This is a genomic window from bacterium (genome assembly GCA_026708015.1).
Taxonomy (GTDB): domain Bacteria; phylum Actinomycetota; class Acidimicrobiia; order Acidimicrobiales; family Bin134; genus Poriferisocius.
In genome coordinates this window covers 1-57671 of sequence record JAPOVT010000046.1, presented here as the reverse complement: position 1 = coordinate 57671, position 57671 = coordinate 1, and the positions used below count along the sequence as shown (strand labels likewise).

Genomic DNA, 57671 nt, shown 5'->3' with positions numbered 1-57671 from the left:
CGTGGGTGTCATGCAGACCAGTGACGCCCTGGAGCGAGTAGCGGCTGAGTGCGCCGAAGACCTGGACGACGATGGCGTGGTTTACGCCGAGGTGAGGTTTGCTCCCGAACTCCACACCGAAGCCGGGCTGAGCCTGGACGAGGTAGTGGAGGCGGTAGTGGCCGGCTTCGAGGCGGGAAGCGCCAACCGCAACATCCGCATCGGCACGCTGGTCACTGCCATGCGCACCGCGGCTCGCTCGCTGGAAATCGCCCAGCTGGCCATCCGCCATCGCGACCGGGGCGTGGTGGGCTTTGACATTGCCGGAGCCGAGGCCGGCAATCCTCCCACCCGCCACCTCGACGCATTCCATCTGATTCAGCGGGAAAACTTCCACTTCACCATCCACGCCGGGGAGGCCTACGGCCCGCCGTCCATCTGGGAAGCCGTGCAGTACTGCGGCACCGAGCGCCTAGGCCACGGCGTCCGCATCGTTGATGACATTGATTTCGGCCCCGATGGCACCCCAAAGCTGGGCCGTTTGGCCGCATTCGTGCGGGACCGGCGCATCCCATTGGAGCTGTGCCCAACGTCCAACGTCCACACCGGGGCAGCGCAGTCCATCGCCGAGCACCCCATCAAGGTGCTGAGCGATCTGCGCTTCCGGGTCACGGTCAACACCGACAACCGCCTGATGAGCGCCACCTCCATGACCCAGGAGGTGATGCAATTGGTGGACGAATTCAGCTTCAACTGGGCCGACATCCAGTGGCTGACCATCAACGCCATGAAGAGCGCGTTCATCCCCTTCGATGAGCGGCTGGAGATCATCAACAAGGTCGTAAAGCCAGCCTACGGCCCCCTCGCGTTGTGACCGTGGCCACCATTGAAATCGTCGGTCTCGACGCTGACGACACCCTGTGGCACAACGAGTCGATCTTCGCCGACTATGAGGAGCGCATGGCCAGCCTGGTGGCCCGTTACCTGCCCGATGTGGACTTCCACGAGCGGCTCATCGAGCTAGAGCGCCACAACGTGGCCATCTTCGGCTACGGCATCAAGGGGTTCGTGCTGTCGATGATCGAAACCGCCATCGAGGCCACCGAAGGACAGATCACCGCGGAGGAGATCCACACCATTGTGGGCTGGGCCAAGGAAATGCACGCCCACCCAGTGGAGTTGCTCGACGGAGTAGCCGAGACCATCGAGGCGTTGGAGCACCGCTATCGCCTGGTGATCATCACCAAGGGCGACCTATGGAACCAGGAAACCAAGATCGCCGCCTCCGGGTTGGCCGATCACTTCGACGCAGTGGAGATCGTGGCCGAGAAAGACGAGGCCACCTACTCCCGCCTGTTCGACCGCCACGACATCGCCATCGACCGATTCGTGATGGTGGGAAACTCGGTGCGCTCCGACATCGAGCCCGTGGTCGCCCTCGGCGGCCGAGGCGTCCACATCCCCTACCACCTCACCTGGGATCTAGAGCACGCCACCATCTCCCCCCACGATCGGTGGGTTGAACTCTCCGACATCCGCCAACTCCCCTCCTGGCTGGCCGCCCAGTAGAGAACTCCAAGCGGCAGGAGCTAGTCGAGGCGAGAGCGGGTCAGTCAGGATTCGAAGGGATTGATTACTCGGATGCCGTCGTAGTCCTGTTCGGAGCTCATGTCCTCGGAATAGACGACCTCGCAGCCCATCGCACCCGCCGCGGCCAAGATCGCACTGTCCCAATACGACAGTCCGAAACGTTGGCTGATAGTCACGGCCTGTTGGAAGATCTGCTCCGTCACCGGCTGAACGGGGTAGCTGTCAATGGCCTCCAGAAAACGCAGCGCCTGTTCGGAGGTGAGTGCGTCGGCGCGGCTCGGGCGGGTCGCTTGAACGTAGAACTCCTGGATCACCTGCACCGAGAGAGCTAGATCGCCGTCTTCCAACAGCGAAAGGGCGCGGCCGCGCTTGTACGAGTCCTCAGACAACGCGCTGACGGCGTACAACAAGATGTTGGTGTCAACGAAGCGCACTGCGTTCATACAGGGCGTCCCGAGGCACATGGGCGGCTACCCGTAGACCTCCGCCATTGCCGGTGATGTCGTCGATGGCCTCACCCAGCAGCCTATGTCGGCGCTCAGCTTCTGTTTCCGCCAACACATCGGCCCCGGCCGCCGCCTGGTCGCCCCGGGCAAGCCCCTGGAGGTAGCCCCGCACCAGGGCCGACACCGAAGTGTCCAGCTCCGCTGCTCGAATTCGTGCCAGTCGGTGCGTTTCCTCATCCACCGCCACCGTGATATTCCTCACCGATTCTCCTCCAGAGTCCCGATCTGATTGTCACAGTATCACATAAAATGTGAAACACAACAGAGAATCGGTCCTAAGCCATGAACGAGGGGCATGGGGCCTCTCAGCCCGAACGGTCGTCGAGGCGGTCGGTGCTGGGGTCGAATGTGGGGAGCTGGTGTTGGACGGCGCCTTGATGGGAGGTCAGCTCGTCGTACACCATGGCCTCCACCTCGTCCCAAGTGGTGGCCCGGGGTGGGTCCAGGTCCCGGTTGTAGGGCTGGTCGAACACGATGACGGTTCGGCCCTCGGCCCGCAGAGCCTCGACGTTGTGGGGGGCGTCTTCGATGTAGACGTGGGCGTCTACTGCGGTCTTGCCGCCCACGAAGCACAGGTCTCGGTAGGGGATCTTGGCCTTGTCGAGCCACTCTGCGGTGTCGCCGGCGGCGATGGCATGATCCCAGTTGGTATAAAGACGGTGGGTGATGATGCGGATCCACGCCCCGGCCTCCGACAGCCGCCACAGGGCTCGGGAGGCACCGGGCATGGCCGGCATGTCGGCCAGCATTCGATGCTCCACCACCGCCCGTCGGTGGTAGGTCTCGAAGTCGCCGTCCTCGAATCCCCATTCTTGGAAGCCCCAGCCGCACTCCAGGGTCAACGACTCTTCAGACACACCCTTTTCCCTCGCGACGATCCTTCGGAACGCCACCGTGTGCTGGGCGCACACCCCGTCGAGGTCGACGCCGAGCACAAACGGACCGGGGCTCATCTTCCCTTGGGGTGCCAGACAGTCTTGGTTTCGCAGAAGGCGTTGATGAGGTAGGGGCTCTGGGCGGACTCATCGGCCCACTGGCGCTCGGCGGCCGATGCGCTTACCACCCGGGTGATGGTGGCCGCGGCCTGGCGGGCCGCAGCCGCGCCCTGCTCGGAGTCGCAACCGGTCAGGTCCAGCGAGTCCACCGCCACGTGGCCAGCCAGCGGGGGGACGAGCTCATCGCGGTGGCCGGTAATGATGTTGACCACCCCGGAGGGGATGTCGCTCAGCGCCAAGGTCTCAGCCAGGGTGACGGCCGCCAGCGGGCAGCGCTCGGAGGCCAGCACCACTGCGGTGTTTCCCGACACGATCACCGGAGCCAGCCTCGACACCAGCGGAATCAGGGGTGGTTCGTCGGGGGCCACGATCCCCACCACGCCGGTGGGCTCGGGCACGCTGAGGTTGAAATAGGGACCGGCCACCGGGTTGGCTCCGCCCAGCACGGTGGGGAACTTGTCGGCCCAGCCGGCGTACCACACCCAGCGATCGATGGCGGCGGCGACCTCCTCAGCTGCGGTCGCCTCCGAGCCTCCATCGGTTGTCCGGAGCACCTCGGCACAGAACTCGTCGCGGCGCGACTCCATCACCTCGGCCACCCGGTACAAGATCTGGCCCCGGTTGTAGGCGGTGCGCCCGGCCCAGCTCTCTTGGGCCGACCTAGCGGCGGCCACTGCGTCCCGGACGTCTTTGCGCGACCCTTGGACGGCGTGGGCCAGGAGTTCTCCCCCAGCCCCAGTCACCGGGTACGACCGCCCCGACTCCGAGCGCTCGAACGCCCCGCCGACGAATTGCTTGTAGGTCTTGTTGACCGACAACCGACTGCTCATGCCACCAACTCCACATAGGGCAGCAGTCCGACCCGGCCCCCTTCGCGGCCGTAGCCGCTCTCCCGGTAGCCGCCGAACGGGCTGGCCGGGTCGAACCGGTTGAAGGTATTGGCCCACACCACACCAGCCTGCATCCGGTCGGCCATCCACAAGATGCGCGACCCCTTCTCGGTCCAGATGCCGGCCGACAATCCATACGGGGTGTTGTTGGCCTTGGCCACCGCCTCCTCGGCGGTGCGGAAGGTGAGCACCGACAGCACCGGCCCGAAGATCTCCTCCTGGGCGATGCGGTGGGCGGTGGACACGTTGGTGAACAGCGCCGGCGGGTGGAAGAAACCCCGCTCGGGCAGCACACACTCCGGCGTGTACAGCTCGGCCCCCTCGGCCACCCCGGAAGCCACCAGCTCTTGGATGCGGTCGAGTTGGGCTTGGGAGTTGATGGCCCCGATGTCGGTGTTCTTGTCCAGCGGGTCGCCCACCCGCAGGGTGTCCATGCGCCGCTGGAGCTTCCCCACCACTGCGTCGGCCACCGTCTCTTGCACCAAAAGGCGGGAACCGGCGCAGCACACCTGTCCGCCGTTGAAGTAGATGCCGTTGACGATGCCCTCGGTCACTTGGTCCAAGGCGGCGTCTTCGAACACGATGTTGGCCGCCTTTCCTCCCAGTTCCAGGGTGAGGCGCTTTCCGGTACCGGCCACCTCCGCTCCGATGGCCCGGCCCACCTCGGTCGACCCGGTGAACGCCACCTTGTCCACGCCGGGGTGGGACACCAGCGCGGCCCCGGTGGCGTCGTCGCCGGTGACGATGTTGACCACGCCTGCGGGCAGTTCGGCGTCGCGCAGCACCTCGGCCAGCAACAATGCGGTTAGCGGGGTGGTGGGCGCCGGCTTGAGCACGGCAGTGTTGCCGCAGGCCAGGGCAGGGGCCAGCTTCCAGGCCGCCATGAGCAGGGGAAAGTTCCACGGAATGACTTGGGCGGCAACCCCCAGGGGTGCAGTTCGCCGACCGCTGAAGGCGTAGTCGAGCTTGTCGGCCCAGCCGGCGTAATGGAAGAAGTGGGCCGCAGCCAGCGGGATGTCGAGGTCGCGGGACTCCCGTATGGGTTTGCCCCCGTCCATGGTCTCCAAGACCGCGAACTCTCGGGCCCGCTCTTGCAGCAGCCGGGCCACCCGGTACAGGTACTTGGCCCGCTCCGCGCCAGACAGATCCCGCCAGCCTCCCACCCACGCGGCGCGGGCAGCGGCCACCGCCCGGTCCACATCGGCGGCGTCGGCCACACTCACCTCGGCCAGCTGCTCCCCAGTGGCCGGGTTGATGGTGGCAGCCAGTCTCCCAGCGGCCGGTTCCACCATTTCGCCACCCACAAATAGGCCGTACTGAGAGGCCAGTTGGACGGGAGCGGTGGATTCGGGGGCGGGCGCGTACTCGATGTCGAAACCGCTGGCGGGTTCCACTTCTTTACCAGGAGAAGAGGGGTCAGTCAACGCTGAAATCCTCCCGCCGCTGGTAGCGGCCATCACGGAGCCTGGCCCGCTGCATCAATACGTCATTGAGCAGGCTGGAGGCACCCAAACGGAACCGCTCCGGGGTCAGCCAACTCGAACCCAGCGTTTCGCCCACGATCACCAGATAGTGCCAGGCCTGCTTGGCGGTGCGAATGCCCCCGGCCAACTTTAGGCCCACGGCTTGCCCGGTTTGCTCGGCCATGTCTCGAATGGCCTCGGCCATGCACAGGGCGGTGGGTGGAGTGGCCGAGGTGCCGATCTTGCCGGTGGAGGTCTTGATGAAGTCGGCCCCGGCCACCATAGCCAGCATGGATGCCCGCCTGATTTGGTCGTAAGACCCCAGCTCTCCGGTCTCCAAGATCACCTTCAGGTGGGCTGATCCGCAGGCCTGCTTAGCCGCGGCGATCTCGTCGTAAGCCCGCTGGTAGCGACCGGACAGAAATGCCGAGCGGTTCAGCACGATGTCCACCTCGTCGGCCCCGGCAGCTACTGCCCAGGCGATCTCACCCAGCCGAGCCTCAAGGGGTGCCAAACCGGCGGGAAACCCCCCGGCAACACTGGCCACTGCCACCGGGCTGTCGGCCAGCGCCTCGGCAGCCACCGGCACCAACTCGGGATACACGCACACTGCGGCCACCGACGGCACCGACCAGTCACCGGCGTCAGGGTGGCGGGCCCGGGCGCACAACGCCTGGACCCGCTCCGAAGTGTCGGCTCCCTCCAGCGTGGTCAGATCCATCACCTGGATGGCCAAGTCGAGCGCCGCCCCCTTGGACGAGGTCTTGATCGACCGGGTACACAGCAACGCGGCCCGCTGCTCCAGCCCCACCGCATCCACCGGAGTGATGCGCACGCCGGCTACGGCATCGGCGGCCCCCACCGGAGCATCAACAGCAAGCAAGTCGGTCACCCGACCAAGGATAGGGCTGGGCTGCGACTGTGAGGCATTCGACGACAGAACACCGAAGACCACGACAACGAGACTCCTGGCTGAACACGCCTAGTGGTGTGTCTTGGGTTTAGCGCCGTGGATTGCGACGGCAGCGGCGTTCCTCGCAAGGCGCACCGACGTAGCCATACCCGGAGCGTACGGCAAGGAGGAGCAACGCAGCGAGGGGCGTCGATGCCTAGCAGGACACGCGCGATAAACCCAAGACACACCACTAGGGTGAGACTATGAGCGCAACGGTCGTCGACCACCCGCTGGCGCAGGCCCGCTTGGCCACCCTGCGCCGGGCCGACACCCCTTCGCCGGAGTTCCGGCGGACCCTGGAGGAGCTTAGCGGGCTCTTGATCTACGAGGCTTTGCGAGACACTCCCACCACGAAGGTGGAAGTGGCCACCCCGCTGGCACCCACGTCTGGAGTCCGAGTCGACGATCCCCCGCTTCTGGTGCCAGTGCTGCGAGCGGGGCTGGGCATGTTAGACGCAGCCCGGAGGCTGCTACCGGAGGCTGCGGTGGGCTTTCTGGGCGTGCGCCGAAATGAGGAGACGTTTCAACCCGAGCCCTATCTCAACACCGTGCCCGACAGTCTCAGCGGGCAGGCCGTATTGGTATTGGAGCCGATGCTGGCCACCGGAGGTTCGCTGGCCTACGTATGTGGGCGGATGGCCGCAGCCGGGGCCGGACAGATCACCGCGGTGTGCGTGCTGGCCGCGCCCGAAGGGGTGGCGGCGCTCGAAGCCGCGGCCCCCGGGGTCCATCTGTTCACCGCGGCCGTGGACGATGGCCTCAACGAGCGGGCCTATATCGTGCCCGGGCTAGGCGACGCGGGCGACCGCCAGTTCGGAGAGCTTTGAGTTTTCCCGGCTGCCGAAGAATCAGCCGGGACCTCCCAAATCGGTGTCGTAAGCGCTGTACACCAGGTCGACCGCGTGGTGGTTGAGTTGGCCCACTCGGTAGACGATGTCGGCCATCGACCGTTGCAGACCAGAGTCGGGCTTTTGCGTATGCAACCGCTTGATCTGCTCCTCCACCGAGACTTGTAGCTGAACCTGCTCGGAGCGGATTTTGTTCACTTGGGGCACCAGTCGAGGGGCCAGCTCAATGCACTCGTCGTACAGCCCGAGATCGCAATCCGAGCAGAACCCGGTGAGCGCTCGGCTCAGTTCTCCGAGCTGGTCCTCAAGGCGGTGCACCCAGTCATCGGGATTGTCAGCTGGCATGCCCTCAGACAAGAGCTCGTGCAGGCCAACTCCTGCTCTATTCAGCTCAACGCGCCAGTCTTTGTTTTCCCCCATGGCGATCTCCTCGTCATCATGTGGGAACGACCACGCTGTCGCTCTTGCGTTCAAGGCCAGCTTAGGCCCACTCCAATACGGAGCGCCAGAGGACTTCGGCAAATTCTGCGTAATCGCCTGGTCGGGCCTATCGCGTCGAAGGGCGGAGGATGTCGCCGGGGTGGGAGTCCACGCCGCCCTGGTCTACCTCGCCGTCGCGGCGAATGGGGGTGCCGTTCACCAGCACATGGGTTATGCCCACGGAGGCGTCGGCGGTGAGCCGCTCGGCGTTGGCGGGGAAGTCTCGAACCCGGCGCAACGGCCCCGGGGCCACGGTGTCGGGGTCGAACACCACAACATCGGCATAGGCCCCCTCCCGCAAATAGCCCCGATCCACCAGATTGAACAGGTCGGCCTGCACTGCGGAGAGCTTCCGCACTGCTTTTTCCATGGGCATGAGCCCGCGATCGCGCACCCAGTTGCCCAAGAAGTCGGTGGCTTGGGGAGCGTCGCAAAGCTGGCCCACGTGGGCCCCGGCATCGGACAGTCCCAGTGTGCAGCCGTCTTGCTGCAAGAGCATGGCCACCCCGTCGGGGTCATCATTGGCGATGATGCAGCTGATGCGAGTGGTCAGGTCGTCGGCCACCGCAGTGTCGAGCAGCACGTCGAGGGGGCGCACCCCCAGCTCCTCGGCCACGTCGGTAAGACGCCGTCCGACCAGTTCCGGACGAGAATCCGTCTCGGCGATCTGGAACGTCTCCCACCGCGGAACCATGGCCTTTTGGTGCTTGAAGGCCTCTTCGGTCCGGTTGCGCCAATCCTCGTCGTCGTAAGACTTGAGCCGGGCATCGTGGTCCTCGCTCATGAGGGCGGCAAACTCGGAGTTCACGTTGAGGGTGAATGGATCGGACATCACCATCTGGAAAGTAAGCGGGCGAGGGGTGACTTGGGGCCACACTTCGATTCCCTTGGTCCACGCCTCCCGGTTCTTGGCCGCGCTCTTCTCGTGGTTCCCATTGGGGAAGGTCAACAGGGCACCGTAGGTGAACGGCACTCCCACCTGGGGCTGCAAGGCGTACATATCGTCAATGCCCACTTGCTCACCGGGGGCAATCGACACCACGCCCCGACGCTTTTGGCCCAGCACGCCCATAAGTGCTTCGAACTCATCCCGGGTGGCGAATCGGCTGGGGATGGGCAGTCCATCGGCCCCGCGGTGGGTCATGGCAAAGCTGGTGGCCAGCCCGGCCGCTCCGGCGTCGATGGCCTCAGCAACCACCTCCACCATGCGAGCCACCTCCTCGTCGGTTGACGCCCGCTCGTAGGCCTCATCGCCCACCACGAACAGCCGCAGGGCGGTGTGGCCGATGTAGGCCCCGAAGTTGAGGGCGATGCCCCGACGGGAAATGGAGTCCAAATACTCGGGGAACGTCTCGAAGTCCCAGGGGATGCCCTCGGCCAGGCTGTCCACGTTCATGTCCTCGACGTTCTCCAGCGTGCGGGCGATGAGGTCTTGGTGACTGGGCCGGGTGGGTGCGATGGAAAAGCCGCAGTTGCCGGCGATCACCGATGTCACCCCGTGGAAGCACGACGGGCTGAGGGCTGGGTCCCAGAACACCTGGGCGTCGTAGTGCGTGTGGATGTCGATGAATCCGGGGGCCACCACTTGGCCGTCGGCGTCCAGTTCGACCTTGCCCGACAAGCCTGAACCGATCTCGCTGATGCGATCCCCGGTTATGGCGACATCAGCCTCCCGTCCCGGCTCGCCCGAGCCGTCCACCACAATTCCCCCGCTGATGACGATGTCTGCACTCATAGCTCAGAGTTTCCCACGCCAAGCTCAAACGCGCCTGTCCGGGCTCCTGAATGCACTGGTGAGCAGGCGGCGCACATCGCTACCCGAACGGGGGTTCACCAAGATGCCGACAGTGGACACTTCTCCATGTTGCCAGCATCAGTTGAATGGGTGGTCATCCGCCGTTTTCTGGACGCGACAGTTGCGTTCTTTTTTTGCTTTCGGGGCGCGTTGCCTATTGTTGTGGGTCACTGGCAGTAGAGGAGGTGTCGCCATGCGCCGGGCACGAGTGTTGTGGATGGTGCTGATGTTGGCTGTGTTGGCCGCGGCCTGCGGCGGAGGAGGAGGAACGACTTCGGAGGATCGCCCAATCGGCGTGGACTCCGACGAGTTGGTCACTGCCACCGTCGCGGTCCCGGAACCGACCCTTCCCCCGACCCCAACGCCGACTTCAACTCCAGAAGCGTTCATCTATGTCGTGCGCGAGGGCGACACGCTGGGCAGCATCGCTGATGAGTTCGGCATCACCTGGCAGGAGATCGACGCCGTCAACCAGTTGGAAAACCCCAACGTCTTGAGCATCGGCCAGGAGATAGAGATTCCCCAGGACGCGCCGGTGGTGCTCAACAGCGACGGCACCGTCCGTCCCGGCGAGCGCACCCACATCGTCGTTGCGGGCGACACGTTGCTGGACATCGCCCTCCAGTACGGCAAGACGCTGGATGAGATCACCGCAGCCAACAACATCGTCGCAGCCGAACTGATCCAGGTCGGCCAAGAACTCATCATCCCACCCGACGAAGAAGAGCCCACCTCCTAGCGGCGGCCAGCCCCAACTGGCACTAGCCGCAACTTGCGCTGACCGCTCCCTAGTAGCGGATATCCACAACTTGCGCTGACCGCGCTTCTAGTGTGGGCCACATGGCCGTTCCGGCTCGCGCTTGGTTATTCGCGCCGAAAGCGCGGCGCAAAGCCACCATGTGGTGTCCACGTTGCGATGTCACATGGTGGGGTACGGTGCGCGACACCTGTTGGTCGTGCCGCCAGCACACCGCCACGACTCCGGCCCCGACCGCCAATGTTCGCGTGCTGGCCGCCAGCACGGTCGGCGAGTCGTGAACGCTGGGCTAGCCATCCCTGCGATTGACCTCCCATGAGCGCTGGGCTTGCCATTCCTGCTGTCATCATCTTGGGCTGCGCTCTCCTTGCTGGCATCGTGGCCATGGCTACCCGCAAGAAACGAGCCCTGTGGGACATCTTCCCGGGCCCGATGCCCAAAGCGAGCGACGCGGCCTCATTAGAAGATCCGGTGCTGTTCGACGGCGAGGCTGAGCTCTCCGATTCCAACGACGAATCCGAAAGCGTCAACGGAAAACCCAAGCTCGAGCTGGTAGGTGACGCGACAGACGAAGTGCCAACCGTTGTAGACATCGCTCGTTCCGACCACCAAGGGCTAGCCGAATGGCACCAGCGGCATGAACAAACGGTGTCGGACTGGATAGAGAATCACCAGAGGGTGCTGGGCGAAATCAATGCCTCGGGTCTTCAGATCGATATGGACGATCGTGACGAACTCTTGGCCGGACACGAAGAGCTGGCCCCAAAGATGCGAGAGGCCATCGCCAGCCATCCCTCGCCGGTGATGAGAGCCGAACTGAGCGCGATGCACGTGGCTGGGGAGGCAGCCGTATTCGCGGTGATCAAGAGCGACTATGCCACCGCCCGTCGCCAACACCTGATCTATGTGCAATACCGGGACGAGTGGATCGAACGGCTGCGCCAATTCTCCCAAAGCCCGCTGACCAGTCTTCGCTCGGTGATGAACACCGACGAGTTTGAGTTGGAGGAGATCCGCGCCGCACTGGAAACCGCTCTATTCGAAACCGAAGAACCCGAAGAGGTCGAGCCCGACTTCGAAGCCCCGATCATGGTCAGAGAAGATCCGGAGTCGGTTCTCGATTTGGTTGTCCAGACCGATGGACCCTTGCAGGTGGCCGTCGGCACTCCCGACGACACCATCGAAGACCTTGAAGGCGGTCGCATCCGCCGCCTTCTCCGCCGGCGCGGCACCTCCGAAGACGCGGAGTAGAGACAAGCCGCGACATCAATCCAGACCTCTTTAGTCAGGTATTGCCTCAGCGGAGTAGGGTGGGCAGACTTCTTTCACCAACTGCCGCACAAAAGGAGCTGAACATGGCTATTCGACTTGGGGATGCCGCCCCCGATTTCACTGCTGAGACCACTGAGGGAACCATCTCCTTCCACGAATGGAAGGGTGACTCGTGGGCGGTTCTGTTCTCCCATCCCAAGGACTTCACCCCGGTGTGTACTACCGAGCTGGGCTACACCGCCCAACTGGCCGAAGAGTTCGCAGCCCGAAATGTGAAAGTGATCGGCCTGTCGTGCGACACGGTGGAAGACCATGTGGCCTGGTCCCAGGACATCGAGGACACTCAGGGCATCCGTCCCAACTTCCCGATGATCGGCGACGCCGACCGCGCCGTAGCCGACCTCTACGACATGATCCACCCCAACGCCAGCGACACCATGACGGTGCGCTCGGTGTTCGTGATCGGCCCCGACAACGCGGTGAAGCTCACCATCACCTACCCGGCCAGCACCGGGCGCAACTTCGATGAGGTGCTGCGGGTTATCGACTCGCTCCAGCTCACCGCCGCTAAGAAGGTGGCCACCCCGGTGAACTGGCAGCACGGCGACGACGTGATCATCGTGCCCGCCCTCTCCAATGATGAGGCCGCGGAGCTGTTCCCCGACGGCTGGGACGAGCAGAAGCCCTACCTTCGTGTAGTCTCCCAGCCATAATCTCCACTTTTTCCACCAAGGAAAACCTGGCTGACGCCGAAGGGGTGCTTTTTCCATGAGCGATGCGTCCACGCTGGCCACCGACACCATGGCTGCCGCCCGAGCGGTGGAAGCGGTGAAGATCTACGGGTCGGGAGAGACCGAAGTCCGAGCCCTCGACGGGGTGGACATCACCTTCGAGAAGGGCAAATTCAGCGCGATCATGGGCCCGTCGGGCTCGGGCAAGTCCACGCTCATGCACTGCATGGCCGCACTCGACAACCTCACCGAAGGTCACGCCTTCATCGGTGATACCGACCTGAGCACCCTGTCAGACAAAGAGCTGACCCTTCTGCGCCGCGACCGAGTGGGGTTCATCTTCCAGGCTTTCAATCTGGTGCCCACGCTGAACGCCATCGAGAACATCACCCTGCCTATGGACCTGGCTCGGCGGGAACCCGATCAGGAGTGGGTCGACAATGTGATCGCTACTGTGGGACTAGGCGACCGACTCACCCACCGTCCCAACGAGCTGTCGGGAGGCCAGCAACAACGGGTGGCGGTGTCGAGGGCGCTGGCCAGCCAGCCGGAGATCATCTTTGCCGACGAGCCCACCGGCAACCTCGACTCCCGGTCGGGCAACGATGTGCTGAAGTTCATGCGCGATGCGGTTGACGATCTGGGCCAGACCATTGTGATGGTCACCCATGACGCCAAGGCGGCATCATTCGCCGACCGGACCGTGTTCTTGGCCGACGGCAAACTCCAGGGGGAGATGCTCAGTCCCACCGCCGATCAGATCCTCGACTACATGAAGATTCTGCAAGTGGGCCAGTTCGTCCGGGGCATAACAGAGGGGGCAACCATGGAAGAGGTCTTGGAATACATGAAGGACCTGGACGACTGAGTTTGGGCGCAGCCAGATAGCCCCTCCTCGAAGTTCATGACCCGGTAGACGGTCAATGACTCTCCTGCGATACAGCCTTCGAAGCATCGCCGGCGTCAAGGTCCGGTTCGCACTCACCACCCTTGCTGTGATCGTCGGGGTGGCCCTCACCACCGGGGTGTTGATCGCCACCGACGGGCTTCGCGCCTCCCTCAATGACCTGTCGGGCCAGATCTACGAAAAATACGACTTCACCGTACGCTCCGCCTCCGATGTCGGCGATCGCAACGAGGGCGTGCCCCTACTCCCTACTGCGCTAAGCGATGAGATCGCGTCGGTCGATGGGGTGGAAGCAGTCACCGGATTGGCGCTGGAATTCGACGTCGTTGCCATCGGCGGCGATGGCAACGCTCTGGACCCCGGCGTAGGACGACAAACCGGCTACGGCTGGCCCGAGAATGAGTCGCTGAGCACGATCTATGTCTATGACGACGGCATAAGCCGCCAGCCCGTCGGGCCCGATGAATTCGCCATCGACCATTTCACCGGCGAGGAGAACAACTTCGTCATCGGCCAGCGCTACAACATCGCTACTCCCACCGGCACATTCGACTTCGAGCTGGTCGGCTACTTGTACTTCCTCGACCCCGAAACCCGGATCGCGCTTCAGATCGTCTCTTGGGACATGCAAACCACCCGGCAGCTACTGCACAACGGAGGCGGCTACGACTTCATTCACGGCAAGCTGTCGCCGGGAGCTTCTTACGAAGAGGTGGCCGCGGCCATCGGTTCCCGCGTGGGCCCCGACATCGAAGTGATCTCCCGGCAGGACAACATCGATGAGAGCAACGCGGAATTCGCCGGAAACATCGACCGCATCCAAAACCTCTTGCTGGGATTTGCGGTCATCGTTTTGATCATTTCGGGGTTCATCACGTACAACACCTTCACCCTGGTAATGGGGCAGCGCATAAGAGAATTGGGTCTTTTGCGGGTACTCGGCGCCGAGCGACGCCAAATCGCTCAAATCGTGGCGGTCGAAGCGTTAATCGTTGGAGTGGTGGCCACCATCGTGGGATTCGGGCTCGGCATTTTGGTAGCTCTCGGCGTTGCCGGAGCGCTAAACAGCGCCGGCGCTCACCTTCCCGCTATCGACGTGATTATCGGTGGGTGGACCGTTGTTGCCGCGTTGGTCATCGGCATTGGCGTGACCATGATCACCGCCATCTGGCCGGCCATGCGGGCCCGCCGGGTTACGCCCATGGTGGCACTGGCCGACGAAGCCGAGATCGATCCTTTCAATCGGCGGCGCACTTTGGTTATCGGATCAGCAGCCAGCGAGGTAGGGCTGATTCTGCTGCTGATTGGCCTACTGGTCGACCTTTCCACCTCCCAACTCCTCCTTCCGCTTGGCTTGGGGGCGCTGTTGATGCTTCTGGGGGTCAACATCGCGACCCCGGCGATTGCCCGGTCTATGTCGCTGTTCTTAGGTTGGCCAGCCGATCGCCTGTTCACCATCAACGGGCGATTGGCTCGGCTCAACGCGGCTCGCAACCCCCGACGCACCGCAACCACCGCCTCAGCGCTCATGATCGGCCTGGCCATGGTGTCGCTGGTCACTGTGCTGGGGACATCATTCAAGCAAACCCTGAATGACCAACTTGGGGATTCGGTAGAGGCCGATTGGCTGGTTTGCGTCAACGAATGCAACACCGATCTGGGCACCTTCAGCACTGCTCTGGGCGCGTTCAGCCCGGAGGCCACTCACAGGATGGCCCAGATGCCCGAGTTGGAATCGGTGATGGCCTTCCGATTCCGCCCCGACGGAGCGCGCTCTCCCGATGGCGAACAACGCCGAGTGGCAGCCACCGACCTCGACTCGTTCTCCCCCCATGTTGATCCAGGCGTGGTTGCCGGGAGCTTGGAGGGCGCCGGTGCCGGCCATGTGCTCGTACACAAAGACCTAGCCGACGACCTGGACATCGGCCTAGGAGACCAACTGTTCCTCGAGTTCCCCGGCGAGCAAGAAGCGACGTTTGAAGTTGTCGCCCTCCACACCGAAGATTCTGTGGTCGGTCCTCTGGTGGTCGACTTCAGCGACTGGGACCGCCTCATGGGCGAAGGCCAAGACAACCTGGCCACGGCCATCACCGCTCCGGGGATTGAAATGGACCAGGCTCGGTCCAGCCTGGAATCAGAACTCTCCGACTTCCCCCAGGTCATCGTCAAGGACCAGGCCGAATACCGAGAGGGCAGGGCCTCTGAAATCGACACGTTCCTGATCATCATCAACGTGTTCTTGGTCCTCGCGTTGCTCATTGCGGTGGTGGGTATTTCCAACACCATGGCCCTTTCGATTTTCGAGCGAACCCGGGAACTGGGATTGGTGCGGGCCATCGGCATGGCCAAGCAGCAAACCTGGGGGACGATCTTCTTGGAGAGCATCATCGTGGCCGTCTTCGGGGGATTGGTGGGCATCGCGACTGGCGTAGCAGCTGGATCTATCACTGCGGCCGCCCTCCCCAGCAGTGTCATCTCCACCGTAAGCGTGCCGTGGCTCACACTGTTGATCTACCTGGTGGTGTCGGCGGTGGCCGGAATGCTGGCCGCCTTCTTCCCGGCCCGCCGGGCCAACCGCCTCAATGTGTTGGAAGCCATCGCTCACCAGTAGAAATAGCCCATCGGCCTCATCCGCTACGCCCTCAAAAGCATCGCCGGAACCCGCATCCGGTTCTTGCTGACCACCCTGTCCGTCGTCATCGGCGTGGCCTTCACGGTGGGCGTGTTCGTCACCACCGATGGACTGCGCTCCACCTTCGGCGACCTGTCGGAGGACATCTACCGAGGTGTGGACCTGTCGGTTCGCTCGCAGTCTGAGTTCGGAGACCGGGAACTGAATGCCCCACTCATAGATCCCGGCCTCCAAGAAGTGGTGCGGTCGGTCGACGGGGTGGCCGCCGCCGACGGCGGAGTATTCGAGTTCAGCGTGATTGCCATCAAGCCCGACGGCGAGCCGTTGACCAGCTTTGGCCCTCCCCAGATGGGGGTTTCCTGGCCCACCGATGAGTTGCTCAGCCAGGTGAGCGTTTGGCCCGATGGCATCAGCCGACCCCCGCGTGGCTCTGACGAGTTCGCCATGGATGCCCAAACTGCCGCCGACAATGGCTTCGAGATCGGCGAACGCTACCGGGTGTCCACCCCCACCGGCACCAGGGAATTCACCCTGGTGGGGCATTTCCGATTCGGAACTGGAGAAGACGCCACGGTGGGCGCGCAGATCATGGCCTGGGATGTGGACACCGCCATTGACGTGCTGCACGACGGAGGCGGCCTCGACACCATCGACGTGCGCCTAGAGCCAGGCGCCTCCGTGGAGGTGGTGGCCGCGGCCCTCTCTAGCGCTCTACCCGACAATGTGGAGGTAGTGGCCAACCAACAGCTCGTGGAGGAACAAGCCGACGAGTTCAACGAGGTAATCGGCTTTTTCCGCAACTTCTTACTGGGGTTCGCCATCGTCATCCTGGTGGTGTCGTCGTTCATCATCTACAACACCTTCACCATTCTCGTGGGCCAACGCATCCGAGAGTTGGGGCTGCTGCGAGCGCTGGGGGCCAGCGGCAACCAAGTCACGTTCATGGTGATCGGCGAGGCGGTGGTGGTCGGACTGGTGGCCACTGGACTGGGCCTGGGTGCCGGCGTGCTCATTGCCATTGGCCTGCAAGCCATGTTCAGCGCGTTGGGTGCTTCCCTCCCTGATACCCCCATCATCATCAAGGGAGCCACCATCGTCGCCGCGTTTACCATTGGTGTGGGCGTTACCGCCGTTTCTGCCATCTGGCCCGCGCTGCGAGCCCGGAAGGTGCCGCCGATGGCCGCGCTGGCCGCCGACGTGCGGCTGAGCGTTTCCGATGTGCGCCCGGCCCCCCAACTGGGAGCCCTGCTCTACGGACTGGGGGTGGCGATCGTGGTGGCAGGGGTCGCCGCGCAATCACCTTGGATCATTGTGTTCGCCGCGCTGGTGGGGTCGGTGCTGCTTTACGCCGGTGGTTCTCGCATTCACCCCAACTTCGGACGGGGGTCGGTGCTGGTTCTGGGGATACTCCTGTTGGTGATCGCCGTTGTGGCCGACTTCTCCACCGTCGACATCTTGGTGCTGCTGGGAATGGGGGCGCTGCTGGTGTTCGTGGGCATGAACCTGGTGAGTCCGATTTTCGCCAATCCGGCGGTCCGGTTCCTCGGGCGGCTGACCCCCTTGCTGCTGATATTTGGGCTTCCCGTGATTCTCCTCATCGGGTTGGGGGCGCTCATGCTTCGACGAGGCGGTCAATGGAGGCGCTGGGTGAGAGACCTGTTCATGGGGGTCAGCTGGCGGTTGGCCCGCCAGAACGCGGCCCGCACTCCTCAGCGCACGGCGAGCACCGCTTCGGCGCTGATGATCGGGCTGGCCCTTGTCTCCATGGTCACCGTCTTGGGACAGTCGTTCAAGCAGACTCTGGCCGACGTCTTGGATGAGTCGGTGAACTCTGACTGGCTCATCTGCGTGGGCGGCTGCGGCGACCCGACCGCCGCCTTCAGTCCGCTGGCCGCTCAGGCCATGGCCGCCCAGCCCGAGTTGGAGTCGGTGGTCACTGTCCGGTTCCGCTTTGATGCCGCTCGCACCACCGTCGATCAACAAGAACAGGACCTCGGATCGACTGATCTGGATGTGATCACCCGCCATATCGATCCCGACATCGTGGCCGGAAGCACGGTGGGGGCTGGGGCTGGCCAACTGCTCCTGCATGACGATGAAGCTGAAGACTTCGGGGTGGGAGTGGGCGACTTGGTGGAGTTGGAGTTCCCCGGTAGGGAATTGGTTTCCCTGGAAGTGGCGGCAATTTTCTCCGATGCCACCGTGCTGGGGGCCTGGGTCATCGACCACGCCGATTGGGATCGATACATGACTGGAGATCAAGACCAGTTCATATCCGCCATCACTGCTGAGGGATATACGGCAGATCAAGCCCGGGCCGCTCTGGAATCGGTAACTGCCGACTTCCCCCAGCTCGAGGTGCGCGACCAGGCCGAATTCCGAGCCAGCCAGGAGAGCCAGATCGACACCTTCTTGGCTGTGGTGAACGTATTCCTGGGGATCTCCCTGGTCATCGCCCTCATCGGCATTACCAACACGCTGGCCCTGTCGGTGTTTGAGCGAACCCGAGAGCTGGGGCTGCTGCGGGCGGTGGGGATGTCTCGGCTTCAAACCCGGCGCACGATCCGCTGGGAGGGGGCCATTGTGGCCGCCTTCGGGGGGATCATGGGTGCGGTCATCGGCGTGCTGTTCGGTTGGGCCGCGGTGGTGGTCATCCCCGACAGCTTCATCTCGGCGTTCGCAGTGCCCTGGTTCACCCTCATCATCTACATGGTGGTGGCCGCCGTGGCCGGAATAGTGGCGGCCTACTTCCCCGCCCGTCGGGCCAGCCGCCTCAACATCCTCGACGCCATCGCCTACGAGTAGCCCGAGAGCGGCAATTGGCGGTATCTCCGCCGCGACCCACGGTTACGCTGCGGAGGTGCATGACACCCGGGAATGGCAAGCGTTGAGCGCGCATCGAAAGGCACTCAGCGACCAGCACCTCCGGGATTTGTTCGACCATGATCCCAGCCGGGGAGAGCGGCTTACCTCTGAGACCGACGGCCTGTTGTTGGACTACTCCAAGAACCGCCTCACCGATGAGACCGTGGCGCTGCTGGCCGCACTGGCCGACCGGGCCGGGCTTCGGCACCAGATTGAAGCCATGCTCAATGGGGAGCCGGTGAACTCCACCGAGAACCGCCCCGCCTGGCACACCGCCCTGCGCCAACCCGACCCGCCACCCGAAGCCCGACAGGAACTCGACCGCATGACCGCCTTCGTCGCCGAAGTCCGAGACGGTCGGTGGCAGGCGGTGGTGAACATCGGCATCGGCGGGTCGGATCTAGGACCGGCCATGGCCACTACCGCACTTGGCGCCTGTGCCTACGCTGATCTGGATGTGCGCTTCTTGTCCAATGTGGACGGAGCCCATTTCGGGGCCGTCACCCGAGGGCTGGACCCGGCCCAGACCTTGTTCATCGTGGTGTCCAAGACCTTCACCACCACCGAGACCCTGACCAACGCCCGCACCGCCCGGGCATGGGTCGCTGACACCGTGGGGCCGGAAATAGCTGGCGGCCACTTTGCCGCCGTCACGGCCAGCCCCGACAAGGCCCACGACTTCGGCATCGACGCTGGTGCCGTTTTCGCCGTGTGGGACTGGGTGGGCGGTCGCTACTCCCTGGGCTCGGCGGTGGGGCTCAGCCTCATGATCGCGGTGGGCCCCGATGCCTTCGCCAACCTGTTGGACGGGATGCACCACATCGACGAGCACTACCGCACCGCTCCCTGGACCGAGAACCTGCCCGCATTGTTGGGGCTCATCGGCATCTGGAACCGCAATTTCTGGAACTGCCCCACTTATGCCGTGCTCCCCTACGCCCAGGAGCTGGCCCTGTTCCCGGCTTACATCCAGCAACTCGACATGGAGAGCAGCGGCAAGTCGATTCGGGCCGATGGCACCCTGGCGAGCACCGCCACTGGCCCGGTGGTGTGGGGCCAGCCGGGCACCAACGGCCAGCACGCCTTCCACCAATTGCTACATCAGGGCACCGACATCGTCCCCGCGGAGTTCATTGGCTTTTGCCGTGCCAACCACACCCTTGACGAGCATCACGACCTGCTCATGGCCAACCTGTTCGCCCAGGCCGAGGCCCTGGCCTTCGGCACCCCCGATACCGGCGATCCCCACCGGAGTTTTCCCGGCAACCGGCCCAGCACCGTGATCCTCGGCGACCAGCTCACCCCCCGCACTCTGGGCCAGCTGGTAGCCCTGTACGAGCACAAGGTGTTCACCCAAGCCACCGTGTGGGGCATCAACCCCTTCGACCAGTGGGGCGTGGAGCTGGGCAAAACTCTGGCCACCGGCATCGCCGCCCAACTCACCGGCGCAGCCAACCCCGACCCCACCCGCGACTCCTCCACCCAATCCCTCATCAACCGCTATCTCAGCCGTAGATGAGGTATCGAGGCATAACTAACTGGGCGGCTGCTCTACCTATGGCAAAGGGGATGGTGAACAGCATCAGAACCGTATAGGGTGCGGGGTGGAACTAGAGGGGATCGAACCCTCCCGGCGAGGTGTCAAGTCTGCACCGGCCCGACCACGGGTAGTCCCGTGAAGGAGGCAGCTTTGCTGTCTCCTTGGGCCGCACCGGGCCTTCTCAAAAGGCCCGGTGCGGTCCAACTCAGCATACGTCGAAATATACTGAGAGTGAATAGAAAACCACGCGGGAGCTCGAGGATCGTCGGGCTGAGAGGGTGTCCGCTGGCACCGACCGCTGAACCTGATCCGGATAACGCCGGCGAAGGGAGATGACGATGAGCGAGAACACCAACGGCAACGCGCCGACCCCGGAAGGCTCCACCTCCAGCCAAGAGTCTGCTCGCGAGCCAATACCCGCTCGTGAAAAGGTGTACGAAACCGGGAGCCGGCCCGACGTGCGGGTGCCGTTCACCCAGGTGAACTTGACCAAGCCGGAGCCGCCGTTTCTGCTGTACGACACCAGCGGTCCGGGCTCCAACCCCAGCGTGGGTCTGCCGCCCCTGCGGCTGGAGTGGATCACCGAGCGGGGCGACACCACCGAGATCGAGGGGCGAAGCGCTGACTTGCGCGACGACGGCCGCCGGGCGGTGCGCGACGGTGCCGCCTCTGATCCGTTCTTGGGCGAGCGCCGTCCGGTGCTGCGGGCCCAGGGCGCGGCGGTGACCCAGATGGCCTACGCCCGCCGGGGGGAGATCACCCCGGAGATGGAGTTCATCGCCGTTCGCGAGCGGCTCGACGCCGAACTGGTGCGGTCGGAGGTGGCCCGGGGCCGGGCCATCATTCCGGCCAACGTGAACCACCCCGAGTCAGAGCCGATGATCATCGGGCGAAAGTTCTTGACCAAGGTCAACGCCAACATCGGAAACTCGGCAGTTACCTCGTCGATCGCCGAAGAGGTGGAGAAAATGACCTGGGCCACCCGCTGGGGGGCCGACACGGTGATGGACCTGTCCACTGGCTCCGATATCCACACCACCCGGGAGTGGATCATCCGCAACTCGCCGGTGCCCATCGGCACCGTGCCCATCTACCAGGCCCTGGAGAAGACCAACGGCAGTCCCGAGGAGCTCACCTGGGAGATCTACCGCGACACGGTGATCGAGCAGGCCGAACAGGGAGTGGACTATATGACGGTCCACGCCGGGGTGCTGCTGCGCTATGTGCCGCTCACCGCCGAGCGCACCACCGGCATCGTCAGTCGGGGCGGCTCGATCCTGGCCGCCTGGTGTCTGGCCCATCACCAGGAGAACTTCCTCTACACCCATTTCGATGAGCTGTGCGATATCTTCGCCGCCTACGACGTGGCCTTCTCCTTAGGCGACGGTTTACGTCCGGGGTCGATCGCCGACGCCAACGACACCGCCCAAATGGCCGAACTCGAGACCCTGGGGGAGCTCACCGGCCAGGCCTGGGCCCACGACGTGCAGGTGATGATCGAGGGACCGGGCCACGTTCCGCTCAACAAGATCAAAGAGAACGTGATCTTGGAGCAGGAGTGGTGCCAGGACGCCCCCTTCTACACGCTGGGCCCGCTCACCACCGACGTGGCCCCCGGCTACGACCACATCACCTCAGCCATTGGGGCGGCCAACATCGGCTGGTACGGCACCGCCATGCTCTGCTACGTCACCCCCAAGGAACACCTGGGTCTGCCCAATCGGGCTGACGTGAAGGACGGGGTGATCGCCTACAAGATCGCCGCCCACGCCGCCGATGTGGCCAAAGGCCATCCCGGGGCCCAGGACTGGGACGACGCCCTGTCGAAGGCCCGATTCGAGTTCCGCTGGGCCGACCAGTTCAACCTGTCGCTGGATCCCGAGACAGCGCTCAAGTACCACGACGAGACCCTTCCGGCCGAGCCGGCCAAAACCGCCCACTTCTGCTCCATGTGCGGACCAAAGTTCTGCTCCATGAAGATCACCCAGGACGTGCGGGACTTTGCCGCCCGCCAGGGGGTGGACGAGTCGGTGGCCATCGAGCTGGGCATGAAGTCCAAGGCCGACGAGTTTCGGGACAAAGGCGCCGAGATCTACTCGGCGGGGTCGTGACCCTGCATGTTCCCAAGCTGCACGTCATCGCCGACAGCGCCGCTTTGGCCGACGCTGCCTTTGAGGGCGGAGCTCCGGCGGTGCAAGTCCGCATCAAAGGGGTCCATGACGCCGCAGTATTGGCCGAGTGCCAGCGCATCGTGGCGCTGGCTCGGGTCACCGATGCGGTGGTGATCGTGAACGACCGGGCCGACATCGCGCTGGCTGCCGGGGCTCACGGGGTACACGGCGGCGCCGAAGACTTGCCGGTGGCCGAGATGCGGCAACTGCTCGGCCCCGACCGGCTCGTAGGAGGCACGGCCCGAGACCCCGACACCGCCCTCATCCACCAAGACCACGGCGCGTCCTATGTGGGCGTGGGCCCGGTGTACGCCACCGCCACCAAGGTTGGGCTTCCTGAGCCGCTGGGGCCAGCGGGGGTGGAGAAGGTGGCCGCGGCGGTGGACATACCGGTGATCGCCATCGCCGGTATAACCGCCGCCCGAGTGCCGGAGTTGCTGAACGCCGGGGCTCACGGGGTGGCGGTGATCGGAGCGGTGGCCCAAGCCTCTGACCCAGCGGCGGCCACCGCCGAGCTGATGGAGGCCCTCGGTGCCTGACCTGTCCCCGAAACCCGAAGTCATCATCGTGGGTGGCGGCATCATCGGGCTCTCGGCTGCCTGGCAGCTTCATCGAGACGGTATCGATGTGGTGGTGCTCGACCCCGCGCCCGGCACCGGAGCCAGCCACGCCGCCGCCGGGATGCTGGCCCCCATCCACGAGGCCTACTGGGGAGAGAGCCACATCCTGGAACTGAACCTGGCCGCTAGCCAAGCGTGGCCAGCGTTTGCTGATGAGCTGGGGGTTGACAAGGTTGACTATCGCCGTAACGGGATGCTCATGGCCGCCTACGACGCCGACGACAAGGCGCTGCTCGACAACCTGGGCGACCTGCACGAACAAGAGGGCCTGCCGGTGGAGCGGCTGCGGAGCAAAGCATGCCGTGCCCGGGAACCGCTGCTCGCTCCCAACGTGCGGGGCGGGGTGTACTCGCCCCTCGACCATCAGGTGAACCCCCGCCAGGTGGTGGCCGAACTGCTGAACCGGGTGCCCACCATTCCGGTCTCGGCCACAAGGGTGAGCCATAACCAGGTGGTGGCCAACGACGGGCAGACGATGGCCTGCCAGCAGGTGGTGGTGGCAGCCGGTGCGTGGACAGGCCGATTGCTGGGGATTCCCATCCGGCCCATCAAAGGACAGATCCTCCGCTTGAGCGGCCCGGAAGGGCTGCTTGCGCTGCCAGTGCGGGGAGTGGTGCGGGGCTCGAGCGTGTACGCCGTGCCCCGCAGCGACGGCGAGATTGTGGTGGGCGCCACCCAAGAAGAGCAAGGCTTTGACACCCGAGTGACCGCAGGCGGCGTCTACGAGTTACTCCGAGATGTATTGGCCTTACTGCCGGGTTTGAGCGAGATCGACCTGGTGGAAACCTGGGCTGGCCTGCGCCCCGGTGCGCCCGACAATGCTCCCATCATCGGCACCGGCGATGACAGCATCGTGTACGCCACCGGTCACTACCGCAACGGCATCCTCACTGCACCCATCACCGCCGCCGCGGTGGCTGCGTTGGTGCAGGGCCATGAGCCGCCGGTGAACCTGCGGCCGTTCAGCCCCGGCCGGTTCGATGCCCCAGCAGACAACATCGACGGGGCCTCTGGGCGTCTCAGCGGGGTGCCAGGATGAGTGTGCCAGCATGATCGTTGTAGTGAACGGAGAGGCGCTCGACGTTCCCACCGGGTGCACGGTGGGCACCTTGGCCCCCAATCAGCGAGGGGTGGCGGTGGCGGTCAACCGGGAGATCGTCCCCCGCAGCCAATGGAGCCAGGCCCTGTTGGCAGAGGGCGACCGGGTCGAGATCCTCGAAGCCGCCCAGGGGGGATAGATGGGCGACTCCTGGACCGTGGCCGAGCGCAGCTTCACCAGCCGGTTGATCACCGGCACCGGCGGCGCGCCCAACCTGGCCGTGCTGGAGCGGGCGCTGGCCGCGTCGGGGTGCGAGCTGGTGACCGTGGCCCTGCGCCGGGTATCGCCGGATGCCACCGGGTCGGTCCTGGATGTGATCGACCGCCTGGGCCTCGACGTTCTACCCAACACCGCCGGCTGCCACACCGCGGCCGACGCCGTGCTCACCGCCAAGCTGGCTCGGGAGGCATTCGAAACCAACTGGGTCAAGCTCGAAGTGATCGCCGATGACATCACCCTTCTGCCCGAGGGCATCGAGCTGGCAGAGGCAGCCGAAACGCTGGTGGACGACGGTTTCACCGTGCTGGCCTACACCAACGACGACCCGGTGCTGGCCCGCCGGCTGGAAGACCTGGGCTGCGCCTCGGTCATGCCCTTGGGGGCACCGATCGGGTCGGGGCTGGGCATCCGCAACCCCCACAACATCGAGATGATCGTGGAGCAGTCTTCGGTGCCGGTAGTGCTGGACGCGGGCATCGGCACCGCCTCCGACGCCGCGCTGGCCATGGAATTGGGCTGCGACGCAGTGATGGTGGCCTCGGCCATAACTCGGGCCCGAGACCCCGAGCTGATGGCCACCGCCATGCGGCTGGCCACCGATGCCGGACGGCAGGCCCGGCTGGCCGGAAGGATTCCCAAGCGCTTCGGTGCCGAAGCCTCGACCTCCAGCCAGGGCCGTGCCGAGTTCTGACCACCGTCGCCCGTTCAGCCCGAAGCGGGCTCTGGCCTCTGAGGTGTTGGTGCTCACCGATGTGGTGTTGAAGGCCCCCGCAGTGATCTTCCGGGCCAAAGGCCATCCCGCGCAGATCAGGCGGGAGCTGGCCAAGCTGATGCGAGAACAGACCGAGTGCCTGATCTTGGCGTCGATGATCGACCCAGTGGCCGACGGTGTACACCTGGCCGGGTTTGACCGCTACCCGAAGGTGTACCAGGGCATAGTCGGACGGTCATGCCACGGACTCGACGAGGTGCGCCAAGCCGAGCTTGAGGGGGTGGATTACGTAACCATTTCCCCCGTTTTCGAAACCGAGTCAAAACCCGGCTACGGGCCGCCTTTGGGGCTGGGTGGACTGGGGCGGATCGCCCGACAAGCCCATGTCCCCGTGTACGCCTTGGGGGGAATCACCTTGGGCCGGGTCGCCGCCTGCCGGGACGCCGGGGCGGCCGGCGTCGCTGTGCAGGGCGCAGTGGCCCGCAGCCCTGACCCCCAAGAGACCATCGCCGCCCTCCTAGACGAGTGGCACTCGTGATGAATCCTCCGGTGGCGCTTAGCGTGGCCGGGTCGGACCCTTCGGGCGGCGCGGGGGTTGCCGCCGACATCACCACATTCGCGGCGCTGGGGGTTCACGGCACCGCAGTGATCACCGCGGTGACCGCCCAGAATACGGTGGGCGTGCAGGGGGTGCATCCAGTACCGGCCCATTTCGTGGCCCAGCAGCTCGACTCAGTGTTGGATGACTTGCCGGTGGCCGCAGTGAAGACCGGGATGCTGGCCAATCTGGACATCATCGCGGTGGTGGGCGACTACGCCGCAGCCGGACGGCTGCCCAATCTGGTGGTCGATCCAGTGATGGTGTCGTCCACTGGGGCCCGGCTGCTGGACTCCGGGGCCGAAGTCCTCTACCTGGAGCTGCTCAAGCACGCCACCGTGGCTACCCCCAATGTTCGAGAGGCCGCGGCGCTTCAGGAAGTTGCCGGACTGGATGCTGTCGCTGAGCTGGGCCGGCTTTGCCCCGGCTGTTTGGTGGTGACCGGAGAGACCACCGCCGTCGATCGGGTGCATCACCACGGAGGTTGGACCGAGCTGGCCGGCGAGATGGTGGAAACCGCCAACGACCACGGGACCGGTTGCACATTTGCGTCGGCGGTGGCGGCGGGGTTGGCCACGGGAGTGGAACCGGTGGATGCGATCGCAGCGGCCAAGGGGTTTGTGCGACGGTGCATCGTGCGGTCGGCCGACTGGGACCTTGGCATGGGTCGAGGACCGGTTGCGCATCTGATCGACTAGTAGTTGATCCCCCGGCAGGCTGGCGGGTCAGGGGGCGTGGGTTATCAGCGTTAGGCCGTCGGCTATGGGGAGCATTACTTGGGCGGTGCGGGGGTCGGCCACCACAGAGGCGTTGAACTCTCGAATGTGGGCAGTGTCGGGGTTCTCTTCGAGGTCGGCATCAGGGTCGGCCACTCTCCCACCCCACAGCACGTTGTCCACCAGGATGATCCCCTTCGGGCTGAGGCGGCGCATGATCTCCTCGTAATAGGTCTTGTAAGACCGCTTGTCGGCGTCGATGAAGGCCAGATCGATGGGCGGATCGTCCGGCAGGGAGGCCAGCGTCTCGGCCGCGGGGGCGATCACCACCTCGATGCGGTCGGCCATCTCGGCCTGCTCCCAGAATGGCCGGCCGATGCTCACCCACTCGTCGCTCACATCGCAGCACAGCAGCCGCCCGCCAGGGGCCAGCCCCCGGGCGATGGACAGGGCCGAGAAGCCAGTGAAGGTGCCCACTTCCACCGCGAACTGCACGTCGAGCAGGCGCGTGAGCATGGTCATGAAGGCGGCCTGTTCGGGGGCGACCTGCATCCCGGAGATGCGACCCAGTTCGGCAGTGATGTCGATCAACTCTTGGGCGATGGGGTCGATGCCCGCCCCATGGGCCACCAAGTACTCCTGCACATTGGCACTGAGGCCGATTCCCTTGGGGGTCATGCCCGCCCCAACACGGAGTCCACCTCGATGATGATGGCCCGTCGGTCGGCACCCCGGTCTTTGGCGGGGCTGTAGCGCTGGCCGTAGCGGGCCACCGCGTCGGCACACTGCTCGGGGTCGGCAGTGACGGTGGCGTGTCCTTCCAGGGTGACCCATCGGCCACCGTCCACCTGGCAAAGGGCGGCTCCACCGCCCCCAGCTGCCTCCAGCAGGCGCACCTTCTTGGCCCCGGCCCAGGTGATGATGCGAGCCGTGGCGGTTTCGGGATCCCAGGTGAACCCCACCGGGGTCACGTGGGGAGTGCCGTCGGGGCGCAATACGGTTAGCGAGGCCAGGTGGCGGTCTTGGAGGAAGCCGTTCATCTCGTCGGTGAGGTTGCGGGGGTCGTGGGCCATCGGCTCAGGCTTCCTTAGTGAGCAGGGGTTCGGGCAACGGGCGGGCGTGGAGTACCACCAGGCGTTGGGTGGCCCTTGTCATGGCCACATACAGGGCTTGCATCCCCTTGGGGAGCTTCTCACAGATGTCGGCCGGCTCCACCACGATGGCGGTGTCCACCTCGAGCCCCTTCACCAACTCCACCGGGGTGATGGTCACCCGAGACTCCAGGCCCCGCTCATACACCAGCCCGTGGTCGACCTCGGCAGCGGTGAGTGCCTCAGAGATGGCATCGGCCAGATCGTTGTGGCAGATCACCGCCAGGTTTCCGTTGGCCAACGCGCTGAGCTCGGCTTTCACTTCGCCGACGACGGCAGCGGTCAGGCTGGTGGGGATGGACTCGTTGGCATGGCCAGCATGGCTGACGTGGCTGGATTCACGGCCTTGGCCGTTGCCCTGCCCATTGCCGGAGGCGGGAGATTGATGGCCGAAGACGGGCACGAAACGGGGTGGCCGGCCTTCGGTGCGGATGGATTGGGGCGGAACAAGACCGGGCATGGCGGCATCGAGCACCTTGGCGGCCACATCCATAATCGGCTCGGGCAGGCGATAGCCAATAGTCAACTCGGAGAATCGGGGCTCCCGGTGGCTGGGCAAGTGCTCGATCACGCTGTCCCAAGTGTCGTGCCCCCAGGCCGAGGTGGCCTGGGCGATGTCGCCAACCACCGTCATCGACCCGTTGAGCGAGCGGCGGCTGATCATCCGGAGCTGCATGGGCGACAGATCCTGGGCCTCGTCCACCACGATGTGGCCGTAGGTGCGTATCGAGTCGGCCTGCTTGTGGCCGGGCCGGGTGCCCAACAGGGCCAATGCCTCATCCAGCAGCGGGGCATCGTCGGCCGTCCACATCACCTCGGAGGCATGGGGTTGTCGAGGGCGATAGAGCAGATTGGCTTCGGTCGAAGTGAGCACCGAGGCGGTCGCCGAGCGGAGCAAGGCCGGCGAGCCGAACAGGTCGTGCAGCAGGTGCGACGGGGTGAGAACCGGCCACATCCACTCCAAGGCTTCTCGCAGCTCGATGCTGCCGTGAAGCTGCTCTCGCACTGCTTCCACATCGGGGGCGGAAGAGTCGGTGCGGGCACCGCTGTCGGCTAGGTGCTGGTACACCTGTTCTTCGACATAGCGGCGGGCCCGGTTGTGGGTGCGGAACCGCTTGCGGGCCTGGCGCACGATCTCGGCGCTTTGGTCCACGGTGAGACGGAGCCGACGCAGGCCAAACCCCACTGTCACATCGGAGCGCAGCGGGCGCTGGCGATCCCGACGGGCCCGGCGAAGCACCGTGATCATGCGCAAATCGCCTTTGATGCGGGACACGCTAGGATCGTCGAGCCCTTTCACCCGGGTGCCAGGCAAAAGGTCGGCCAGCATCGACACCTCCACGCCGGCCTCGCCCAGCGACGGAAGCACCTGTTCGATATACGCGAGGAACAGCCGGTTGGGGCCGAGTACCAGCATCCCCTGGCCTTCGAGGGGAAAGCGATGGGTGTAGAGCAGGTAGGCGGCCCGGTGGAGGGCGGCCACCGTCTTGCCGGTACCGGGACCGCCCTGGACCACCAAGAGGCCTGACAGCGGGGAGCGGATGATGGCATCCTGCTCGATCTGGATGGTGGCGGCCGCGTCGGCCAGTCGGCCAGTGCGCCCGGCTTCCAGTCCGGCTCGCAGGGTGGCCTCCCCTACCAGCGGCATACGACCCCGGCCGTTGGTTTCGCCGAAGTGCTCGTCTTCCACCCCCAACAGCTCTTGGCCCCGGGTCACGAAGTGGCGGCGGCGGGACAGGCCCATGGACTCGCTGCCGGTAGCCCGGTAGAAGGCCTCGGCCGCCGGGGCCCGCCAGTCGATGGTCACCGGCTCCTGGTCGTCATCCCACACCGCCACCCGGCCTACATAGAGCTGGTCGCCGCCCTGATCGCCGCCCTGATCGTCGCTCCAGTCGAGGCGGCCGAACACTAGCGATGAGTTGCCAATGTCAAGGGCGCTGAGGCGGGTACTGATGGAGTCCCAAATGATCTCCCGCTCATAGCGGGCCTGGTGGGTACCGCCCGCGCCCACCTCTACCATGCCTTTCAGCGACAAGGCCCGCTCCCGAGCCGTCTCGAGGGCTTGGTGGGCCTGATCGATGTACGTCTGCTCCGCAGCGTGATCGGGATGAATCGGAGACTCCTCAGCCAGAGCGCAAAATCAGTGAACGTTCAAGTCTAGTACAAGATCGGAGGGCTGCAATGCGATGCGGTCTCAGAATTGACCTCACCTCAGGATGGCTCAAATGTCAATTCGGGCACTACGACTTCCTAGGTGTCGCCTGGAGTTGCTCTTGATTTTCGAGATCCGAGTTCGGGCGTTTCGTTGGGCTTGGTTTCTTCGGGATCTGTTCCCAAGGTGGGCAGGTGGAGGATGATGGAGGGAGGGGCGGGCCAGGGTGCATGGCGGCCCTGCTGCGCCCCGCACCAGGAGACATCACCGCCCCCGATTGGGTTCATTTAGCGAGGGACTGGCGTCAGACAGAGAGATAGGGAAGGGCGTGGTTTAGGAGAGCACCTCTTCGTCGGAGGAACCCCGGTTCGGAACATCGGGGTGGTGCTGATTTCCAACGTAGGTGGTTTTGAACTGGAGCATCTCCAATGCCGCGGCCACTCTCCATGGCAGATTCTCATCGAAAATGAGTCGTATGGAGGGACGTTGCCTGGGTGTTGCCGATTGGGGGCTCACGCCGCCAGGCTGGTCTCATACGCGATGGCAGCTTGTACCTGCTCTGCTGAGAGCTGGTAGTCATCTGACAAGTCCTCGATGCTCAGCCCGGCGCGTTGCAGGTCGGCAAGTGTACCGGTGGGAATCCGGGTGCCTTCGACGCAGGGGGCTCCTGCCTGGACTTCGGGATTCACCCACACACTTGTATGCGGCCTCCAGATGGTGGCCATACCCGAATCATTGAACGTGATCGGCACAAGCAGCGGTTCGACCACAACCTGGAAGGCCTGCTGGCCGCCCATTCCCACATCTATCCAGCTCCCTATGTCGGCGAAGAACCCTCGTCCAGCTGTAGCCAGGCCCTCATGGGCGAACGGCCTGTGGGTTCCAAGCTCAGCAGCCAGATATTCGGCGCCTCTGGCGATCTCGCTTCGGGGGACCTCCCGCTCCACAAGTTCTCCGATCACGCGGAGGCTTAGCAAGTCCCAGAAGCTGAACAGGCCGTCCAACTCCCCCGACAACAGCGGCACCTTGTCCGCGCCTGCTCTGGTCCACCCCTCGACTCGGCGTCTGGTGCATCTGATGAGACGCGCCACCTCGGCAACGTCGTAGATCCCTCGGCCCAAATAGGAACCCGCACAGGGAACCGAGAGCGAAGAACCTGCCATGCCCACAAATCCAGCGTAGCGGCCCCGATGACAGCTATACCCGCCGCTGCGTGTTTCGCCAGAGTCCATGCCGCCCCTTTAGGGTCGTCTTCCAAACCTCGCGCAATTGGAAAACAGCCTGGAAGGTTATATTCGCACAGCGAGCGCCGATCAATGTGACACTCGGGTCAGATGGAGTAGCGCTCAGAGAGTCTCAGCCTCGCCGATCTCCTTGAGAGCGTCGCCAATGGCGGCCCGAAGACGGCGGGCGAGATGAGGGTGCAGATGAGCTACCAGCCCATAGCCAGCCTGGCCCACCTCCTCAACGGTGAGCACCACCCGAGGGGTGGCGTCTTCGTAGTCGTCGGCAATGGCCACCGCCCACGAAACCGGGGAGAACTCGTCGTCGTCTCCGGGAGGGAGGTCGGCTGGGTCGAAGGGGTAGTCGTCTATAGACCGGCGCACGCGGTCGATGGTACTGGCGACCGGTATCGGAGCGATAGCAACGACCCCCCGATATGTCAGTACGGTTTGGGCGTGGCTGCCGGTTCCGACCTCACAAACAGCGCCTTTCTGCGGGCGTGCCGCGGCCTGCCAGTAGACCGGGTTCCAGTGTGGTTCATGCGCCAGGCCGGGCGATCGCTTCCCGAATACCGGGCTTTTCGGGGAGAAGGCTCGATGCTGGAAGCCATTGCCCGCCCGGACGTGGCCACCGAGATCACCCTTCAGCCGGTGAGGCGTTACGGGGTAGACGCTGCCATCTTGTACTCCGACATCGTGGTGCCCACCCACGCCATTGGATTTGGAGTGGACATTGTGCCCGGAGTGGGGCCGGTGGTGGAGCAGCCGTTCTGCGAGGCCCGCGACCTCGACCGGCTCCGCCCGCTGGATCCGGAGACGGACACGCCGTATGTACTGGAGACCGTCCGAAACCTGGTGGCGGAGCTGGACGTGCCGCTGATCGCTTTCGCCGGGGCGCCATTCACCATGGCCTCCTATTTGGTTGAAGGAGGGCCGTCGCGTACCCACGCCCTCACCAAGCGGTTGATGCACAGCGAACCCGGGTTGTGGGCTGCGCTGTTGGATCGCTTGGCCGATCTGGCCATCGCCTCCATCGGCTCGCAGCTCGACGCTGGGGCTTCGGCGTTTCAGCTGTTCGACTCGTGGGCCGGGGCGCTGGCCCCCGACGAATACCGGCGATTCGTGCTGCCCGCCAGTCAGCGCATTTTCGCCGAGCTCCGCAGTCGTGGCGATGGGGCACCAGGCATCCACTTCGGCGTGGGCACCGGCGAACTGCTCGAGTTGTTGGCCAAGGCCGGGGCCAACGTGGTGGGGGTGGACTGGCGAGTACACATCGACGACGCCCGGGAGCGGCTGGGTCCCAGCGTAGCCGTGCAGGGCAATCTGGACCCGGCCGCGGTGCTGGCCCCGTGGTCAGTGGTGGCCGAGCGGGTGGTCGACGTGCTTGACCGCAATGCCGGCCAGCCCGGTCACGTGTTCAACCTAGGCCACGGCGTGCTGCCTGAGACCGACCCTGAGACGCTGGAACGGGTTGTGGCGTTGGTACACGGGTACAGGGCCACCCCGTGAGAGTCGCGGTGAGAGAAGCAGTTCGCTGGGAGATTGTCGCGCCATGAGGGTGTCTCTGTGAAGGTTGCCGTTGTCGGGGCTGGTATCACCGGGCTGGCCGCCGGGTATGAGGCCACCAAGGCCGGTGCCGAGGTAGTGGTGTACGAGGCCGCCGAGCGGGCCGGCGGACGGCTTCTCACCACCAAGCTGGCTGGTCAACCGGTAGATGAGGGAGCGGACGCATTCTTGGCCCGGGTGCCGTGGGCGACAGAACTGTGCCAGGAACTGGGACTGGGCGCTGAGCTGGTGTCACCTGCTCAGCGGGCGGCGTTCGTGTACTCCCGGGGAGCGCTGCGGGCACTGCCCTTGCCCAATGTGCTGGGGGTGCCGCTGGACTTCGACGCTCTGGCTGCCTCCGGGATCGTGTCCGACGACGGAGTGGACCGCGCCCGCCAAGAGCCCGATTTGGCCGGGTCGCCGCTGGTCGGCGACGAGTCGGTGGGCGGACTGGTGCGGCGGCGTTTGGGCGATGAGGTGGCCGACCGGCTGGTGGATCCTCTGATCGGGGGCATCAACGCCTCCTCCATCGACGACCTGAGCGTGCGGGCCGCAGTGCCCCAGTTGGCCGAGGCTGCCTCCCGGGGCCCCAGCCTGGTGCAGGAGTTGCGGCGTCTGGCCGCGTCGTCGACAGTCGACCCGGCCGCGCCGGTGTTCTATACGCTGCCCGACGGCTTGGGGCGGCTGACCGGCGCGCTCACCGAGCGTTTGGGCGACCGGCTGCGACTGTCGTCCCCGGTGTCTGACCTGGGCGAGATCGATGCCGACCAGGTGATAGTGACCCTCCCCGCCGACATCGCTCGTGAGCTGGTGGCCCCGGTGTCGGCCCGCACGGCCGAACTGATGGGCACCATCGACTACGCCTCGGTGGTGCTGGTGTCGCTGGCGTACGAAGCCATGGATGTCAACCACCCCATGGCGGGGTCGGGCTATCTGGTACCCGCAGTTGAGGGACTCACCATCACGGCCTGCTCATGGGCGTCGAGCAAATGGGCCCATGTGGGCTCGCCCGACACGGTGGTATTGCGGGTGTCCGCCGGCCGCTACGGCGACGACCGGGTGTTGGCCCTCGGCGACGATGCGCTGCTGGAGGCAGTGGGGGCTGATTTGGCTGAGACCATGGGACTCGACGCCCAGCCCCACACCGTACGCATCAGCCGGTGGGAGCGGTCGCTGGCCCAGTTTCGGCCCGGCCATTTGGAGTTGGTGGCCGACATCGAGCAGTCATTGGCCCACGACGCCCCCTGGTTGCGGGTAACCGGGGCGTGGGCTCGGGGCTTGGGGGTGCCGGCCTGCATCCACCAGGGCCGACAAGCGGCAATGGCCAGCGTGGCCCACGGCGCGGTCGCCCGATGAGAACCCCCGCCAGCATGACCGGCGGACATTCGCCCGATGAGTAGCCCGAGGTTGGCGGTGTGGGCTCGCACCAGCGGGTGGACGGCGGCGGGCTCTTTGGCGGCGGGCGGACTGGTGGCTCTGTCGATGCCCCCCTGGGGGTGGTGGTCCCTGGCCCTCATTGGACTGGTGGCATTCGAGCGTCTGATTGCCGATCAGCCGATTTGGGCTCGGGCGTGGCGGGGGTTCGGCTTTGGGGCCGGCTGGCTGTTCCCGGCCACATTCTGGATGGTGGACTTCACTCTGCCCGGTTATCTGGCGGTGTGCGTGGTGTTCTCGGCACTGTATGGCCTGGTGGGGGCGACTAGCCCGCCGGGGCGCAGCCGGTGGGTGGCTCTGCCCGGCCTGTTCGTGCTGGCCGGAGCGATTCGGTGGCGCTGGCCGTTCGGCGGTGTGCCGCTGGCCACCCTGCCCATGAGCCAGGTTGACACCCCGTGGGCCACCACCGTGCGGGTACTGGGGCCATTGCTGCTGGTGGGGGTGTGTGCGGTCATCGCCATGGTGCTGGCCGCCGCGCTGGATCGCCGGTGGCAAGCGGCGTTGGCTCTGGCCGTGGTGGTGCTGGGGTTCTGGGGCTGGGCGGCGTTGGCCCCCCGGGGCTCGGCCACCGGCACCCTAGACGTGGCCATCGTGCAGGGAGGCGGACCACAGCGAACCAGGGCGGCCAACACTGTGCCGGGCGTGGTGTTCGAGCGCCACCTGGAAGCCAGCCAACTGGTGCAGAAGCCAGTGGACTTGGTGGTGTGGCCCGAAGACGTGGTGGACGTCCACGGCCTGTTTGTCAACAGCGAGGAGCGTCAGCGACTAGCAGAGTTGGCCACCGAACTCGATGCCACCCTGGTAGCCGGGGTGGTCGAAGACGTGTCAGCCACCGAGGCAGCCAACTTCGCCGCGGTCTTCAGCCCCGACGGATCGCTGGTAGACCGCTACGACAAGGTGAGGCTGGTGCCTTTCGGGGAGTACGTGCCGCTGCGGTCGCTGATCGAGCCGCTGGCCCCCGATTACCTGCCGGCCGGAGACATGCGCCGGGGTGACACCCCCGCGGTGGTGGACACCCCCGTGGGCCGCCTCGGGGTGTCCATAAGCTGGGAGATCTTCTTCGAGGATCGGGCTCGCGATGCTATTGGCAACGGCGGCGAGGTGCTGTTGAACCCCACCAATGGGGCCAGCTACTGGCTCACCATCGTGCAGACCCAGCAAATCGCCAGCTCCCGTTTGCGAGCACTGGAGACCGGCCGCTGGGTGGTGCAGTCGGCCCCCACCGGGTTCAGCGCCTTCGTCGACCCCGACGGCAACGTCTATCAGCGCACCGCCGTCTCCGAGCGCAAGGTCATCCAAGCTGAAGTTGAACTCCGCACTGGCCAAACCCTCGCCACCCGCGCCGGCCCCTGGCCCATGATCGCCCTCGCCCTCGCCGCCCTAGCCGCCGCCTGGATGGCCCACTCAAGGGACCCCACCCCTACCCGCCGCCAACCTCGCTGATCAGACCTCCACCATCAGGGTGACGGGGCCGTCGTTGGTTAGTTCTACTGCCATCATGGCGCCGAAGGAGCCGGTGGCTACGGTGGCCCCTAGAGTGCGGAGCTCGGCGACGAGGCCGTCGATCAAGGCAGCAGCTTGGTCGGGGGCGGCAGCGCCCAGGAATGAGGGGCGGCGGCCCCGGCTGATGTCGCCGTAGAGGGTGAACTGGCTCACCACCAACAACTCGCCGCTGGTGTCGGCCACCGACAGGTTCATGTGCCCGTTCTCGTCGGTGAAGATCCGCAGGTTCCACAGCTTGCCGGCCATCTTCTTGACCGTCTCGGCATCATCATCGTGGGTCACCCCCACCAGACAGCACAGACCGGGACCGATCTCTCCGATGACCTCGCCGTCCACCCGAACCCGAGCCTCGGTGGCCCGTTGTACTAGCGCTCGCACGGCGCCAAGTTAGTGGCCCCTAGAGGCACCTGAGCATTTGCCAAACCCCCCGAATTCCGAAAGCCTTGTGGGGCTATGGTCTCGGCGGATCAACCGCTCAAAATCGCCCTTTTGTCGTACCGGGGCAAGCCCCACTGCGGCGGACAGGGGGTGTACGTCCACCATCTGAGTCGGGCCCTTACCGACCTCGGCCACCATGTGGAGGTGCTGAGCGGACAGCCCTATCCGGTGCTGGACAATCGGGTGCCGCTGCACCAGCTTCCCAGTCTGGATATCTTCAACGACGTCCACCCCGGGCGGATGCCGGGGTTCTGGGAGATCAAGTCGTGGGCCGACGCTGCCGAGGTGGGCTCGTTTATGACCGGGGCGTTCTCGGAGCCGCTGGCTTTTTCTATCCGGGCCTGGCAGATGTTGCGAACCCGGACCGGCGAATTCGACCTGGTTCACGACAACCAGTCGCTGGGCTACGGCCTGCTGGGCATTGAGCGGGACGGTTTGCCGGTGCTGGGCACCATCCACCACCCCATCACCGTCGACCGCCAACTGGAGCTGGAGCACGCCCGGGGCCCGGTGGAGCGGCTGGGCAAGCGGCGCTGGTACTCCTTCACCCGGATGCAGGCCCGGGTGGCCCGGCGCCTGCGGCGCATCATCACCGTGTCGGAGTCATCACGCGACGACATCGTCCGGGACCAGAAGGTGCCCCGTCGCCTGATGCATGTGGTGCCGGTGGGCGTGGACCCCGAGCAGTTCCGCCCGCTGCCCGGCGTGGAACGCAAACCAGAGCAGATCATCACCACCGCCAGCGCCGATGTGCCCATGAAGGGCCTGCGCTATCTGCTGGAGGCGGTGGCCAAGCTGCGTACCGAGCGGGATGTGCGCCTGATCGTCATCGGCAAGCCCCGCGAAGGGGGAACCTCGGCGGAGGCCATTGCCAGCCTGGGTCTGAGCCAGGTGGTGGAGTTCATCTCTGGCGTCCCCGACGAGCGCATCGTGGAGTTGTACGCCACCAGCTCGGTGGCGGTGGTGCCGTCGCTGTATGAGGGGTTCTCGCTGCCCGCCATCGAGGCCATGTGCAGCGGCACACCGCTGGTGGCCACCACGGGAGGGGCGCTGCCCGAAGTGGCCGGCCCCGATGGCCAGACCTGCGTGTCGGTTCCACCAGGCGACAGCGAGGCTCTGGCCGCCGCGATAAGCCGGGTGTTGGACGACCCGGCCATGGCCGCCCGTATAGGCGAGGCGGGACGGGAGCGGGTGATCAGCCGATGGAGCTGGCGTCACACCGCAAAGCAGACGGTGGAACACTATCGGGCCTTGCTCGACGAGTGGCGGCCCAACCGATAGGCACGAACCTCTCGGCGACTTCCAGTCCGATCATGTTGACCGTTGACTACAACCGCTTGGGTTTGAAGCCGGGCGAAAGGCTGCTCGATTTGGGATGCGGCTTTGGGCGCCATGCCTATGAGGCCGCCCGACGGGGCGCCCATGTAGTGGCCTGCGACCTGGCGTCGGCCGAGCTGGCCGAAGTTCGGGCCACGTTCGCGGCCATGTCGGATACTGGCGAGCAATATCAGGGAACCTGCCAGGCAGCTCAGGGCGATGCCACCTGCCTGCCGTTCCCCGACCAGTCGTTCGACCGGGTCATCGCCTCCGAAGTCCTAGAGCACGTGGACTCCGACGATCAGGCCCTGGCCGAGCTAGCCCGGATTCTGCGGCCCAGCGGCGTGCTGGCTGTGACCGTGCCCACCTGGTTCCCCGAGAAGGTGTGCTGGGCGCTGTCGGACGAATATCACGCTCCCAAAGCCCAGGGCGGCCATGTGCGGATCTACCGGCGGGGCGAACTCCGCAATCGGCTCCGCCGGGCCGGCTTAGCCCCCTATTCGGGCCACCACGCCCACGCCCTGCACAGCCCGTACTGGTGGCTGCGGTGCGCGGTGGGTCCCAACCGGGACGACCATCGGCTGGTGGCGGCTTACCGCCGGCTCTTGGAATGGGATATTGTTCGCCAACCGAAAATCACCCGAATAGCCGAACGGGTCCTGAGTCCAGTGCTGGGCAAGAGCCTGGTCCTCTACAGCCGGAAGCCAGGACCAGAGAGTTCAAGGGAGACCGAGTTTGTCGCCGTCTGAATCCCACAACCAACGGGAGACCGAGCTTGCCGATGCTGACTCCCCCACCCCCGGAGGCAGCGATTCCGACGGACCTTGCGTGGCTGGCGTTTTGTCGGCGTCCGATCTCGAACTAACCGCCGCCAGCATCGCCGACTGGCAGCTGCCCAACGGCATGATTCCCTGGTTCCCCGACGGCCACGCCGATCCGTGGAACCATGTGGAGGCAGCCATGGCCCTGTCGGTGATGGGCCGCCGAGTCGAGGCCGAGCGGGCCTACCAATGGCTGATGGACTATCAGCGGCCCGACGGCGCCTGGCACCAGTACTACGTGGCCGACGGCGTGGAGCAAGACAAGCTGGACGCCAACTGCGTGGCCTACGTGGCTGCCGGGGTGTGGCACCACTACCTGTGTACCGGCGATCGGAGCTTCCTGGAGTCAATGTGGCCGGTGGTGGAGCGGGCCGTGGACTTTGTCCTCGACTTGCAGCTTCCCCGAGGCGAGATCCGCTGGGCCCGCCACGCCGACGGCACCCCGTGGTCGTTCGCCCTGCTCACCGGGTCGTCCAGTATCTGCCACAGCCTGCGGGCGGCGATCGCCACCGGCGAGGCGTTGGGCCACGAGCGACCAGACTGGGAGCTGAGCGCGGCTCGGCTGGCCGACGTGATCCGAACCCAGCCCGACGCCTTCGCCCCCAAAGACCGCTGGGCCATGGACTGGTACTACCCGGTGCTGTCGGGCGTGATCACCGGACAGGAAGGCCGAGCCCGGCTGGCCTCCCAATTTGATCAGTTCGTGATGGACGGCCTGGGAGTGCGCTGCGTGTCCGACCGGCCCTGGGTCACCGCCGCCGAGACCTGCGAAAGCGTCATCGCCCACCTCGGCGTGGGCCGCCGAGACATTGCCGCCGAGATGTTCGAATGGGTGCAAGACCTGCGGGCCGACGACGGCTCCTACTTCACCGGCATGGTCCACCCCGAGCGCACTCACTTCCCCGCCGACGAGCGCACCTCATACACCGCCGCCGCCGTCATCCTGGCCGCCGATGCCCTCTCCGGCGCCTCCCCCGCCTCCGCCCTGTTCTCCAACCACCGCACCCTCCCCGAACTAATCACCATCGGCTAACGGCCAGGCGGCCGGCCATCAGGTCTGAGTCAGATTCTCAGGTACCTCTACTAGCAGTGAGGGATCCGGCTCCACTGCCGCCACACGTGAGTTGTATGCATCGAAGAGCTGGCGAAACACCCGGCGGGTCTCTGGTTCTGAGTATCTGGCAATCTCATCGATACTGCCGGCCACGAACTCCTCAACACCGCGAACCGCGATGCGATCTTCGATACCGATGTAGTCAGCGAGAGATCGGGCCGTTCCTATCCTGTCTTCAAGCGTCAGGATCATGGGCCGAAAGCCCTGTTCGATGTTGACTTGGCATTTCGCGACAAGCGCCTCAGTTGGGCCCACAGTCACATGGATCGCAGTGTCGTTGACCATGAAATCCCCCGCTCGGCCTGTCTGCTGGTCGGCAGTCGTGTAGCTCTGGTTCTCGATGGCAAGATCAGAGTGTCTGATCTCCAATGTCGCTCCCACGAGATGCTGTGCCACCGCCCCTACCGTGTTGCCGCCCTTTTCTCTGGCGGCGGCTAGCAGTCCGTCGAACGTGTGACGAGTCTGCTTGTTAAAGTCGATCTCCAGTGGCAGGCGCTGGCGATCGTAGAAGTCAGCCCGAATACGCCCGACCATCTTCGCCTGAAGGAGATTCATGGCAGAGAGCTTTTCGTCCTCGTCCAGAACTTCGAATTCCTCCGCAACCAATGAGCCGTTGACCACATCCTGGAACGAGCGGGCGAGGTCTTGGCTCCCGCGGCTCGTGCGACCCCCCTCACTGGCGAAAGGGCGTTCCTCACCGTGCCGAGCAAGGATGTTCTTTATTCGGGTCCCGCCGAGAAGACTGACTTGAGAACCGGTGAACCACTTGGATTCGTCGAGAGGAAAGTGGGTGCTCATGTGCTCACACATGATGAGCCCAACTGCCATCACGTTGCGGTTGACTGTGCCTTCGTTGCGTTGAGCCTCGTACCACTGCTCGATGTCGGCATCGAGCACATCGGCAATGCTCTCGGCGTTCACACAGCAGCCTTTGCGGTTACTCGACTCCCCATCGCCATAGCAGCAGGCACCAGCGCATGTTCAGCGAGCCATTCGATCACTGGCACACAAACTGCGTCACCGAAGCCGAATAGCGCCTGAGCATCGGTAACTGCGGAATAGTCGAACTCATCAGGAACTCCCTGAAGGCGGGCGTATTCGCGCGGCGTCATCCATCGTGCTCGTACTCCATCTGGAGAGACTACGACGACTGCCTGTCGAGACGAACCACCTCGTGCCGTGCGGAGGCATCCGGAAATGTCGTCCGAGCGGATTTCCCACACAGGTGCTCCGTTGCGGGTCCGTCGGTAGGCAGTGCGCCAATGGGTAACCCCGTCTTGCTCTAGGAGAGCCAAGCGATCTTGATGGAGGGGAGAAAGCGATCCCATGAACTTCCCAAACCGTTCGCCGTCCCACCACCGTCCGTCGCCAAGATCGAGATGCTCTATGACATCGCTGAGGCGGCGAGTATCCTGGGGTGGAATTAGCAGTGATAGCTCCTGAAGCATGAGATCTTGATTGGCCCTCACGAACGCGGCCACCGACTCGGAGCGCAGCGGCCCAGCCATCCCCGAAGACGCACCGCCTAGTCGTTCACTCGTGCCGATGATGAAGAGGCGGGGCCTTGACTGAGGCACGAACCAGCTTGCATCCAATGTCAGCACATCACAGATGTATCCCAACTTGTTGAGCACCATGATCGAAGCTCGGAGGTCTTCACCTCCCCTGGAAGAAACGAACGATGGAACATTCTCGATCATCACCACGGGCGGGATTCGCTCCCCCATCTCCCTCAGGACTCGGGAAAACTCAAAGAACAACCCCGACTGCTCCCCTTCCAACCCTTTCCGATTCCCGGCCAGAGACAGATCAACACATGGGAAGCTGGCCGTAGCGATGTCGACGCTAGGCACCGAGGTGCCCTTGACCCTTCGAATGTCTCCTAAGACATAGTGGGCAGCATCGAAGTTGGCCGCATACACCGCATGCTTGACCGGCTCAATGTCATTCGCCCACACCACGTCGATACCCGCCTGCTCCAAGCCAGCCCTCACCAGGCCAATGCCGGCAAAGAACTCCGCCGCTACGAAAGGCTGACGTGAGTGCATCAATTGACGATAGCCGTGGCCAATGACAGTTTCGGTGATCAACATCAAGAAGGCTCCGTGGGTACCATCACTCTCATGAGCGGGCTGCCGGAGGAGTCTTGGGCTTCATCGGAGGCGACTCGGAGGTCGATGCAGGGGAACCGCAGCCGAGGCATGCGTCACTTGGACCCATAAAAGGGTCCGGTCAACTAATCAGGTGCCGCCATTCGCTCAAGAAGCGTGTTGATCATTTCGCCAACAGGGCGCATGTCTTCAAGTTTCTTGGTGATCTTGTATGTGATGTCCTGGTCCTGGGCCATCATTATCAAGCGCCCCGCTAGCCCGTCATTCACTTCGTCCTTGTGCCAGACATTGAATACGATTTGCTCAGGGCATATTCCAAGACACAGTAGAAAAGTATAGTTTCGGTCCAAACGGACGTGGTTGAACTGAAATGTGCCGTTCGCGCCCAGCGAAGCGGTCTTGACCTCGGTTCGATGCCCCTCGATCACCATGTCAATCTCCGATGTACGGTTGCCGTTGCCGATGCTGAATCCTGCGTTGCCCAGATATCCTCTGGACTCTGCTCGCGTATTATGTTCGCCAGCAGTTCTACGGCATCCATCAGGGCGCTTCCCATACCCGCTTGCTGCCATCGGGCTTCCAGAAAACCAGGAAGTACGAGTGATTCTTCCGTGCGTGTACTTGCTTGACTGCGCGGCTCACACCGGGCCGGTTCTTTCGCATCACCACGAACAGGTCTTCGGCCACGAAACCCAGTTGTTCGTATGCCTGCATGATCTCGACATGGGTGAACCGCTGCCGGTTGGAGCACACCTCGTCCTGGCACTTCACTATCAAGACACCCCTGTCGCGGAGCACTCTGTGCGCTTCCTCCCCGGCATCCTCGTACAGAGAGAGCACGGCTTCGTGGTACTTCTTGTTCGTCCTGTTGCCTGTCCCGTTGTTCCGGTAATGGCGCTCGAACGCCTGATGCGCAGTGTGCGCTGTTCCCCCCGGTGAGTGCATATACGGCGGGTCAAGCACAACGCAGTCGATTTCGCCATCGCCGTAGGGAAGCGCCCTACAGTCGATGCCGGTCTGAATGTCCGTCGCCAGCAATTCATACATTCCATCTGGAACGTTCCGCCAGAAAACGCCTTTACCGAAAGTCACGTCGGCAACAACACTGCTAGGCGCCACGTACAAGTCCATTATCCGCGGGAACACGTAGTCGTTTCCCTCGGCGTATGCGCTGAACACTAGGTCGTTGGTTGGCAATCCATTGCGTACGCGACGTGCTGGCATCTGTTGGCCGAACAGGCTGTCGCTCTGAACTCTGCTCATATTGCCATTTCCTCCATCATCTTGCGACCGACGAACCGTCTGGGACCAACTGGCCTCACCAGGCCAATGCCGGCAAAGAACTCCGCCGCTACGAAAGGCTGACGTGAGTGCATCAATTGACGATAGCCGTGGGCAATGACAGTTACAGGGATCAACATGACGAAGGCTCTGTCGCTACCATCGGCCTATGGGTGGGCTGCCGGAGGAGTCTTGGGCTTCATCGGAGGCGACTCGGAAGTCGATGCAGGGGAACCGCAGTCGCGACACCAAGCCGGAACTGGCGGTTCGCTCGGCGGTACATCGCCGGGGGTTGCGCTATCGGGTGGCGGCCCGGCCGCTGCCGGAGCTGCGCCGGACGGCCGATCTAGTGTTCCGCAAGGCCAAGATCGCAGTGTTCGTGGACGGCTGCTACTGGCACGGCTGCCCCGAGCACCACACCCAGCCCGCCACCAACCCGGAATACTGGTCTGACAAAATCACCGGCAATATCGCGAGGGACAAAGATACCGACACTCACCTCCAAGAGGCCGGTTGGACCGTGATGCGCTTCTGGGAACACGAAAACCCCGAAGCCGTTGCCGATGCAGTGGAAGAATCAGTCCGAGTTGCTCTGGGCCAAAATGCAGCTCAGCCTGTGGCTGGGCCTGAAGAAGTTTGACAGATTGGGTCCGAATGACGACCCTTCGTGGGTACGCGTTACAGCAGCTTGGCAACTACGCGATCCTTAGGCCGCGTTGCTCAGCATCTTGATCCAGGATGGACGCCAGTGACTTGAGGGTACGAGCCTTGATTGGATGACAATTCTCGGGAACATGCCCGTCATTGATGATTTCGACGGTGGAACTCGATTCCCATTTGCTTCTTCCTACGAATATTCCTTTGTCAGACTGGACGACATAGTATACGACATTATACACTACAATCAAGTAGCCAAACAAGGGGACAGGGGAGTGATCAGGTGAGTAGCGCCCTTGCTAACAAGTTGACTTCAATCGTTGACTCCACACGGCTCACACACGACGATATCGGGGATATCGTCGATGCAAGTGGACGGTCAGTGAGTCGCTGGTCCGCTGGAGTCACCGAGCCACAGCGCCTCTCCCGGCAACGCCTCCTAGAACTTGCTTATGTCGCTCAGGAACTAGAGGCTGTGCTAGAGGCTGAATACGCAAACATATGGATCCTCTCGCCAAACCGCCTGCTGGATGGGGACACGCCTGCGGAGAGGATTCATAGCGGCGACTTTAAGTCTGTAGCGGCGGTCATCGAAGCCCTGGCTGATGGCGTCGTTGTATAAGCACACACGCCCAAGACATGGCTTCTCCCGACCTTTACCGAGTGCTGGACGAACTTGGCCCATCGCAAATCGATGGCGTCTTTTATCGACACACTGGGCCCAATCGCGACCCCCTCTCAGGCTTCGGTGCGAGCCAGATGGGAGACCGATGGAATCCACCAGGGATAGAAACGGTGTACCTGGCGAGACCGCTGGAGACCTGCCGAGCCGAGTTCCACCGCATGGCAACGGGTCAGGGCTCGGGAGCAGAGTCATTCCTACCTCGGATGGTCTACACCATCGCCATCACGAGGCTTGTAGTAGCCAATCTCACCATTGGTGGGGCATTGGCCGCCGTAGGTCTTTCATCTGAAGCTCTCGTTGGCCCATTTGAACCGTGCCAACGAGTCGGTGATGCCGCTAGCACGCTGGGCTTTGGCGGAGTTCTCGCCCCATCAGCTTCCGGAAGTGGCGAAGTGCTTGCTGTTTTCTCGCGTAATGCACACCACGGCGAGTTGTACGTAGTTCGCTCAGCGAGTGTCGAAAACGGGCAGTGGCATCACCTTGAGTAGTGCCAGACGAACATGTCCGCGCGTCCTGTATTCAGACCCAATGCCCATCGACCTACTAGCAGTCAGCAGCGGAAGCGGTGGGCTCGGGATCGGCGGCGGGTGACGATTTGGGCAGCGCGTTGGTCGGGGGTGACGCGGGTGACGAAGTCGGGGAGGTGGTTGTCGACCTCGGCGAAGGGGACCACGAGGCCCTCGGGGGTGGGCATGGTGGAGCTGAGGACCCAGCGGAAGGTGATGAGGGCTTCGGGGCGGCCCTCGGTGTCAAGCCAGTTCTGAATGCCAGGGTCTTGGTGGGCCACCACGATGCGGAAACGGCCGTCGGCATCAGTGGCGATCTGGGCGTTGTTGAGGCTTACGGTGCGGTTGGCGAAGTCGAGCGATTCGAACCAGGCGTAGCTGTAGAGCATGAACGACCAGTATTGGGCGTCGGGCACGTCGCAAGTCACGACCATGGCCTCATCGGGAGCCAACTCATAGGAGCAGCCGCCGTAGCCGATGGCATCGGCCCCGCCGGGCACCGAACGGGGGCCGTAGAACACGTTGGGAGGGGCAGCCCGGCGGCTGCGCTCCATCCACTGGTTCCAGAACACCAATGCGTCCTCGGCCCAGGCCATGGCTCGGTCCAGCCCTTCGGCTAGATCGCCAGGATCGAGGAGCGCAGGGGTCTCGCCCTCGCTGCCCAGCCGTTCAATGGAGAACCGCCCCGGCTCGTCAACCCCCCAGTCCACGTTGTACTCCCGCACCGATATGTGGTCGGTGTGCTCGTCGATGGGCAGCCAATTGCCCTCGTGAGAAGTGGCGCTGGCGACGAAGGTGAAGCTGCCGTCGGGCTCTACGGCGAAGTCGTCGCTGGAGCGCTCGGCGGTGATGCCCAGCCGGTTCTGGTGCATCTCTCCGTGGGGACTCTGGATCACGAACATGGCCCCTGGCGACAGCCACCCAGTTACCCGATAGGAGTGCTCACTGCTTACGTGGGCCCGCCAGTAGGTGTTGTCGATGTTGGGACCGCCCCAGCGCATGACGTCGTCGTTGTGGCGGTACATCACCGGGAAATCCCGGTCGGCAAACTCCACCTGCTCGATCCACCCCTGCATCAGCAGCCGGCCTATGTGCCGATACCCCTCAGCCCGATCCGCCGCCCCCGCCGGAAAGTCGTCTTCCAGCAGTCGATCACCTGCGGCCCTCAATCGCTCACAGAACTCCCGCCACGCCACGCCGGTCGCCAACTTCTGGTCGTTGTTCACGCCTCAGAAGCTAGTGGCGTGCCTGATCAGATGCCGGGGGCGTGGCGGGTGAGGACTCGCAGGGAACCGGTGGCAGACTGCTCGGTGAAAGCGCCGGAGTCCATGGCCCGACAGTAGATCTCATAGGGCGGACGGCCACCGTCGGCGGGGTCGGGGAACACGTCGTGGATGGCCAGTCGGCCCCCGATGGCCACGTGGGGCACCCAGTTCTCGTAGTCGGCGTGGGCCGGCTCGGTGCCGTGGCCGCCGTCGACGAATAGAAAGGCCAGCGGCGTGGACCAATTTTGGGCAATGGCCACCGAGTCGCCCACCAGCGCCACCACGCTCCCCTCCAGCCCGGCCTCATACACGGTGCGGCGGAAGTGGGGCAGGGTGTCGATTAGGCCCACCTCGGAATCCACGAGGTCGGGCTCGTGCCACTCCCAGCCCGGTTGGTTCTCCTCTGAACCCCGATGGTGGTCGAGAGCGAACAGGACTCGCCCCTGTGCTTGGGCGGCGTCGCCCAGATACACCGACGACTTGCCGCAGTAACTGCCCACCTCGAGCAGCGGCCCATCCACCTCCAAGTCGCAGGCCGCCTGATGCAGAGCCAACCCCTCATCGGAGGGCATGAACCCCCGGGCAGCCTCAGCGAACGCCCGCCGACTGGGTTCCATCGCCTGCCAATTCGGAGGCCCGCTCAGAGGGGGCATCACCGTCCAACGGAGCACCGAACAGATATCGGTCGCACACCGCGTACTTCACCAGCCACACGGTGCCGAATGCGGCCACCGACGCCGCGGTGATGTACCAGCCGTTGTCGGTGGCGGCGTCCACCAGGCCCACGGCCAGCGACGACAGGGCCAGTCCGGCCAGAGACACTAGCCAGAAGGGCAGCACGACTCGGCCCCACTGAGTAGGGCCATCGCTGTTCCACACCCAACCCCGGTACAGAAAGTAGACGGGGATGTTGGCGATCATGAAGGCCACCAGGTTGGACACCAGCCCCGACCAGCCCAATAGGTCGTAGCACACCCGCAGAATGGTCTGGCCCAACACCACACCCACCGCGGATGTGCCGCAGTAGCGCAGCAGGCGGCGCCAGTTGTCCAAGACGTGAGCGCGAGCCGAGACAAGAAGCGACATGGGGAGCAATAAGCGTACCCCAGCGCCTCTCCGATCCGGCCACAGCGGGAGCACAGCAGGAGGGAACCGGCGATTGGGCAGCAGGGAATCGTTGGGGCAAACGGTAGGATCAATCGGTCATGCAGTCAGAGGTAGACGATCTCATCAAGCTGCTGGATCTGGAGCCCATCGAGAAGGACATCTTCCGGGGAGTCAGCCCCCAAGAGGATCGCCAGCGGGTGTTTGGTGGTCAGGTGGCCGGCCAGGCCCTCGTGGCCGCCACCCGCACAGTGGAAGACCGCTCGGTTCACAGCCTCCAGGCCTACTTCATCCGTCCCGGCGATGTGTCGGCGCCCCTGGTGTATCTGGTGGAGCGGGTGCGCGACGGCCGCTCGTTCACCACTCGACGGGTGACCGCCATCCAGCACGGCCAGCCCATCTTCGCCATGTCGGCCTCCTTCCACAAAGAAGAAGAGGGATTCGAGCACCAGACCGACTTGCCTATAGACACCCCCAATCCTGAGGACCTGGAGCCGCATGTGTTGCCGGGCTTCCCGGTGGACGACCAGGGCCGAATGATCCGCCCCATCGAGCTGCGCTATGTGACCGGTTCACCAGCGGAGCGGGAACGGAGCCGAGAGCCCCGCTTGCAGGTGTGGCTGCGGGCTACCGGCACGCTGCCCGCCGACCCGGTGTTGCACACCTGCATGTTCACCTACGCCAGTGACATGACCGTGCTGGACACCGCCACCAAGGCCCTCCCGGTGCAGGGCCACGAGATCGACATTCAAGCAGCCAGCCTGGACCACGCCATGTGGTTTCACCGACCGCTGCGCATGGACGACTGGATCTTCTTGGACCAGGTGTCCAACTCGGCGTCTAACGCTCGGGGCCTGGCGTGGGGCACGGCGTGGAACCGCACCGGTGAGCTGGTGGCCTCTGTCGTGCAAGAGGGCCTGATCCGGCCCCTGCGAAAGCAGTCGTGAGCCTCAGCCTGAGGCTGCTGGCGGTGATCGCCGCAATCGGCCTGCTGGCCAGTGCCTGCGAGGGAAACAACGACGGTGACGGGCAATCTGGCACTGGGGTCCAAGGTATCGCGACCGCGAAGGCCACAGGAGTTGCCACCCCTACAACTGGCGCTGCTGAGTCCACAGCCGGCCCGACTCCAGTGCCAGGGGCTATCTCATCTCCCACCGCCAACCCAGGCCCCGAACCAGCCGACGACGGCCAGCCGGCACCAGCTATCCAGCCGGACGAGCCATCGCTGGTGCTCACTCCGGTGGTGTCGCTGCCCGACCCCATTGCCCTGGTGGCCCGACCAGGTACCGGCAGCGGTACGGGAGACCTGTATGCGGCCACCCGGGCCGGACAGGTGTGGCTTATGGCCGCTGACGGCGATGAGCCCCCGGAGATGGTGCTGGACATCGGCGATCTCACCACCACCGACTGCGAAGAAGGATTGCTGGGCATCGCCTTTTCCCCCGATGGATCGAATCTCTACCTCCACTACACAACTTTGCGGGGCGACAACCAGATCGTGGAGTACCCCATGAGCGGGCAATGGATTCGGAAAGATGCCAGCCGGACACTGATGCGGGTGAGCCAGCCGGCCTGCAACCACAACGGAGGCCACATCGCTGTCGGGCCCGACGGCTACCTGTGGATCGGGTTCGGCGACGGCGGCGGCCGCGATGACATGTTCAACCAGGGCCAGGATCTGGACACCCTGCTAGCTACCATGGTCCGCATCGACCCCGAGGCCGACGGCGGTTCGGCCTACTCCATCCCCGCCGACAACCCGTTTGCCGATGGCGGGGGGCGAGCCGAGATATGGCACTACGGGGCCCGCAACCCGTGGCGGTTCTCGTTCGACCGGGCCACCGGCGATTTGTGGATCGCCGACGTTGGCCAGAACACCTGGGAAGAGATCCACGTGCTGAGAGCGGCCGACGACTGGAAGCCGGGGGCCAACTTGGGCTGGCCGCTGTTCGAGGGCGATGAGCGATTCTCCGGGACGGCCACCCCCGACGACCTGGACTTTCCGGCTTACGTCTACCACCACGACGACGGCTGCTCGATCACCGGGGGCCATGTGTACCGGGGAACGGCCATCCCCCACCTAGTGGGCACCTACGTGTTTGGCGACTTCTGTCAGGGCCGCATCTGGGGTCTGACCATCGACGATCAGGGCGCGGCCACCCGGGTAGAGCTGGGCCTCTCTGTCCCCCAGGGAACCCTGGTGTCGTTCGGAGAGGACGCAGCCGGTGAACTCTATGTCCTGAGCTTCGACGACACCGTGTACCGCCTCGTACCGTCCCGGTAACCGCACTCGATTCAACGGGTGCAAGAATGATCCGGTGCAGTTGAGCGGCGGCGAGGCTCTCGTCAAAGCGCTGGTCCGAGAGGGTGTCGAGGTTGTCTTTGGCATTCCCGGCATCCAGCTATACGGAGTCGTGGCTGCGCTGCGAGACGAGCCCGGCATCGAGATGGTCACCAATCGACACGAGCAGGCCTCGACCTTCATGGCCTACGGATACGCCCGAGCGTCGGGCAAGCCAGGAGTGGCCTTGGTGGTTCCCGGCGTGGGGGTATGCAACGCATCAGGGGGATTGGCCACCGCCTACTCCCGCTCATCGCCGATCTTGCTCCTAGCCGGACAGATTCCCCGAGGGCAAATGGGGAAAGACCTGGGCGGCGTCCATGAGATCGACGACCAGATGGACATCGTTCGATCCCTCACCAAATGGCGCCAACAAGCCATGACGCCAAGAGAGATACCCGAGGCCGTGTCGGAGGCATTTCGACAAATGCGCAGTGGCCGTCCCCGTCCGACCTACATCGAATGCCCGCCCGATGCCCTGGTGGAACGAGATGAAGTCGAGCTACGGGATCCCGTTCCGGTCTCGCGAGTTATACCCAGCCGCGAACAACTGCAAGGCGCGGCGGCGGCCATCTCGCAATCCCGGCTTCCCCTGATCGTCGCCGGTGGCGGAGTGGCTCTCTCCGGCGCAGAGCAAGCGCTCCTCGAGTTGGTCGAAGCCACGAACATCCCGGTGGTGACGTCGGGCGGCGGAAAGGGTGCCATCCCCGATTCCCATCCTCTGTGTTACGGCTCATGCGTCAGCCCCGGAGGTGAGCGGCACGAATTGAACCAGCTGCTGGATGTGATGAAGACCGCCGATTTGGTCATCGGGATTGGAACGCGCTTTTCCCTGGGCAATCCTGCGGGAGAATCGTCGCCGCTCGTGAACATCAACATCGACGACTTCGACCTCACCCGGATTCAAGCCAACTCCATTCCCCTGCACGGTGACGCCAAAGCGACCATCAATGCGCTCCTGCCACTGCTCATTGAGGCCGGATGCCAAGAGCGCCCGTCACCGGCTGAGGCAGTGGCCGCCGCCCGCCGTCTCATCGCTTACTACGACATCCGATTCAAGGAGCCGCAGTACCCCATCTTGGAAGCGCTTCAGCGGGGCACACCCGAAGACGCCTTCACAATCTGGGACGTCACTCAGTTCGGCTTCTACTCACGTACCCACTGGCAGGTGAACCAGCCGAGGACCTTCATCGACTCCGGCTATTCGTTCAATTTGGGATATGCCTTCCCCACTGCGCTGGGAGCAAAGGTGGCCCAACCAGATCGCCCCGTGGTGTGCGTCGCCGGAGACGGCGGCTTTCTGTTCAACTCATCGGAGTTGTCAACTGCCGTGAAGTACGGAATCAACGTCACAACCGTCATCTTCAGAGATGACTCATTCGGAAATGTCGCCCGGGACCTGGACGACTTGTTCGGCGGCACGCACGAAACCGACCTCGCCAACCCAGACTTCGTGAAGTACGCCGAGTCGTTCGGTGCCATTGGCTTGAGAGCAGATGACCCGATGGACCTCGAGAGACTGATACCGACGGCCTTGGAGCGACCAGCACCGGTCATCATCGACGTCCCCATCGGCCATATTGCCCTGGAGCGGCCCAAGCAGATCGAACATGTGCCCAAACTCCCCTGGGCCCACCCCCAAGATGGGCTGATCTCGCCCTAGACGCGGCGCTGCCCGCCCGGAGACGAAAGGGGGCTTAGCCGGACTCGTACCAGCCCGAGCCGATGAGGACGTCGTCTCGCTTCACCACCCAGGAATGCTTGGGCGCGGGACTCCCGGTTAGAGGGTTGGTAGAGGTGTATTGCACCCACTTGCCCGTCTCGGTAGTGGTAGCCATCTCGTCGGCGGCCCTCCGGCCCTCCGAAGTGGCACCGAGTATCTCGTGAAGGGTCATGCCCACGTACTCCGGGACTGTCGGATGGGCAAGCACTACTCCGTTGAGGTCGGCGACAAACCCGTACCACTGCCCGTCCACGCTGGCGGGGTCGGTGCTGTCGGGGGAATTGAGATGGTCAATCAGTGCACCCCGACCGTTGCTCTCATAGAACCACACCGTGTCTTCGACGAATGCCCTGGTGTAGGAACCGGGTTCGGATTTAGTGGGTCGGGGAACGGGGTAGGAGTCCTCGTACCAGCCGGAGCCAAAGACCAAGTTGTCCCGACTGACGGCCCAGGAGTGCTTGGTGGCGCCGGTGCCGGTTTGCGGGTTGTAGAACACGTAGTCCACCCAGTGACCCGACTCGGGCGAAGCCATCAGCAGCTCACCGTAAGCATGGCCGGTTATGTCCACATTGTCGGCTGAGTAGGTGCCCACCCGAGAGGGAATGGCGGCGTGGGCCGCGATAGTGCCCGTTTCGGTGTCGGAGATGAATATGTACCACTGGTCGTCGGCGCCCGCCTCATTGTTGTAATAGTCGAGGGTGGCCTGCCGACCGGTCTCTTCGTATCGATTCACGGCCTGCTGCACATACCACTTGGTGTAGGCGTCCCGCTCGGTCTTAGGGGGCGGTGGCGCGCCCGCCCCATCGTCATCGTTGCCGCACGCGGCTAGGCCGAACAGCAACACGGTTACTGCCGCCATTGCCGCGACAACCATCCGGCGTCTACGTGCCCGCATCCAATTCACCATCCTGCTCCACCGACAGACCTTTCAGGCTACCAACGCCACCCACAAAACTGGCACTGAGAGAGCATGTTCATACTTGGTGACATAATCTCTAGTTTGCGGCGCAAATGTGTCGCTGCGTGGGAGTAGGGTTGGCGCGGTGGCGGCAGTGTCGTTGTGCTATCCCAGTGCGGTTCCGGTCGAGGAGATTTGCCGCACCTTTGGAGACGAGCCAGCGGCAGTCTCCTTTTTCGAGCAGGTCAGGTGGCCAAAAGGCCCAGCCTGCCCTCGATGCGAGGTGGAGGACAAAAGCCGGTTTCCCGACGACTCCGGTCGAAGGTGGTGCGGCGGGTGCCGTCGGCGATACAGCGTGCGCACCGGGACCATGTTGGCCCGAGGGCACCCCCCGCTGCGGGCGTGGGCCATCGGTGCCGCCCTTACCGCTAACGGCCCGTTTGTGGTCAGACCAGGAACGCTGAGCCAGGTAGACGGGATTTCTCCGGGGGCAGCTAGGACGGTGGCCGATGGAATTCACTCAGTATGTGGAAGCCGAGTCAGCCCCTATGACCGGCCCCAACAACTCGCCCGCCGGATCACGCAAGCCGAGGGCGACAGCAGTCCAGCCAGCCCCGGCGAATCCTGCCGCGAGCCGTTGGGCTGGATCGCCGAGCTGTCCGATCACCAGCCTGCGATTCCCGATGGTGTGGACCGCTGGCTGACACCGCCGACTCCGCCAGAGCAGTTGGCAGTGACGTTGCCGCCCCACCCCCGCCCAAAGATCACCGAGGCGGAGGTGCTGGCGCTGACGGTGTTGCGCTCGTATCTGGGCGGTGCCGACTCGTCCACGGTGGCCAACGCCGCGGCCATCACCCGCCGTAGCACCCAGCGAGTGCTGCGCGGCTTGGAGGGGGGCGGGTACGTTGCCTCAGAGTTTGTTGAGGTGCCTTGGAAGCACCGAACTCGACGGATTCTGAATTGGAGGCTGGCTCCGACCAATCCAGCCGCTGCCCTGCTCCCCTATCTGCCTATGATGCGCTGGCGTCGGAGGGCGCCCTGTCCTGAATCGCTGCCCGCCGACATCTGGTATCTGTTCTGGTCGGGTCCCGACCCCGCCGACATCCGGTTGCCCCGCGACGCGATGGTGGTGGCCAATCGACTGCTCAACGGGCGGCTGCTGGACTTCGACGCCCGACGATGGGCACTGCGGCATTTGCCGCTCAAGACCTTGGTGGCCCAGACCGGAATCCCGGGATGCCCCCCAAGCGTGGAGATGGCCGTCGCCGAACTGCTCGAACACGAATCAGGCAAGGCTGGGCATTCCACCCCCATCGGAGCCAAGTGAGCCAGATCGACCAGTGGCAAGAGGTGATCGGTGGCCGCCAGCGTGAGGTGTGGCCCAAGGCGGCCAAAGCCGCCGTTGCCTGCGGAGGTGTGCTGGTGGGGGGCACCGCGGTCACCGTCCATCTGAGGCATCGGATCAGCGAGGACATCGACATCTTGGCCCCCAGCCCGGTTGACACCTCAGGAGTGAAAGCGCTGTTGGAATCCGAGGCCGACGAGTCTTTCACCATGATCGGCCTCAGTGCCCATGAGGTTCACGCCCTCGTCGACAGGGTGAGCGTGCATGTATTCGAGGATCCCAATGCCGACTCCCGCTCCGGGGAAGTAGCGACTTTGCAGGAGGGTCCGACAATCGACTCGATGCCGGTGGCATCGCTGGAAGACCTGCTGGCCCTCAAATTGGATCTGATCCGATGGCGGAGCACGCTGCGCGATCTGATCGACCTCGCCGCCGTCGACCGGCTCAGCGGCCTCAGCCTCGAAGACGGGCTAGCCTGCTGGCAGCAGAAGTTCGGGGCGCAGTGGGACAACGCCGCCTTGGACCAGATGGTCTTCAGGCTGCGATTCCCGTCGGCCAAAGACGCCGACCCGCTCTTCGACGACTCCCGTGAGCAGGTTATCTCCTACCTCAAGAGCCGGGCCCTCCAAGTAGAAGAAGCCCTATACCAAAGGCGATCCGCCGCCTCCTAGTGGTGGGGTCCGCGAGGTTCCCCTTTTTCGTGGAGGGCGTGCTCCGTATGGAGGAGTTGTGTGCAGAGCTTCCCCCGTGGATCTGGTTTGCGCGGGGCTCAGTCGTTGTCTTTGATGGTGACCGTGGCGGTGCCGCGGGCCACCGGGGCGCCGTGGGCGTCGGTGAGGACGACTTGGAAGGTCTCGTCTTGTTCGGGGTCGTTGTCGTCGAGGATGGGTATGTACAGGTAGTCGTACAGGAGCCTTGTGCCGGCGGTGAACGTCAGCGTCCGGCTGCTCCCGGCGCCGTAGCCCCGGTAGTCGGCGCCGTGTCGCGCGGTGCCGTCTCGGGTGGCCACCCTGACGGTGACGGTCTGGTCGGGGGTCTCGCTGAGATACACCATGAACCGCACACTGCGGCCGCTCTCGCTGACCTCCACATCGCGCACCGACAGGCTCGGCCCCGCAGGCGGGGGCGGCGGCGGGGGCGGCGGGGGCGGGTCGTCGTCTGAGACGGTGACGGTGGCCGCGCCGTGCGCGGTGGACACGGTGTAGCCGCTGCCCGCGTTCACGGTGAGGGTGACCGTGCCGTCGGCCTCGTCGGCGTTGTCGCCGGCGGTGGCCACGGCGACGGCCTTGGTTCCGCCGGCGGGGATCACAACGGTGCGGGTGCCGGTGGCGGCGCCGTAGTCGCCGGCGGCGGTGACGGTGACGGTGACCGCCAGCGGCGCCTTCGGCGCGGGGGCGGCGGTGACGGTGAACGCCGCGCTCTGGCCCTCTGCGATGCCCGCCCCGGCGGTGACGCTGATCACGGGATCGGGCGGTGGGGGCGGGGGGTCGTCTTGGGGATCGGGGTCGGGCGTATCAGTGTCGGGCGTGCCGGGGTCCTCGGGGTCGGGGGGGTCGTCTTGGGGGTCGGGGTCGGGGGTGTCGGGGTCTTGGGGCGGGGGGTCGTCGTCGGCAACGGCGACGGCGGCCGATCCGCTGGTCGCGGACACGGTGTAGCCGCTGCCCGCGTTGAGCGTGAGCGTGAGCGTGCCGTGGGGCTCGTCGGCGTTGTCGCCGGCGGTGGCGGCGCTGAACGCCTTGGTTCCGCCGGTCGGGACCACCACGGTCTGCGCGCCGACCGCGGCGCCGAACTCGCCGGCGGCGGTGACGGTCACCACCACTGCCAGCGGCGCCGGCGGCGCCGGGCTGGCCGAGATCGTGAAGCCGGCTGAGCCGCCCTCGGTCACGCCCGACCCCGCGGTGACGCTGACCTGCGGCACAACCGCCGGCGGCGGCGGGGTCTGCGGGGTTTTGGCGCGGCAGGCTTGGAGGCGGTCGAGCTCGGCGTAGATGTCCTGCCACAGCGCGTTGGGCCCGGCGCCCTGCCAGTTCGGCGTCTGGCGGTCCGGCCTCGCTTTGAGGTCGGCTGTGGTGTAGGTGTCGGCGCCCAGCATGGTGGCATGGGCCCGCCCGAACGTGTCGACCAGGTCGGGGCGGGCCCCGTTCCACGGGTCGCCGGCCTTGGCCAAAACCTCGGCCAGCAGGGCCGCGTCCGATGTGCGGCAGGTCGGCTTGGGCGGGGGCGGCGGGGGGTCGTCGTCGGAGACGGCGACGGTGGCCGCGGGCCTGCCCGGCGACACGGCATAGCCGCTGCCCGCCCTCAGGGTGAGGGTGATCGACCCGTCGGGCTCGTCGGTGCTGTCCCCGGCGGTGGCCACGGTGTGGGCGGCCGAGCCTGTCGTGGGGATGACGACCGTCGCCGGGCCGGCCGCGGCGCCGAGGTCGCCGCTTTGGATGACCGCCACCGACACCGTCAACGGTGCTTCGGGGGCGGGTGTGGCGGTGACGGTGAACACCGCGCTCTGGCCCTCTGCGATCGCGGGGCCGGCGGCGACTGCGATCTCGGGCGCAGCGGCGGGAGCCGGGTCGTCGTCGTCTGAGACGTCCACTGACGCCGCGCCCTTGGCGGCGGACACGGTGTAGCCCGTGCCCGCGCTCACCGCCACGGTGACCGATCCGTCGGCCTCGTCGACCTCGTCGCCGGCGGTGGCCACGGTGTGGGCGGCCGAGCCTGTCGTGGGGATCACAACTGTCGCCGTTCCCGTCGCCGCGCCCCAGTCGCCGGTCTGGGCCACGGCGACGGTGACGGTCAGCGGTGTTTTGGGCGCGGGGCTGGCGGTGATCGTGAACGACGCGCTCTGGCCCTCGGTGATGCCCGCGCCCGCGGTGACGCTGATCTCGGGCACCGCCGGCGGCGGGGCCTTCTTGGGGGCGGGGTCGTCGTCTTGGACGGCGACGGCCGCTGTGCCGCGTGTGGCGGACACGGTGTAGCCGGCGCCGGTGTTCACGGTGGCGGTGATGTCGCCCGCGGGGGTGCGGGCCTGGTCGTCGGCGGTGGCGACGGTGATGCCGGCGATGCCCGACGCGGGGACAGTGATCGCGCGCTGCCCGGTGTGGCCTGATGCCGCCCTGCCGCCGGCGACGGTGACGGCGACCGTGAGGGGCTCGGCGGGGGCGGGCACCGCGGTGATGACGAACCCGGCGTCGCCGCCCTCGGCTATGGGGCTGCTGCTGTGGCCGATGCGGATCTCGGGCAGCGCCGCGTCGTCCGAGCTGCCCTGCTGCTGCTGCTGGGCGGCGGCGAGTTGCTTCGCGGCGGCGAGGATCTTGTTCCACCGGTTTCGAGGCTCGCCGGGCTCGACGGCGGCGGTGTGGGCCTCGAGCTCGGCGACGGTGAACCCGCCCGGCTCGCCCCGTATCGTCTTTTGGGCTTTCTGCCAGTTGGCGAGCGCGCCCTGGTTGCCGGTGACGTCGCGGTGGCGGGCGATCATCGCGTCGATGAGCGCCTCGGCCTCTGAGGTGTCCACCGCCGGGGCCTGCTGCTGCTGTTGTCGGGTGGGGGGGTCGTCGTCGTGTACGGCCGCCTTCTCGGCGGCGGGCGTCCCGACCGTGTACCCCGACCCGGGCTGCACGGTGAGGGTGACGGAGCCGTTGGGCTCGTCGGCGCTGTCGTCTACGGTCGCGAGGCGCACCGTCGCGACGCCTGTGGTGCCGATGGTGACGGTGCGCTGCCCGGTTTCGCCTGGGGCGAGCCAGTCGCCGTCCTGTGAGACCGTGGCGGTGACCGCCAAAGGCGCCGCCGGCGCGGGTGTGGCGGCGATCATGAACTGCACCGGGGCGCCCTCTGTGCCGCCGGCGGAGGCGACGACCGACACCTCCGGGACGGCTGCGATGGTGTCCTGGCCGCCGCTGCCCGCCGCGTCGTCGTCGGCGACGGGCTGCGTCACCGCTGAGGGTTTGCCGACGTCGAACCCGCCCGGCCACTGGCTCTCGGAGGCGAGGTGCAGGGTGACCGACCCGTCGGCCTCATCCGCGCGGTCGTTCACGGTGGGCACGGTGTAGGTGGCTGTGCCGGACGGGCCGATCACGACGTGGCGCCACCCGAGATGCCCCGGCGCGACCCAGTCGCCGTGCTGGGTCGCCCACACCGTCGCCACCAAAGGCACGGCGGGCTTGGGGTCCGCGGTCAGCTCCCAGGCGACCGGCGCGCCCTCTGTGCCGCGGTCGGGCGGCACGGCCTCGGCGACGAACACCGGCGACATCCCGTACAGCGAATTGGAGCTGCCGGGGTTCTGGCGGCCGTTGGACAGCGGACCCCAGGTGCGCCCGTCGCGGTGCGCGCCGACCTCCACGTCCGATATGTGGCCGAGCCACCGGTTCGCCCGCTTCGTGCAGTCCGAGGCGGTGCCGGTCCACGGCCAGTTGTTGTCGCCGTGCGCGGCGCCGTTCTCGTCGCGCTGGTCGGCCAGCAGGTCGTTGCGCCACCACGACTGAGGCGACACGGTGTCGCCGGGCAGGCGCGTGCAGAAATCCGCGTACCCGCGGGCCACCAGCTTGCCGTCGCCCTCGTCGTCCATCCACCAGATAGAGGTGCCCCAGTCCCCGTCGCCCGCGGTGCCGTCCGCCCACCGGCTGTTGGCGCTGTCCCACAGGCCGAGGTGGTCGCGGGCGTCGAGGCTCTGGGTGGACCCGACCGCCTTGAACGCCGGCCCGTAGCCCTTCACGCCGGCCAGCGTCCC

53 protein-coding genes and 1 riboswitch (1 of these 54 running past the window's edge) are annotated in these 57671 nt (G+C 65.0%); of the genes, 30 read left to right on the top strand and 23 right to left on the bottom strand.

Annotated features, from left to right (window positions below; all coding sequences use genetic code 11):
• Both OXG30_10205 and OXG30_10200 read left to right on the top strand, forming a co-directional pair.
• Positions 1–853, top strand: the 3' portion of a protein-coding gene (locus tag OXG30_10205) for an adenosine deaminase (protein MCY4135269.1). The gene continues 218 nt to the left of window position 1, outside the view; 853 of the gene's 1071 nt are visible here — the last part of the coding sequence; the start codon falls outside the window, past its left edge; it ends in the stop codon at positions 851–853.
• Between the two features lie 2 nt (positions 854–855).
• Entirely contained in the window at positions 856–1548 is a 693-nt protein-coding gene (locus OXG30_10200; GenBank protein MCY4135268.1) for an HAD family hydrolase, read from the top strand.
• 44 nt (positions 1549–1592) lie between these two features.
• Here OXG30_10200 and OXG30_10195 read toward each other — a convergent pair whose 3' ends face one another.
• The 6 genes from OXG30_10195 to deoC all read right to left on the bottom strand — a co-directional run bounded on the left by OXG30_10195 (position 1593) and on the right by deoC (position 6285).
• Entirely contained in the window at positions 1593–2012 is a 420-nt protein-coding gene (locus OXG30_10195) for a PIN domain-containing protein (GenBank protein ID MCY4135267.1), read from the bottom strand.
• Positions 1990–2277: a hypothetical protein gene (locus tag OXG30_10190; protein MCY4135266.1), complete on the bottom strand. Its 288-nt coding sequence runs from the start codon at positions 2275–2277 to the stop codon at positions 1990–1992. Before OXG30_10190 ends, OXG30_10195 begins: the two co-directional genes overlap by 23 nt.
• Before the next feature lie 103 nt (positions 2278–2380).
• Positions 2381–3028 carry a hypothetical protein gene (locus OXG30_10185; GenBank protein ID MCY4135265.1) on the bottom strand — a complete coding sequence of 216 codons (648 nt, stop codon included), beginning with the start codon at positions 3026–3028 and terminating at the stop codon, positions 2381–2383.
• Positions 3025–3900, bottom strand: coding sequence for an aldehyde dehydrogenase family protein (locus tag OXG30_10180; protein ID MCY4135264.1), 876 nt, complete (start codon positions 3898–3900; stop codon positions 3025–3027). The genes OXG30_10185 and OXG30_10180 overlap by 4 nt, the downstream gene beginning before the upstream one ends.
• Positions 3897–5330: an aldehyde dehydrogenase family protein gene (locus tag OXG30_10175; protein MCY4135263.1), complete on the bottom strand. Its 1434-nt coding sequence runs from the start codon at positions 5328–5330 to the stop codon at positions 3897–3899. The genes OXG30_10180 and OXG30_10175 overlap by 4 nt, the downstream gene beginning before the upstream one ends.
• Positions 5331–5376: 46 nt before the next feature.
• On the bottom strand, positions 5377–6285 hold the full coding sequence (gene deoC, locus OXG30_10170; protein ID MCY4135262.1) for a deoxyribose-phosphate aldolase: 909 nt from the start codon (positions 6283–6285) through the stop codon (positions 5377–5379).
• Positions 6286–6581: 296 nt separating this feature from the next.
• Here deoC and upp point away from each other — a divergent pair, with 296 nt between their 5' ends.
• Positions 6582–7205 carry a uracil phosphoribosyltransferase gene (upp, locus tag OXG30_10165; protein ID MCY4135261.1) on the top strand — a complete coding sequence of 208 codons (624 nt, stop codon included), beginning with the start codon at positions 6582–6584 and terminating at the stop codon, positions 7203–7205.
• 21 nt (positions 7206–7226) lie between these two features.
• On the opposite strand, the gene OXG30_10160 is transcribed toward upp, so the two are convergent.
• Both OXG30_10160 and OXG30_10155 read right to left on the bottom strand, forming a co-directional pair.
• Positions 7227–7646, bottom strand: coding sequence for a hypothetical protein (locus OXG30_10160; GenBank protein ID MCY4135260.1), 420 nt, complete (start codon positions 7644–7646; stop codon positions 7227–7229).
• Positions 7647–7773: 127 nt separating this feature from the next.
• A complete protein-coding gene (locus tag OXG30_10155) occupies positions 7774–9441 on the bottom strand; it encodes an amidohydrolase family protein (protein MCY4135259.1) in 1668 nt (555 codons plus the stop codon).
• 253 nt (positions 9442–9694) lie between these two features.
• Here OXG30_10155 and OXG30_10150 point away from each other — a divergent pair, with 253 nt between their 5' ends.
• From OXG30_10150 to thiD, 14 genes are all read left to right on the top strand, one after another.
• Positions 9695–10240: a LysM domain-containing protein gene (locus tag OXG30_10150; protein ID MCY4135258.1), complete on the top strand. Its 546-nt coding sequence runs from the start codon at positions 9695–9697 to the stop codon at positions 10238–10240.
• Between the two features lie 333 nt (positions 10241–10573).
• On the top strand, positions 10574–11509 hold the full coding sequence (locus OXG30_10145) for a hypothetical protein (protein MCY4135257.1): 936 nt from the start codon (positions 10574–10576) through the stop codon (positions 11507–11509).
• A gap of 104 nt (positions 11510–11613) precedes the next feature.
• Positions 11614–12243 (top strand): peroxiredoxin, encoded by a 630-nt coding sequence (locus OXG30_10140; GenBank protein ID MCY4135256.1) that lies wholly within the window; start codon positions 11614–11616, stop codon positions 12241–12243.
• A gap of 55 nt (positions 12244–12298) precedes the next feature.
• The gene (locus OXG30_10135; GenBank protein ID MCY4135255.1) at positions 12299–13129 is read left to right on the top strand and encodes an ABC transporter ATP-binding protein; all 831 of its coding nucleotides are present in this window, start codon (positions 12299–12301) and stop codon (positions 13127–13129) included.
• A 55-nt stretch (positions 13130–13184) separates the two neighbouring features.
• The gene (locus OXG30_10130) at positions 13185–15779 is read left to right on the top strand and encodes an ABC transporter permease (protein ID MCY4135254.1); all 2595 of its coding nucleotides are present in this window, start codon (positions 13185–13187) and stop codon (positions 15777–15779) included.
• Positions 15780–15842: 63 nt separating this feature from the next.
• The gene (locus tag OXG30_10125) at positions 15843–18605 is read left to right on the top strand and encodes an FtsX-like permease family protein (GenBank protein ID MCY4135253.1); all 2763 of its coding nucleotides are present in this window, start codon (positions 15843–15845) and stop codon (positions 18603–18605) included.
• Between the two features lie 55 nt (positions 18606–18660).
• A complete protein-coding gene (pgi, locus tag OXG30_10120) occupies positions 18661–20184 on the top strand; it encodes a glucose-6-phosphate isomerase (GenBank protein MCY4135252.1) in 1524 nt (507 codons plus the stop codon).
• A 258-nt stretch (positions 20185–20442) separates the two neighbouring features.
• A riboswitch (TPP riboswitch) is annotated at positions 20443–20553 on the top strand.
• A complete protein-coding gene (gene thiC / locus OXG30_10115; GenBank protein MCY4135251.1) occupies positions 20538–22316 on the top strand; it encodes a phosphomethylpyrimidine synthase ThiC in 1779 nt (592 codons plus the stop codon). (Overlaps the previous riboswitch by 16 nt.)
• Positions 22313–22915, top strand: coding sequence for a thiamine phosphate synthase (gene thiE, locus OXG30_10110; protein MCY4135250.1), 603 nt, complete (start codon positions 22313–22315; stop codon positions 22913–22915). Before thiC ends, thiE begins: the two co-directional genes overlap by 4 nt.
• The gene (thiO, locus tag OXG30_10105) at positions 22908–24035 is read left to right on the top strand and encodes a glycine oxidase ThiO (protein MCY4135249.1); all 1128 of its coding nucleotides are present in this window, start codon (positions 22908–22910) and stop codon (positions 24033–24035) included. Before thiE ends, thiO begins: the two co-directional genes overlap by 8 nt.
• Before the next feature lie 10 nt (positions 24036–24045).
• Complete coding sequence (thiS, locus tag OXG30_10100) at positions 24046–24234, top strand: sulfur carrier protein ThiS (protein ID MCY4135248.1); 189 nt, start codon at positions 24046–24048, stop codon at positions 24232–24234.
• Positions 24235–25005, top strand: coding sequence for a thiazole synthase (locus tag OXG30_10095; protein MCY4135247.1), 771 nt, complete (start codon positions 24235–24237; stop codon positions 25003–25005). It abuts the gene before it with no gap.
• A complete protein-coding gene (locus tag OXG30_10090; GenBank protein MCY4135246.1) occupies positions 24992–25564 on the top strand; it encodes a thiamine phosphate synthase in 573 nt (190 codons plus the stop codon). Before OXG30_10095 ends, OXG30_10090 begins: the two co-directional genes overlap by 14 nt.
• On the top strand, positions 25561–26322 hold the full coding sequence (gene thiD / locus OXG30_10085; protein ID MCY4135245.1) for a bifunctional hydroxymethylpyrimidine kinase/phosphomethylpyrimidine kinase: 762 nt from the start codon (positions 25561–25563) through the stop codon (positions 26320–26322). The genes OXG30_10090 and thiD overlap by 4 nt, the downstream gene beginning before the upstream one ends.
• A 27-nt stretch (positions 26323–26349) precedes the next feature.
• Here the strand turns inward: thiD and OXG30_10080 are convergent, their stop codons facing one another.
• From OXG30_10080 to OXG30_10060, 5 genes are all read right to left on the bottom strand, one after another.
• Positions 26350–27018, bottom strand: coding sequence for a class I SAM-dependent methyltransferase (locus tag OXG30_10080; GenBank protein MCY4135244.1), 669 nt, complete (start codon positions 27016–27018; stop codon positions 26350–26352).
• On the bottom strand, positions 27015–27413 hold the full coding sequence (locus OXG30_10075; protein MCY4135243.1) for a pyridoxamine 5'-phosphate oxidase family protein: 399 nt from the start codon (positions 27411–27413) through the stop codon (positions 27015–27017). The genes OXG30_10080 and OXG30_10075 overlap by 4 nt, the downstream gene beginning before the upstream one ends.
• Positions 27414–27417: 4 nt before the next feature.
• Positions 27418–29526 (bottom strand): AAA family ATPase, encoded by a 2109-nt coding sequence (locus OXG30_10070; protein ID MCY4135242.1) that lies wholly within the window; start codon positions 29524–29526, stop codon positions 27418–27420.
• 629 nt (positions 29527–30155) lie between these two features.
• A complete protein-coding gene (locus OXG30_10065; protein ID MCY4135241.1) occupies positions 30156–30806 on the bottom strand; it encodes a DUF433 domain-containing protein in 651 nt (216 codons plus the stop codon).
• 183 nt (positions 30807–30989) lie between these two features.
• Positions 30990–31250 carry a hypothetical protein gene (locus OXG30_10060; protein MCY4135240.1) on the bottom strand — a complete coding sequence of 87 codons (261 nt, stop codon included), beginning with the start codon at positions 31248–31250 and terminating at the stop codon, positions 30990–30992.
• Positions 31251–31322: 72 nt separating this feature from the next.
• Between OXG30_10060 and hemE the strand changes: the two genes are divergently transcribed.
• The 3 genes from hemE to lnt are packed head-to-tail and all read left to right on the top strand — an operon-like array spanning position 31323 to position 35288.
• Positions 31323–32375: a uroporphyrinogen decarboxylase gene (gene hemE / locus OXG30_10055; protein MCY4135239.1), complete on the top strand. Its 1053-nt coding sequence runs from the start codon at positions 31323–31325 to the stop codon at positions 32373–32375.
• A gap of 57 nt (positions 32376–32432) precedes the next feature.
• Positions 32433–33767: a protoporphyrinogen oxidase gene (gene hemG / locus OXG30_10050; protein ID MCY4135238.1), complete on the top strand. Its 1335-nt coding sequence runs from the start codon at positions 32433–32435 to the stop codon at positions 33765–33767.
• A gap of 36 nt (positions 33768–33803) precedes the next feature.
• Positions 33804–35288 carry an apolipoprotein N-acyltransferase gene (gene lnt, locus OXG30_10045; GenBank protein ID MCY4135237.1) on the top strand — a complete coding sequence of 495 codons (1485 nt, stop codon included), beginning with the start codon at positions 33804–33806 and terminating at the stop codon, positions 35286–35288.
• Here the strand turns inward: lnt and dtd are convergent, their stop codons facing one another.
• Positions 35289–35726 carry a D-aminoacyl-tRNA deacylase gene (dtd, locus tag OXG30_10040; protein MCY4135236.1) on the bottom strand — a complete coding sequence of 146 codons (438 nt, stop codon included), beginning with the start codon at positions 35724–35726 and terminating at the stop codon, positions 35289–35291.
• Between the two features lie 75 nt (positions 35727–35801).
• Here dtd and OXG30_10035 point away from each other — a divergent pair, with 75 nt between their 5' ends.
• The 3 genes from OXG30_10035 to OXG30_10025 are packed head-to-tail and all read left to right on the top strand — an operon-like array spanning position 35802 to position 38957.
• Positions 35802–37067, top strand: coding sequence for a glycosyltransferase family 4 protein (locus OXG30_10035; GenBank protein ID MCY4135235.1), 1266 nt, complete (start codon positions 35802–35804; stop codon positions 37065–37067).
• Between the two features lie 32 nt (positions 37068–37099).
• Complete coding sequence (locus tag OXG30_10030) at positions 37100–37852, top strand: class I SAM-dependent methyltransferase (GenBank protein ID MCY4135234.1); 753 nt, start codon at positions 37100–37102, stop codon at positions 37850–37852.
• Positions 37839–38957, top strand: coding sequence for a prenyltransferase (locus OXG30_10025; protein MCY4135233.1), 1119 nt, complete (start codon positions 37839–37841; stop codon positions 38955–38957). The genes OXG30_10030 and OXG30_10025 overlap by 14 nt, the downstream gene beginning before the upstream one ends.
• An 18-nt stretch (positions 38958–38975) precedes the next feature.
• On the opposite strand, the gene OXG30_10020 is transcribed toward OXG30_10025, so the two are convergent.
• The 4 genes from OXG30_10020 to OXG30_10005 all read right to left on the bottom strand — a co-directional run bounded on the left by OXG30_10020 (position 38976) and on the right by OXG30_10005 (position 42412).
• Positions 38976–39959, bottom strand: a complete 984-nt coding sequence (locus OXG30_10020) for a DUF4928 family protein (GenBank protein MCY4135232.1) — start codon at positions 39957–39959, stop codon at positions 38976–38978.
• The gene (gene dcm, locus OXG30_10015) at positions 39956–41086 is read right to left on the bottom strand and encodes a DNA (cytosine-5-)-methyltransferase (protein MCY4135231.1); all 1131 of its coding nucleotides are present in this window, start codon (positions 41084–41086) and stop codon (positions 39956–39958) included. The genes OXG30_10020 and dcm overlap by 4 nt, the downstream gene beginning before the upstream one ends.
• 188 nt (positions 41087–41274) lie before the next feature.
• Positions 41275–41580 (bottom strand): hypothetical protein, encoded by a 306-nt coding sequence (locus tag OXG30_10010; GenBank protein ID MCY4135230.1) that lies wholly within the window; start codon positions 41578–41580, stop codon positions 41275–41277.
• 109 nt (positions 41581–41689) lie between these two features.
• Entirely contained in the window at positions 41690–42412 is a 723-nt protein-coding gene (locus OXG30_10005) for a DNA methyltransferase (protein MCY4135229.1), read from the bottom strand.
• 187 nt (positions 42413–42599) lie between these two features.
• Between OXG30_10005 and OXG30_10000 the strand changes: the two genes are divergently transcribed.
• Together OXG30_10000 and OXG30_09995 are read left to right on the top strand one after the other, a co-directional pair.
• The gene (locus OXG30_10000) at positions 42600–43070 is read left to right on the top strand and encodes a very short patch repair endonuclease (GenBank protein MCY4135228.1); all 471 of its coding nucleotides are present in this window, start codon (positions 42600–42602) and stop codon (positions 43068–43070) included.
• A gap of 300 nt (positions 43071–43370) precedes the next feature.
• A complete protein-coding gene (locus tag OXG30_09995; protein ID MCY4135227.1) occupies positions 43371–43709 on the top strand; it encodes a hypothetical protein in 339 nt (112 codons plus the stop codon).
• Between the two features lie 613 nt (positions 43710–44322).
• On the opposite strand, the gene OXG30_09990 is transcribed toward OXG30_09995, so the two are convergent.
• The 3 genes from OXG30_09990 to OXG30_09980 are packed head-to-tail and all read right to left on the bottom strand — an operon-like array spanning position 44323 to position 46629.
• Entirely contained in the window at positions 44323–45504 is a 1182-nt protein-coding gene (locus OXG30_09990; GenBank protein ID MCY4135226.1) for a DUF1214 domain-containing protein, read from the bottom strand.
• Between the two features lie 26 nt (positions 45505–45530).
• Positions 45531–46160, bottom strand: coding sequence for a class I SAM-dependent methyltransferase (locus OXG30_09985; protein ID MCY4135225.1), 630 nt, complete (start codon positions 46158–46160; stop codon positions 45531–45533).
• On the bottom strand, positions 46132–46629 hold the full coding sequence (locus tag OXG30_09980; GenBank protein MCY4135224.1) for a GtrA family protein: 498 nt from the start codon (positions 46627–46629) through the stop codon (positions 46132–46134). Before OXG30_09980 ends, OXG30_09985 begins: the two co-directional genes overlap by 29 nt.
• A gap of 119 nt (positions 46630–46748) precedes the next feature.
• On the opposite strand from OXG30_09980, the gene OXG30_09975 reads away from it, so the two are divergent.
• Genes OXG30_09975 through OXG30_09965 form a run of 3 tightly spaced genes read left to right on the top strand, consistent with a single transcriptional unit; the run spans position 46749 to position 50651 of the window.
• Positions 46749–47594 (top strand): acyl-CoA thioesterase II, encoded by an 846-nt coding sequence (locus OXG30_09975; protein ID MCY4135223.1) that lies wholly within the window; start codon positions 46749–46751, stop codon positions 47592–47594.
• On the top strand, positions 47591–48931 hold the full coding sequence (locus tag OXG30_09970; protein MCY4135222.1) for a PQQ-dependent sugar dehydrogenase: 1341 nt from the start codon (positions 47591–47593) through the stop codon (positions 48929–48931). The genes OXG30_09975 and OXG30_09970 overlap by 4 nt, the downstream gene beginning before the upstream one ends.
• Before the next feature lie 34 nt (positions 48932–48965).
• On the top strand, positions 48966–50651 hold the full coding sequence (locus tag OXG30_09965; protein ID MCY4135221.1) for a thiamine pyrophosphate-binding protein: 1686 nt from the start codon (positions 48966–48968) through the stop codon (positions 50649–50651).
• A gap of 34 nt (positions 50652–50685) precedes the next feature.
• On the opposite strand, the gene OXG30_09960 is transcribed toward OXG30_09965, so the two are convergent.
• The gene (locus OXG30_09960) at positions 50686–51606 is read right to left on the bottom strand and encodes a hypothetical protein (protein MCY4135220.1); all 921 of its coding nucleotides are present in this window, start codon (positions 51604–51606) and stop codon (positions 50686–50688) included.
• A gap of 157 nt (positions 51607–51763) precedes the next feature.
• On the opposite strand from OXG30_09960, the gene OXG30_09955 reads away from it, so the two are divergent.
• Together OXG30_09955 and OXG30_09950 are read left to right on the top strand one after the other, a co-directional pair.
• Positions 51764–52936 (top strand): transposase, encoded by a 1173-nt coding sequence (locus tag OXG30_09955; GenBank protein MCY4135219.1) that lies wholly within the window; start codon positions 51764–51766, stop codon positions 52934–52936.
• The gene (locus tag OXG30_09950; GenBank protein MCY4135218.1) at positions 52933–53625 is read left to right on the top strand and encodes a nucleotidyl transferase AbiEii/AbiGii toxin family protein; all 693 of its coding nucleotides are present in this window, start codon (positions 52933–52935) and stop codon (positions 53623–53625) included. The genes OXG30_09955 and OXG30_09950 overlap by 4 nt, the downstream gene beginning before the upstream one ends.
• A 98-nt stretch (positions 53626–53723) precedes the next feature.
• On the opposite strand, the gene OXG30_09945 is transcribed toward OXG30_09950, so the two are convergent.
• A partial coding sequence (locus OXG30_09945; GenBank protein ID MCY4135217.1) for a hypothetical protein occupies positions 53724–57671 on the bottom strand: 3948 nt, incomplete at its 5' end.

Excerpts from the sequence above, each read along its gene's own strand:
- OXG30_10035 (MCY4135235.1), top strand. The coding sequence starts at position 35,802 with ATGGTCTCGGCGGATCAACCGCTCAAAATCGCCCTTTTGTCGTACCGG.
- OXG30_10145 (MCY4135257.1), top strand. The coding sequence starts at position 10,574 with ATGAGCGCTGGGCTTGCCATTCCTGCTGTCATCATCTTGGGCTGCGCT.
- OXG30_10150 (MCY4135258.1), top strand. The coding sequence starts at position 9,695 with ATGCGCCGGGCACGAGTGTTGTGGATGGTGCTGATGTTGGCTGTGTTG.
- OXG30_10030 (MCY4135234.1), top strand. The coding sequence starts at position 37,100 with ATGTTGACCGTTGACTACAACCGCTTGGGTTTGAAGCCGGGCGAAAGG.
- OXG30_09985 (MCY4135225.1), bottom strand. The coding sequence starts at position 46,160 with ATGGAACCCAGTCGGCGGGCGTTCGCTGAGGCTGCCCGGGGGTTCATG.
- OXG30_10140 (MCY4135256.1), top strand. The coding sequence starts at position 11,614 with ATGGCTATTCGACTTGGGGATGCCGCCCCCGATTTCACTGCTGAGACC.
- OXG30_10075 (MCY4135243.1), bottom strand. The coding sequence starts at position 27,413 with ATGGCCCACGACCCCCGCAACCTCACCGACGAGATGAACGGCTTCCTC.
- OXG30_09960 (MCY4135220.1), bottom strand. The coding sequence starts at position 51,606 with ATGCGGGCACGTAGACGCCGGATGGTTGTCGCGGCAATGGCGGCAGTA.
- OXG30_10185 (MCY4135265.1), bottom strand. The coding sequence starts at position 3,028 with ATGAGCCCCGGTCCGTTTGTGCTCGGCGTCGACCTCGACGGGGTGTGC.
- OXG30_10195 (MCY4135267.1), bottom strand. The coding sequence starts at position 2,012 with ATGAACGCAGTGCGCTTCGTTGACACCAACATCTTGTTGTACGCCGTC.
- OXG30_10095 (MCY4135247.1), top strand. The coding sequence starts at position 24,235 with ATGGGCGACTCCTGGACCGTGGCCGAGCGCAGCTTCACCAGCCGGTTG.
- OXG30_10180 (MCY4135264.1), bottom strand. The coding sequence starts at position 3,900 with ATGAGCAGTCGGTTGTCGGTCAACAAGACCTACAAGCAATTCGTCGGC.
- OXG30_10065 (MCY4135241.1), bottom strand. The coding sequence starts at position 30,806 with ATGGCAGGTTCTTCGCTCTCGGTTCCCTGTGCGGGTTCCTATTTGGGC.
- thiS (MCY4135248.1), top strand. The coding sequence starts at position 24,046 with ATGATCGTTGTAGTGAACGGAGAGGCGCTCGACGTTCCCACCGGGTGC.
- OXG30_10080 (MCY4135244.1), bottom strand. The coding sequence starts at position 27,018 with ATGACCCCCAAGGGAATCGGCCTCAGTGCCAATGTGCAGGAGTACTTG.
- thiC (MCY4135251.1), top strand. The coding sequence starts at position 20,538 with ATGACGATGAGCGAGAACACCAACGGCAACGCGCCGACCCCGGAAGGC.
- OXG30_10000 (MCY4135228.1), top strand. The coding sequence starts at position 42,600 with ATGGGTGGGCTGCCGGAGGAGTCTTGGGCTTCATCGGAGGCGACTCGG.
- OXG30_09980 (MCY4135224.1), bottom strand. The coding sequence starts at position 46,629 with ATGTCGCTTCTTGTCTCGGCTCGCGCTCACGTCTTGGACAACTGGCGC.
- OXG30_10160 (MCY4135260.1), bottom strand. The coding sequence starts at position 7,646 with ATGGGGGAAAACAAAGACTGGCGCGTTGAGCTGAATAGAGCAGGAGTT.
- OXG30_10005 (MCY4135229.1), bottom strand. The coding sequence starts at position 42,412 with ATGAGCAGAGTTCAGAGCGACAGCCTGTTCGGCCAACAGATGCCAGCA.
- OXG30_09975 (MCY4135223.1), top strand. The coding sequence starts at position 46,749 with ATGCAGTCAGAGGTAGACGATCTCATCAAGCTGCTGGATCTGGAGCCC.
- upp (MCY4135261.1), top strand. The coding sequence starts at position 6,582 with ATGAGCGCAACGGTCGTCGACCACCCGCTGGCGCAGGCCCGCTTGGCC.
- OXG30_10135 (MCY4135255.1), top strand. The coding sequence starts at position 12,299 with ATGAGCGATGCGTCCACGCTGGCCACCGACACCATGGCTGCCGCCCGA.
- OXG30_10155 (MCY4135259.1), bottom strand. The coding sequence starts at position 9,441 with ATGAGTGCAGACATCGTCATCAGCGGGGGAATTGTGGTGGACGGCTCG.
- lnt (MCY4135237.1), top strand. The coding sequence starts at position 33,804 with ATGAGTAGCCCGAGGTTGGCGGTGTGGGCTCGCACCAGCGGGTGGACG.
- OXG30_10010 (MCY4135230.1), bottom strand. The coding sequence starts at position 41,580 with ATGGTGATCGAGGGGCATCGAACCGAGGTCAAGACCGCTTCGCTGGGC.
- dcm (MCY4135231.1), bottom strand. The coding sequence starts at position 41,086 with ATGCACTCACGTCAGCCTTTCGTAGCGGCGGAGTTCTTTGCCGGCATT.
- OXG30_10130 (MCY4135254.1), top strand. The coding sequence starts at position 13,185 with ATGACTCTCCTGCGATACAGCCTTCGAAGCATCGCCGGCGTCAAGGTC.